Here is a 56715-nt window from a genome sequence, read left to right on the forward strand (position 1 = left end):
ATCAAGGACGATCCGCTGCTCGACATCGCGATCGAACTCGAGCGTATCGCCCTGACCGATGACTATTTCATCGAGAAGAAGCTTTACCCGAATGTCGATTTCTATTCGGGCATCACCCTGAAGGCGCTCGGCTTCCCCACCACCATGTTCACGGTGCTGTTCGCGCTTGCCCGGACCGTCGGCTGGATTGCCCAGTGGAACGAGATGATCGAAGATCCGGATCAGCGCATCGGCCGGCCGCGCCAGCTCTATACCGGCGCACCGCTGCGCGAATACGTTCCGGTTTCCAAGCGTTAAGCCGAAAGGCCAGACAACAAAAAACCCGGTCAGAGATGGCCGGGTTTTTTCTTGGACAAGACATCGAGAACGATCGCCGCCGCCTTTTCGCCAGGCGGCTCTTCAGTCTGCATTCGCTGCCAAACCAGATCGTAGCCCTGAAGCATAGCGGCAAGCTCCGGCGTGTCATTCGACAAGCGCTCCATATAGCGCGCCAGAAGACCGGGACGCAGCACGTCGTTGATCAACTCGGGCACGACGGCATAATCCGCAATCAAATTCGGCAGAGCCGCCGTCCAGGTCTTGATGCGGGAAAGGACAAAACGGGCAAGCCACTCGGTCTTGTAGGTCGAGACGACGGGAACGCCCGCAAGCCCCAATTCCAGAACTACGGTCCCCGAAGCCGCCATCGCCGCATCCGCTTGCGCAAAAGCATTCCACTTGGCATCCTGGCCAACGAAGACATCCGGTTTGACGCTCCAGTTTTCAAGGAGCGAGCGCACCAAAGCCTCCTGTCGTGGAACGGTCGGCAGCACAAAACGAACGCGATCGTTTCGCCGGCTAAGCTCCAGCACCGCCTGCTCAAAAACCGGCAGAAGCTGGCGGATTTCCGAGGAGCGTGAACCGGGAAGCAACAGGATCGTCTTCTCTCCATCTGGCCTGCTGAGCGTGCGAAGCGCACGCCGGCGACGGGTCTCCAGCAGGTTCGGATCCACCGTCAGGCGATGGCCGACATAGGTGGTAGCCGGCCCTTCCAGCCGCTGCATTGCCGCCGGCTCGAACGGCAGAATGGCGAGGACATGATCGACATAGGCGAGCATTTTCTGTGCGCGATATTCTTTCCATGCCCATACGCTCGGGCAGACATAGTCGATGACCGGCAGATTAGGCAGGGCAGCGCGTACCTTCTTGGCGACGCGATGGGTGAAATCCGGGCTGTCTATGATGAGAAGCACGTCGGGCTTGGCCGCGATGATGGCGTCCGCCGTCTGGCGGATGCGCGCAAGCAGCTTGGGCAAGCGCTTGATGACCTGCGCAAAACCCATGATCGACAGTTCGGAATAATCGAAAAGCGAACGCAAGCCCTGCGCTTCCAGTGCATCGCCGCCGACGCCAATCAATTCGACAGGCCCCTCGTAACGGTGCTTCAATGCCGCAACGAGATCGCCGCCGAGCAGATCGCCGGAGACCTCGCCGGCGACGACAGCGAGTTTCAACGGCGCGCCGCTCACATGAAGCCCTCCGCACTGAGGCCGCGGTCAATACCGCAGACGAAAAGCCCCGCTTCATCGGCGGCCGCAATGACCGCTTCGCGCTCGAGGACCAGCGCCCTGCCCGCCTCTACGGCAACGCCGGCAAGGCCGGCCTTCTTGGCGTTGAGCACGGTCGAAACCCCGATCGACGGCAGGTCGGCGCGCACATCCTGCTGCGGCTTGCAGAGCTTTACCAGCACGCCGCGGCGACGTTGCGATATACGTCCCTCGGCCCGCAAGCCTGCGACACGCTCGATCATCTTGTCCGTACCTTCGGCGCCTTCCAGCGCCACGACACGGCCGCCGACGCTGACGGCACCCTGCCCGACATCCAGCAGTCCCAGGGCGTCGGCCGCTTTCGCACCTTGGGCGATATCGCGCAAATCCTCTTCCGAAGGCGAGAAACGGCCAAGTGGCCCGGTGGTCGCCAGCAGATCCGGTGCGATCTCCTGCGCGCCGACGACGCGAACGCCGCCAGCCTCGATCAATCGGATCACCATCTGCAGCACGGCATTGTCACCGCCGGAAAGAAGGGTGCGGATGGTCGACGGCAATTCCTTGATCACCCGCCAAGTCGGGCGCACATCGCGCCAAGGCGGACGACGCGCAACGCCGCCGGACATCACGACGCGGTCGACGCCATAGCGGCGGAACAAGGCCTCGAGCCCGGCAAAATTTCCGACGCCGAGATTCGCGTGATCAAAAGCCGACCAGTCGCGATCCGCCTCATTCGTCAGCGCTATGATAACGGGATCTTCGCCTGCCTGTCGGGCGGCATCGGCGACATAGGCCGGCAAAAAGCCGCTGCCTGCGATGATCGCCAGCCTGCCCGTATGGTTTTGACCGCTCGCGGCCACCTCAGCCCTTACCGCGATTGGGCGACGACAATGCGCGATCGCTGTCGGCAGCGATGAAATCGAGGATCTCGATTACTTCCTTGCAATCGGCATATTCATCGCGGATCGCCGCAGCATTGTCGCGGATCGAGCCTTCGCCTTCGAAAATACTCTTATAGGCGCGGCGAACCGTATGGATGACCGAGCGCTCTATGCCCGCGCGGGTCATGCCGACAACATTAAGGCCCGAGAGCACGCCCGGATTTCCATTCAGCATGCCATAGGGAATGACGTCGTAGCTTGCGGCCGAAAGACCGCCGACGAAGGCTTGACGACCGATACGGGTAAACTGATGCACCGCGCAGCCGCCGCCGAGAATGGCGCGGTCTTCGACGGTAACATGCCCGGCAAGCATGACGTTGTTCGACATGATGACATTGTTGCCGACGCGGCAATCATGGGCGACATGCGAATTGGCAAGGAACAGATTGTTATTGCCGACGATGGTCTTGCCGCCGTAGTCGGCCGTGCCGGTATTGATCGTCACGCCTTCGCGGATCGTGCAGTTCTCGCCGACATCAAGCGTCGTCTCTTCGCCGCCGTGATGCACGCTTTGCGGATCGCCACCCACCACCGCCATTGGGAATATCTTCGTGCCCTTGCCGATCGTCGTCCGGCCGATCACGACAGCGTGCGTCAAGAGCCGGACAGCATCATGCAGCACGACCTTGGGGCCGACATGACAGAATGGACCAACGACGACATTCTCGCCGATGACCGCTCCGTCCTCGACGACCGCGAGCTTATGAATGCGCGCGCTTTTTGCAATGCTGCTCATGCCTGCTCTTGGTCCTTCCGTACGATCATCGCACCGATATCGGCCTCGGCAACCAGCGAACCATCGACCTTGGCGTCGCAATGGAACTTCCAGATCGTACCGCGCTGCTTCAGCTTGACAACGTGGAATTCAACGCGGTCGCCAGGCACGACCGGCTTGCGAAAACGGGCATTGTCGATCGTCATGAAGTAGACGAGATTGCCGCCGATTCCATCCTTGCGAGCGCAGATCGCGCCGGCCGTCTGCGCCATCCCTTCGATCAGCAGCACGCCCGGCATGATCGGAGATTCCGGGAAGTGGCCGGTGAATTGCGGCTCGTTGGCCGTGACATTCTTGATACCGATTGCGGAATTATCGCTATCGATCTCAATGATCCTGTCGACCATCAGGAAGGGATAGCGATGCGGCAAAAGCTTCATAATTTCAATGATATCAGCCGACGACAGCGACGTCTTGGCGTCTTCAGTCATGCTCCGCACTCCCGTCCTTCTTTTCTCTAGCTCCGGACCGCTTCGCGATCTCTGCCGACTCTCTTAGAAAATCCCACAATGGCCGCGCCGGAAGGCCCGCATAGCGCTCGCCTGCCGGAATGCTGTTCATCACGCCACTCTTGGCGCCGATCTGAACACCGTCGCCGATATGAATATGGCCGTTCAAGCCTGCCTGACCACCGATCTGTACACCGTCGCCGATGACCGTGCTGCCGGCGATGCCGACCTGGCTGACGATGGCGCAGTGGCGGCCGATGCGCACGTTATGTCCGATCTGCACCTGATTGTCGATCTTCGTGCCTTCACCGATGACCGTATCATCCATGGTGCCGCGATCGATGGTAGTGTTGGCGCCGATCTCGACATTGTCCTGAATGATGACGCGGCCGATCTGCACGATCTTCACCATGCCGCGCGGCCCCGGCGCATAGCCGAATCCATCCTGGCCGACGCGCGCGCCATTATGGATGATGACGCCATTACCGAGATAGGAGCAAAGCACACTCGCGCCGCCACTGATCGTGCAATTGCGTCCGATCTTGACGCCCGGCCCTATCATAGCGCCGGCTCCGATACGCGTGCCCTCGCCGATCTCGGCGCCGGGCCCGATAACTGCGCACGGCTCAACGCCGACATTTGCCTCAAGCTTGGCGGTCGGGTCGACGAAAGCCGCCGGCGAAATCTGCGCCGGCTCCGATGTCAGCGCTACCGGACGCATGGCTTGCGGATGCAGCAAAGCACCCGCAAGCGCGAAATCCGTATGCGGCTTTCTGGATAGGAGAACCGGAATATGCGCGGGAACGAAAGACTTCAGCGCCGGCAAACAAATGATCGCCGAAGCCCGACAGGTCTCCAGTTCCGCACGATTCTTCCGCGAGAGAATATAGCAAACGTCGCCTTCGCCGGCCCGATAGACCGGAGCGATGGACTTGATGACGACATCGGCGAAGGCCTCGTCAACAAGCTCCGCCCCAAGATGCTCGGCCAGCGCACGGAGGCTGACGCCATCATGGGGCGGGAAAAAACCGATATGTTCCATAAGCACCAGCTCCAGAACGGTGTTAAGCCCGCAGTTCTGGGCTGCCGATATCAGAACTGGTTGGCGATGCCAAACCGGAAATTCTCGGTCTTGTCGTAGTCTTCCTTGAGAACCGGCACAGCATAGTCAACACGGATGACACCGAAGGGCGACGACCAGATCAGGCCCGCACCCAACGAAGCACGGATCGAGCTGTCGTTGTGCAGGACATCACCGAAGAGATCGGCCTTGTTGCCATAGAGCGTACCCGCATCGGCAAAGGCTGCGACGCGCAGACCGATATCCTGCGGAACGCCTGGCATCGGCATGCTTGCTTCAGCAGAAGCCGTGAAGTAGGTCGTGCCGCCAAGCGCATCGCCATGCGACGAACGCGGACCAATACCAGCATTTTCGAAGCCGCGGATTTCACGACCACCAAGCGTGAACTGATCGAAGACGTTCAGGTGGTCGCCCGTCGGCATGACATAACCGGCGCCGACCGTCAGCGAGCCGATGATATCGGCTTCGTCACTGATCATCTTGTAGTAACGCGCCTTGCCGCTCAGCTTATAGAAGTCGGAGTCGCCACCCAGACCCGCATATTCATGCGTGAACTTGGCGATGATACCTTCGCGCGGCAGGTTCTGGTCGTCCAGCGTGTTGTAGGTGAAGGTCTGCGAGACCGTCGACTGAACCCACGGGCTGTTGTTCACGAGGTTCAGGTACGGAGCAGACAGGTTGTCCTGCCAGTCATCGGTACCGTCGTACTGAAGACGCTTATAGTTGTAACGCAGCGTCGTCGCGAAGTTCTCCGTGATCGGCGCAGTGACGCGCAGCGAGAAGCCTTCTTCCGAATAATCGTAGAAATCGTCGCTCGACGTCTGGTTCCGGAAGATGTCAAAGCCGGCAGCCAGGCGATAGCCGAGGAAATAAGGCTCGGTGAACGAGATGTTGTAGGTACGATTGCCTTCCGTGCCGGCACCCGCAGCGATACGGATGTACTGACCGCGACCGAGGAAGTTCTTTTCTTCGACCGAAGCTTCCAGCAGAAGGCCGCCATTGTTGCCGACAGCGTAACCAGCGCCGATACCAAACGAGCCGGTCGGCTGGTCTTCGACGTTGACGATCACGACGACGCGGTCGGGGGCGCTGCCCTGAGCGGTGCTGATGTCAACCTTGGTGAAGTAGCCGAGCGCATCGAGACGACGCTTTGCGCGGGTGATCATTTCCTGGTTGAAGGCATCGCCTTCATTGATGTCGAACTCGCGGCGAATGACGTAATCGCGCGTGCGGGTGTTGCCGCGGATTTCGATCCGTTCGACATAGGCGCGCTCGCCCTGGTCGACCAGATATTCGATACCGATCGTGTGGCCGGTCAGGTCACGATTGCCGCGCGGCGTGATGCGGGCGAAGGGATAGCCGGCCGAAGCGACACGCTTGGAAATGTTTTCGATCGAGGTCTGGATGTCCTTGGCGCTGTAGACATCGCCCTTGTGCGTGATGACCAAGCTCTTCAGGTCATCCGCATTGACGCCCTCGACCGTCGAAACGACATTGATGTCGCCATAGGTGTAGCGCGGACCTTCATCGACGTTGAAGTTCAGCGTGTATTCATTGGACTGCTCGTTCAGCGTCGCGTCGGCACTGACGATGCGGAAGTCGGCATAACCGTGATTGTAGTAGAACTGACGCAGCGCGTCCTGGTCCGCCTGCTGGCGTTCGGCGCTGTAGACGTCCTTGCGGGTCAGGAACGACAGGAAGTTGCTCTTCTTGGTGCTGATCACCGAAGCGAGACGGCCGCTGCTATAAGCCTGGTTGCCCGAGAAATTGATTTTGTCGATCTTGGTGCGGTCACCTTCGTTGATGACGAAGGCCACATTGATGCGGCCCTCCGCGACCGGCACGGTCTGCGTCGTCACCTGGACTTCATTACGGCCGATTGCCGCGTAAGCGTCCTTGATGGTCTTGATGTCGGCCTGAACCTGGGTCTCGCTATACGGACCGGCCGCATGGGTCTGAACGATGCCCTGAAGCTTGTCGTCCTTGATCTTGCGGTTGCCGTTGAAGACCACGGCGTTGATAAGCTGGTTTTCCTTGACGGAAATGACCAGCGTGCTGCCGGATACATTCACATGCACATCGGAGAAGAATCCGGTGGCATAAAGCTGCTTTACCGAATTATCGATGTCGGCTGGCGAGAAGCTCTTGCCGGGCTTGATCGTGATATTGTCGCGGACGGCCTCTGCACCAACGCGTTCAGCTCCCCTGACGTCAACCCGCTGAATGACAGCGGCTTCTGCGACTGAGGCAGAAGCAAGGGTGATAACACCAGCGCCCGACGCAACAACACCAGCAGACAGCGCTACCGCCGACACTGCGTTCAAAAATCTTGAACCAGCCTTCATTTTCACTTCTTACCTTTTTATCAGTCGTCCCCAGCCCCGAGCGAACCCGATTCTGGCCACGTGTGTCGTTTTACCCGCTTTTGACATACAAGCAAGGGAGCAAGTTAATTTCTGTTTACTTCATTTCAAAGCGTGGCTCATTCGCCACTACAGCTTTGAAACATCGTAAATAAATCGTAATTTCCTCTTACTGACTTATCAGCCTATCCTGGAGCTGATGTCGTTCCAGGTCGCAAACACCATGAGTGACAGCACCATCGCAAAACCAATTCGGAAAGCGATGTCTTGTGCCCGAGCACCCAGCGGTTTTCCCCTCACGGCTTCAATCGCATAGAACATCAAGTGCCCGCCATCAAGTACCGGCACCGGCATCAAATTTAATAACCCAATAGAAACAGAAAGTATGGCGGCGAATTGGAGCACCGCCGAAAAGCCCAGCGTTGCCATCTGTCCGGAAAGCTGTGCCACCCGAATGGGGCCGCCAAGCTGATCCGCCTTCATGTAACCGCCGATGACATTGCCCAGATATTCGAAGGTGCCGGACACAATGCTGCCGGTTTGCCTCACGCCTTCGCCGAGCGCCTGGAACGGACCATATGCCTCATAACGGAGCTTGATAGGCTTCTGGCCGTCGCTAATCCCAATGCTGCTGATCTCCGTCTCGTTGCCGAAGGCATCGGGTTCTTCGGTCTTCTTGGGCGTCACCTGGACGTCCCGCGTCACGCCGTTGCGCTCGATGTGCAACATTACCGGTTTGTCCGGACGCGATGACACAAAACGCTGCACGTCGCCGATCGAATCGACCAAATGCCCATCCACGGAGAGAATGCGGTCACCGAGCGCGATACCAGCGTCTTGCGCCGGGCTGTCCGGTGCGATCGAAGCGACGAGCGGGTCAATCGGCGAAATGCCGATGCTGCCGACATCCTTCTTCCTTCCGGAAGCGTCGGTCGCGGCCAAAGTTTCGGGTACCATCGGAAAATCGCGCGTCTGGCCCTTGCGTTCGACCGTCAAGACGAGGCTCTTGCCGGCATGATCGGTCACATAGCGCGCGATATCATAGTAGGTCGCGACATTGTTGCCGTCGACGGCGATCAGGCGGTCACCCGCTTGCACGCCCGCCTGGGCAGCCGGTCCGCCCGGTTCCACCGCGGTCACCAGGGGATCGACGAGTGCGATGCCGATGCGGCCCATCTCCATCTTGTTGCCGAACTGATCGGTGTCTTCAACCAGTTTCGGAACGATGCCGAAGTCGCGCTTCTGGCCGTCGCGTTCGACGGTCAGCACGATGTTGCGACCGGGCCGCAGGCCGACATAACGCTGCACCTCATCGAACGTCGTCACCTTGGTGCCGTCGATGGCAACCAGGCGGTCGCCGGGCTCGATTCCTGCTTCAGCCGCGGCGCCGCCGCGCATGACCACGGCGACGACCGGATCGGCGACGGTACGACCATAGACGCCGAAGAGAACGGCGAAGATTGCGATGGCGAGAATGAAGTTGGCGATCGGACCGGCCGCCACGGTCGCGGCTCGCTTCCAGAGCTTTGCGCCAGCGAAGGATCGGGCGCGCTCCTCTTCGGTCATGGCCGAGAGCTGATCGACATCGGTCTTGCTCGAAGCATCCTCATCACCGAAGAAGCGAACATAGCCGCCGAGCGGAATGATCGACAGCTTCCAGCGCGTACCGTGGCGGTCGGTGAAGCCGGCGATTTCCGGACCGAAGCCGATCGAAAAGGCCATGATGCGGATGCCGGACCAGCGCCCAACCAGATAATGACCCATTTCGTGCACGAAAACGAGCAGTGACAGTACGAAAACGAACGTAATCACGTTGTTCGTCAAGAAGCCGATGATGCCTGCCACGCTACCCATGCAACGATCCTGTTCGCGTTGATTTCAGACACCGAGCAGAACGCCGCCCAATGACATAGTCTCGCCGCTTATTGTCAGCGATATTACGATAGCCAGCAAAAACGCTGCAAAACAAGCAAAAATTAGTCCGTCGACCCGGTCCATAACGCCGCCATGACCGGGAATCAGGTGGCTGGAATCTTTGACTCCGAAGCGACGCTTGATGAAAGACTCGAAAAGATCGCCAATCTGGCTGCAGATTGACAGCACCAGCGTGAGTGCAGGAATCCATAAACTATCTGCCGAGAAAAAGCTCCAGACGACCGCTGTTCCGGCAATCACCGCGGCGATGGCGCCGCCGATGGCGCCCGACCAAGTCTTGCCTGGCGATATGCGCGGAGCGAGCTTCGCTCCGCCGATGGCGCGGCCGACAAAATAGGCAAAAATATCCGTCGCCCACACGGTGGCGAAAATGAACAGCATCAGCACGAAGCCGCGCAGATCGTCATCCCGGATCTCGGCAAGGGCGATAGCCGTCAATCCCGCATAAAATATACCGCCGGGCAACCACCAGCTCTTGCGGCGCGCGGCGACCATGACCGCCGTCACCGCAACAAAGATGACCAACATTTCCAAAGAATAGACGGATTCTGCCATCAGCGTCGCGCCGGCTATCAGCACGAGGCCGAGCCAGCCGAGCGCATTGCCCTGCGGATCGCGGCCATGCAGGTCCGTTATCGTCGACCATTCATAATAGACGAGAAGGCCGATCGCCGCCGCCAGGATACGAAAGCTCAGGCCGCCATACCAGGTCGCAACCAGAACGACCGCGGCAAGAACGATGCCGGACATGATGCGCAGCCTGAGTTCGCGGCTCATCAGGACCCCACGGCCGCCTGTTTGGCGGAAAGCCCGCCAAAGCGCCGATCGCGCGCGGCGTATTTTTCCAGCGCGGAGAAGAAAAGATCGCGGCTGAAGTCCGGCCAGTACTCCGGCATGAACATGAATTCCGAATAGGCCGCCTGCCAGAGGAGGAAATTCGACAGCCGCTCTTCGCCGCTGGTGCGGATGATGAGATCGGGGTCTGGAATTCCTGCGGTATCGAGCCGTGCATCGATCAATTCAGGACGAATATCCTGCGGGCGCAGTCTCCCGGCTTCCACATCCTTGGCCAGGCTGACGAATGCCCGGGTGATTTCGTCACGCGAGCCATAATTGAAGGCAATAACCAGCGTCAGCGCGGTGTTGTCCCTGGTGGTCTCTTCCGCTTCGATCAACAGCGGCAGGATATCGCTGCGCAGATTGTAACGGTCGCCGATCACGCGGATGCGGACATTCTGGCGATGCAGCTCGGCAAGATCCCGCCGGATGAACGCCTTGAGCAGGCCGAGAAGATCGCTCACCTCGGTCTCCGGGCGGCGCCAATTCTCCGAGGAAAAGGCAAAGAGCGTCAGATATTTTATCCCGACATCGCCCGCCGCCCGCACCGTTTCGCGCACCGCCTCCACGCCCTTGCGGTGGCCCATGGTGCGTGGCAGGCCGCGCGAATTGGCCCAGCGCCCGTTGCCATCCATGATAATGGCCACGTGATCGGGTATGGCAGAGAACGTGGGAACTGACATATGGATCCGGTTTCGTTCGGCAGGAAAATGCTCTAGGACTTCAGATCTAGCGCAGCCTCGCCGCTTTCAATATTTCAATTGAAAGCGGGACGGCTCTAGCGCTCAATCAGACCTGCATGATTTCCTTTTCTTTGTCGGCTAGCAAGCGGTCGATGTCCGAAATCGTATCGTCCGTCATCTTCTGTACACGCTCGGACTGAGCACGGCTTTCGTCCTGACCGATTACACCATCTTTTTCGGCCTTTTTGAGACCGTCCATGCCATCACGGCGGACATGGCGAATAGCCACCTTCGCCTTCTCGGCATATTCATGGGCAACCTTGACCAGCGAGCGGCGGCGCTCCTCGTTGAGTTCCGGCAGCGGAATACGCAGATTTTGCCCATCGACGATCGGGTTGAGGCCGAGATTGGATTCGCGAATCGACCGCTCGACAGCGCCGACCATCGACTTGTCCCAAACGGAAACGGTGAGCATACGCGGCTCGGGGACGGTGATGTTCGCGACTTGGTTCAGCGGCATGCGCGAACCATAGGCTTCAACCGTGACCGGATCGAGAATGTTGGCGGACGCACGCCCGGTGCGCAGCGAGGCGATATCGCTTTTGAATGCAGCGATAGCGCCATCCATGCGGCGCTTCAGTTCCTTAAGGTCGGTGCCTTCACTCATGTTTTTGTACTCCCGTCTGATAGGCGGCGCCGGGAAGGCCCGGTGCCACAGGAACGTCAATTGTCTGATACGATGGTCTTACGGCCGCCGCCGGTCAAGATTTCTGCAAAACCACCCTTTTCATGAATAGAAAAGACGATGATCGGAATTGAATTTTCACGCGCAAGCGCCACGGCGGCCACATCCATAACGGCGAGCCCCTTTTCCAGCACCTGGCTGTGGGTCAGATGTTCGAAACGCTCGGCGTTCGGGAACTTCTTCGGATCGGCGGAATAGATACCATCGACCTGTGTTCCCTTGAAGATTGCTTCGGCGCCCATTTCGGCGGCGCGCAGCGCTGCGGCGGAATCGGTGGTGAAAAAGGGATTGCCGGTGCCGCCGGCAAAGATCACCACGCGGCCCAGCGAGAGATGATAGAGCGTGGCGCGCTGCGAAAAGCTTTCGCAGATCTCCGGCATGGAAATGGCTGACAGCACCACCGTATCGATATCCAGCTTGCGCAGTGAGGTAGCCAAGGCCAACGCGTTGATGACGGTGCCGAGCATGCCCATGTGGTCGCCGGTGACGCGGTCTCCACCCTTGGAGGCCACGGCGACGCCGCGGAAAATATTGCCGCCGCCGACGACGACGCCGACTTCCACACCCATTTCGCGCGCTTCAGCAATATCGGATGCGATGCGGTCGGCGACAGTCACGTCGATACCGAACCCCTGGCTGCCCATCAGAGCTTCGCCGGAGGCCTTGAGCAATACGCGCTTGTAGATCGGCTGGGACATTGTCGCTCCTTGAAGTGATCGCGGGGTAATAGTGAAAGCCGGATACACGAAGGGCACCGCGTTGTCACGCGATGCCCACGGGTTTCCCCTGATATGGTTTCACCTATCTGGGATAGGGTTTCGTTTCGTCAACAGACGAAATGAAATCGTCGATCAGCCCTTGGCGGCAGCGGCGACTTCAGCGGCGAAGTCGGTCTCTTCCTTCTCGATGCCTTCGCCGAGAAGCAGACGGGCCATGCCGGTGATTTCGATCGGCGCGCCGACGGTCTTTTCAGCTTCCTTGAGGGCAGCGGCGACGGTCAGGTCCGGGTTGATGACGAAAGCCTGCGACAGAAGGGCGACTTCTTCGAAGAACTTGCGCATGCGGCCTTCGACCATCTTTTCGATGATGTTGTCCGGCTTGCCGGAGGCGCGCGACTGCTCGATGAAGACGTTGCGTTCGCGCTCGGCGACGGCAGCGTCGACTTCTTCCGGACGGATGGCGAGCGGCGCGGTCGCAGCGATGTGCATGGCGACCTGGCGGCCGATGGCGGTCAGAGCTTCCTTATCGCCGGTCGACTTCAGCGCGACGAGAACGCCGAGCTTGCCGAGGCCGTCGGAAACCGCATTGTGGATGTAGGTCGCGACAACGCCGTCTTCGACGGAGAGCAGCACCGAGCGGCGCAGGTTCATGTTTTCGCCGATGGTGGCGATCGCGTCCTTGATCGTGTCGGCAACCGACTTGCCGGAAGCCGGGTAGGTCGCAGCAGCGACGGCTTCAACCGAGCCGTTGGTGGAGAGCGCAACCTGGCCGATGCCGCGGACGAGATCCTGGAAGGCGTCGTTGCGGGCAACGAAGTCGGTTTCGGAGTTGACTTCGACGACGACAGCCTTCGTGCCGGCACCGGCAACGCCGATCAGGCCTTCGGCAGCGGTGCGGCCGGACTTCTTGTCGGCCTTGGCAATGCCCTTGGCGCGCAGCCAGTCGATCGCTGCTTCCATGTCGCCAGCGGTTTCGGCCAGAGCCTTCTTGCAATCCATCATGCCTGCGCCGGTCTTTTCGCGCAGTTCTTTCACCATTGCAGCCGTAATCTCGGTCATAAGCTTCCTCTTGTCGGTTCAGACGGTGCGGCAGGCGGCGTTAGCCGACGCGGCACCGATTTGAGGGACGAAATGTACCCGTAAGTATGACAGCGTTATGAAGCCGCGCCATACACTGGAATTCTTGATTGGAACACGCCTGGATTTATCGCCCAGGCAACGCGCTACCCTAAAACAGAACAAGGCCGCTCGAACTCCTTGAAGTCGCAAACGGCCTTATCCCGGATATCAATACGCTCGGGCGGACGAAGTTCCGTCCGCCGCAAGACGCGATCAGGCTTCGGTGCCGTCCGCCAGAGTCGGCTCGACCGGAGCTTCGACGGAAGCGCCGAGGTCGCGGCCGGACGCGCTCTGCTGACGGGCGATGCCGTCGATGGCAGCGCGCGAGATCAGGTCGCAGTAGAGAGCGATGGCGCGCGAGGCGTCGTCATTGCCCGGGATCGGATAGTCGATCAGGTCCGGATCGCAGTTCGAGTCGATGATGGCGACGACCGGGATGCCGAGACGCTTGGCTTCGTCGATCGCGATCTTTTCCTTGTTGGTGTCGATGATGAACATCAGGTCCGGAGTGCCGCCCATATCGCGGATACCGCCGAGAGCCTTGTCCAGCTTTTCGCGCTCGCGCTCAAGGTTCAGACGTTCCTTCTTGGTGAAGCCCTGGGCTTCACCGTTGAGGATTTCGTCGAGCTTGCGCAGACGCTGAATGGAATTCGAAATCGTCTTCCAGTTGGTCATCATGCCGCCGAGCCAGCGAGCGTTGACGTAGTACTGAGCCGAGCGCTTGGCGCTGTCGGCGATCAGTTCGGACGCCTGACGCTTGGTGCCGACGAACAGAACGCGGCCGCCACGGGCAACGGTGTCGCTGACGACCTGCAGAGCGCGGCTCAGCAGCGGAACCGTCTGGGCGAGGTCGATGATGTGGATGTTGTTACGATCGCCGAAGATGTACGGCTTCATCTTCGGGTTCCAGCGATGCGTCTGGTGGCCGAAGTGAACACCAGCTTCCAGAAGCTGACGCATAGAAAAATCAGGCAATGCCATGCCTTTGACTCCTTTTCCGGTTGAACCTCCGCAAGGCGAACAGCATCCTCTTCGAAGATGCCACCGGGCGGAACGATCCGGATTTCTCCCGGACAATCCCATGCCTTACGTGTGGAATGCGGCTGCCCATACATTCGATTTGGCGCGAATGCAAGGCTTCGGATGGAAAAAAGCAGGTCCCTGTACCTTCGATCTGGGGAAGTCTGAGGACTTTATCGACGATATCCACCAAGACCGCCATGGTAGATCGTCACCGCAGCCTTCCGACTGACTTAACTCTCCGTTGATTTCGATTTCCGCTGTAGCATGGCAGCAAAGCACATCGACATCAGGATCACCCCGACACCGACGATATAAGGTGCGCCTGCGGACAGTTGATACAGGGTGCCGCTTGCGATAGGCCCCACAATTCTTGCAATCGACTGCTGAGCCTGATTGGCGCCTTGAACACGGCCCTGTTGATCACCAGGCGTGGCGTTGGAGATAACGGCGCTCATCGATGGCTGATAAAATCCGTCTCCCAAGGTGAAGATCGCAATGGCGGCAAACAAGAGTTGTGACGACGTGATATGGACCGTTGTCGCCACCATTGTCAGCCCCAGAGCATTAATCGCAAGGCCAACGACTGAGGTCAATCGCTCGCCCAGCCGATGTTGCAATTTTGGTGCGAGCCAGCCCTGGCTAATGATGTCGAGGACACCGACCGCGCATAGCAGAAGTCCTATACCGACAGGTCCGAACGACAATATATCTTTGGCGAACACCGCAATGTTGACTTGAAGCATGGTGCCGGCGAGATAAAACAGGAATGCGCTGCCGAAGGCGAGTTTTATCAGCGGCAGCCTCAGCGCGTAAGCAAGGGGGCTGAAGGGATTGAGATGATGCAGCGTCAATGAAGTTGAGCGGTCATGCTTCACATTGCTGTCGGGCAGAGCAATGAACACCCAAATCAAATTGAGAATTGCCAGGCCAGCCGCAACGAAGGCTGGAGCAGAAAGAGAAATCTGTCCGAGCAATCCGCCAATAGCCGGTCCCATCAGGAAACCGAACCCGCCGGCTGCACCAAGCAGGCCAAACGTCTTTCCGCGGTCCTCCGGCTCGGTGATATCGGCAACATAGGCATAGACAGCGCCCGTGCTGCCGGCTGTCAGCCCCTCGATGACGCGGCTGATAAGAAGCATGGAAAAAGACCCGGCAACGCCAAAGACGAGGTAGCCGATTGCTGAGCCGAACAGCGTCGCGATAAGAATCGGCTTGCGTCCCAAGCGGTCGCTCAAAGCTCCAAGCACAGGGGCGGCAACAAGCTGGCATACCGCATAGACAGTCATAATCGCGCTTACCGAGATGGCAACGCGAACCGGAGGAACGAACTGTGCGACCAGAAAAGGTGCCACTGGGCCGATCAGTGTAAAGCCCGCGAAATTAAAGAGGACCGATACAGCAAGAATGGCCTTCGGCGACCTCCAAACCCGCGGCATGCGTAAGACGGTGATGTACAACATTTTGCTCCTGAGCTGCCGCCCGGAGCAGATGTCGACAAGACAACCACACGAACGGAATGAGACGCGATTGCGTCTGTCCGTCGGGGTTTCTCATGCTGGAAAAGCAAGGAAGAGAGCTTCCGCTCAGCGGAAGTGCCTGGGCCTACCGAGACCAAGCTTGCCTTTTTCGACACTGTCGATTTAGCCGCTTCGTGCACGCTGGTCAATTATGACCAATCGAGCTGCTATGCGGTCGTACGACAGCAAAAGAGCAATGGCATGCGACTGAGAAAGAGATCAATCGGGATATTGCTCGTCGATACTCGTCTCGCCCGAAAAGCCTTACCTGCCCATACCGACCGATGTCCCATTCCTATATTGCAAATTCCTTTAGGCCCCTTCCCTCAGCTCCCCACCTTGTCGAGCAATGCCAGCATGACGTTGGCGTCCGGCATCGGCAAAACAGCGTCGATCTCGGCCGGCAACAGGCCGGCAATGGCATCGTGGGCGTTCCCGGTCGCCGTACCCAATGGCCCGCGGAAGCCGTGCTTCGTCCAGGCAAGTTCCTGTAGCTTCGGGCTTGTCAGCGCCTCCATCATCCGGTTGGCGGTCTCATCGACGACGATCAGAGGATGGGAGGAATAGACGGTCGGATGCGGGTAGAGCACGACCGGTTTTGCCGTGGCGCTCGATTGAACGCGCTTCCACCGTTCGGGATCGGCGATGATCCATTCGACCAATTGATTCTCGTAGCCGACGATCATCGGTTCGCCGCCAAGTCCGCCGGCCAGATATTGATCGAAAAGCTTGCCTGATGACGGCGACTTGAAGCCCATATTGCGGAAGATCATCTGTGCCTTGTCGCCGGATCGCGTAAGATCGGCGACCGTCGCAACGTTGCCGGCAAACAGGCTCAGCACGAGCCCCGCAAACATGAAGCCGGAGTTGGAGCGATTCGGATCGGTCGAGACGATGCGCGCCTGCCCGTAGAGCGCATCAACCCCGAGCTTGGACCAATTCGTTCCTGCAAGGACGGCATCGAGCAATGCCTTCAGATCAAGCTGATGCTGTCCAGTGGGCGTCACGCTGACCAGTCCAGCTTTCGTCAACCCGTCGACCACCGGCTGCCAGGTGTAGACGACAACCGGCGTGTTCAGCACCACACGGTCGTCGCGGATCTTGACACCGCTCTGCCGGGCGATATCCACCATGATCGAGGACGACGGCCAGAGGAAAGCGGGCTTCTGCGACAGAAGCGCCTGCTCGCGCACCATCTCGACGGAGCCGGCCACACGGCTGTCTATCTCCAGTCCGTAACCATGCAGCGCGCCGATGACATCCTCGTCCCCCAGAAACGCCACCTTCTCGCCGCCGATAAAGCCGAAAAGCTTCGTGCGATTGCCGAGCAGCCCCTGGAACTCCGGCCGGTCCTTCACGGCGAAATAGCCGCCGGTGCCGGCAACGCCGGCAGCAAGAAGTCCCACTCCAAAGGCGCGGCGAGAGATAGCCATCAGCGTCCGATATCCTCTTTGAGCGAGGCCTGTATGAGGCGCAGCTCGGTGTCCAGCGTATCGAGCCTGTCGTCGACGAGGCTGTCCGAATAGTGCACGAAGGCGTCCTCAAGCTTGGTGAGCACCAGCTCCACGTCCTGCAATCGTTTCTGGTCGGGCACGCGCTTGGCCTCGAGGGTGGCGAAACCCTCGGCGACTTCGGCTGCGCGCGGCAGGTAGTAGCTGAGGAACCGCCGCACGGTACCGGCGCTTTCCGGGCTCGCCTCGACCTTGGCAAAGACATCGGCTGCGATTTCAGCCAGATGACGCACGCGCTTCGCCGTCTCCTTATTAGCGATGTGGTCCGCCGAAGCCTCCAGCCTTTGGGCGGCCGGCGCGGCCGCATTCAAAAGATCGCGCGCGAAATCGAGACGTCCCTTGCCGATGGCTTTCGCATCCAGGCCCTCGAAAAGCCGGCGCGGCGACAGGGCAAAGATGAGGCCAGCAAAGACGAGCAGACCGATGACAGCCGCGATCCACAGCGGCATCTTGGCAAAAAAGCTCAAGACGGGAACGACGATCGCGGCGGCGAGCCCCGCCACGATCCAATTCCAGTCATTGCCAAACCAGTTGCGCATCGCTGTCCTAGTTGTAGCCACGCACCGCGCGAAAGGCGCTGACGAGATCGCCGCGGCCATCAAATACACGCCCCGATGTCGCTTTGGCCAAGGCATCGAGCTGCGACTTGTCTGCGTCGCCAAAGGTGATGCCGAAGACCGGCACATGCGGGTTGGTTGCCATCCATCCATTCAGAAAATCGCGGCTCGCATCCTCGGACTTTCCGTCGGTCATGATGACGATGGCCGGCAGATAGGACGACAGATTTGGGGTATCCCTCATACGGTCAAGCGCTTTGCTTGCGCAAGCATACATATCGGTGCCGCCATCGGCATGCTGCAGCGAGACCTTATCGACAAGGCTCTTCTGTTGTGCCGGATCGCCTGTCGCGGAAAGGGTCGTCCTTACGCGGCTGTCGAAAGGAATGACCATGATGCGGTCCGCCGGCGTCCATTGCGCCAGCACCTTTCCGGTTTCATCCGGGTTGAACAGAAACCGCATGGCGGCCTGCAACTGATTTTCACCCTTGCCCCCCATCGAACCGGAGAAATCGAGGCAAAGGGCCGTCAGCGACGGCTTACGCAATGCTCCCTGGTAAAGATCGAGCGCCTGGCGAATCACGGCAGGCTCGGGCATGCGGATCGCGGTCACCAACCGGTTGGGGTCGAAATTCCAATTCGGATCTGCTTTAGCCGCGACATCTCCCAATGGAATGCGCCGGCCGGTATCGGCAATACGTTGCTGTACGGGTGCGGAACGCAGATAGGCGACAAGCTCGTTGAAGAAAGTCTCGACCTCCGGCCCTCGTCCGTGGTCGATAAAGCCGATCGGGGAGTCGGCGATCGCAACGCCGTCGGCCGGATAGATAGCGTAAAGCGGCTCCTTGCCCATGCCGATGAGCTTGTCATTGGCCTCCTTCAGCACCGCCTCATAATTCCACATGGCGTCATAGAGCGTGCCCTTGCTGGCGGACTCCGTGTAGAGGTCTGCGAGCCAGCCGGAGGAACCTGACGAGCGCTCGACCCCGGCAAGCAATGCCCTGACGGTGCCCTGGACGTCCGCCTTGTCGAGATCGCCAGGCTCGATGACGGGCTTGTTGCCGAGTGCGCTGGAGAGCATGGCGAGATAGGCGCTGGCGCCCGAATTGGACTGCGTTGCCGAAGTCATGAGAAACTTCACCGATCCATTCTTCACGGCCGCCAATATGTCCTTCATGAAGACCGGCTTGCCGATCCAGCCGAGTGCCTGCGCCTTGGATTTGCGCACGCCGAGAATAACAGGCGTCTGCGCCACCGAGGTCAGGGTCTTCACGCGGCGTTTGGTGTCGAACATATCGACCCAGACGCTTGACGCCGGCCAGACGGCGTCCTGTTCGACGCCTTTGTCGCTCTGCAGCGCCAGCCCGATATCGAGCGTGCCCTCGTAGGTGAAGCTACAGGTCGCGCTCTTCTGTTTGCAGAACTCTTCGACGATCGGCTGGATAACGGTGTTTTCCGAGCCGGAGATGATCGAGAACTTCGGTCCCGCGCCGGAATTGCAGCCCGTCAGGCCAAGGACAGCCGTCAGCGCCAGGCCGATGAGAAATGTGCGGATCATCATGCCGCTCATCGCGCCTCGATCATCGCCTTCTTGAGTTCGACGGTCATTTTCTCCATTTGCTGCTCGGCCTCGGCCCGCTTCCTGCGGCCCTCCTCCTGCACCTTGAGGACGCCGTTGATCGTATCGATCAGGTCGCGGTTGGCGGCGGCGAGCGTATCGATATCGACGATGCCGCGCTGCGACTGCTGTTCGATGGCAATCGCCTGGTCCTTCATCATCTCGGATGCCTGGCGGATCATGTCGTTGGTGGCGTCGGTCACGGTCTTCTGCAATTCGAGTGCCGTTTTTTGGCGCGACAGCCCGAGCAGGATCACCATCTTCTGCTTCCAGGCGGGCACCGTCAGCGCCGAGGTCGCCTGCAGGTTCTCGATCAGCGTCTCGTCGCCAGCCTGCACGATGCGGATCTGCGGCAACTGCTGAATGCCGAGCTGGCGTGCCTGCTGCAGGTAGAATGCCCGCTTCTCCAGCCGGTCGAGCGCCTGCAGGCTGTCCTGATAGGTCTGTGCCTCCAGCATGCCGCCGCCGGGATTGGCCGCCGCTGCATCGGCGGCACTTTTCAGCTTCGGCAGTTCGACACTGCGAAAATGCTCTGCGAAGGTCTTGCCGGCCTGGACGTAGGCGTCGAGCTGCAGGATCGACTGCTTCGTCTCCTCGTGGAGATCGTCGAGAAGTGCGATGTCGCGGCGCAGCGTATCCTTGTGCCGGTCGAGCTCGAGGCCGATGCGGTCGATCTGACCGGCCACATCCTCGAACTCTTCCTTGAAGCGCTCCAGCCTCGCCCTGAACGACGAGAATATCTTGGAAAGAAAACCCTCATCCTTCAGCGATGCCGGGTCGAGCTTCTTCGACTTGATGATGATATCGGTCAGCAGCTTGCCGACTTCGCCAAGATCCCTATTGCGGACCTCGCGCAAAATCCTGTCGGAATAGTCGGAGACGGACTGCTGAGCGCGGTCTCCATAGACCGAAATGCCGGCGCGGTCGTTCAGATCGATGGTGTCGCCGATGCGGGCAATTTCCGCCGGATCGGCGGCGACAACCGGCAAAGCGGCGTTGGAGGCGGTGGCGAGATCAGTATTGGCCATAGGTCGTGCTTTCTCGTCTATCAACACGGGACCGTCTGCGGAGCGCCTGCCGATTGTTCTCTCAATAAGCGACGCGGCCCGCATGGCCCGCTACAATTCCAGATCGGCACAGCAGGACATGAGACTAATCACGGCGTGCCGAGCGGCTCACAGAATAGTGAAGCTTCGAATACAGTTTTATGACGAAGATTTGCCTTGTGGCGCGCGCCCTGACAAAGCCTATTGGCAGGCCTTGGTGTCGAGCACTTCAAGCTTAGAGAGCTTGCCGGTGAGCACGAAATCACCATAGTCCATGGTGAGGTCGCGCGTGATGCCGTTTTCGTAGAGCTTGAATGACATGCGGTAGACCGGAATGGCGTCGCCCTTGGACTTGTCGTTGAAATAGGCGACGGTCACCGGCCAGAACGGCGTCTTGGCGAACATGCCTGCCTTGTCGGCATCGGGATCGTCCGTGGCGGGCGTCGACTGCTTGCCGACGACGGTTGTCGCGATCAACGACTTGTCGCCATCGTCGGAGCCGTCAAAAACCTCGGCCTCGAAGAAATTCTTACCGAGCTTGGCATTGTGGATGATGTCGAGCATATGTTCCGTCGGAAAGCGGCTCTGGATGAGCTGCACCTGCCTGGCCTGCGGCTGGGTCAGATCGACCTTGATGCCCTGCTGATCGTCGGCCGCCGCACCGCGCACATCCTTGTCGAGCTGATCGTCCGTGTAGGACTTGGTCTCGAAGCGGAACGTGCGCTTGGTGAGATCCTCGAATGTGGTCGTCTGCTGGTCGCTGACGCGCGTCGAGTCACCCGTGTCGATCTGCGTGACAAAGCGGAAATTGGTGGTGAAACCGGTGCAATCGGAACCGTCGAATTCATAGACCATTCGGCCGAACATGCCGGCTATGCCCGACCGGTCGGAGGCATCCTTCAGTTCGAGATCGTAGACGGCGCGATGCGCGATCAACCCGCTCGGACCCGCAGCGGCGGCGGGTGCGGCCAGAGACGCGACGCCCAAACTCGAAATAACAACGGCGGCAAGACTCGAGCGGAACATTCATTATCTCCTGTTGGACTCGCACGCGATGCTATAAGAACGCTTCGGCTAGAGTGAGGCGGGCCGTCATCAATTCGTCATCTCGCTCTGCCTTTTGATTTGGCGTGATCTCGTCCAAGATCGCTTCGCGTATTTCGGAATCGCGCTTAAATCGAGGCTGCCTTTCCCGGCAAAGGGAATTTAAGCTTGATGCCGGATTTTTGAAGATTTTACAACAAAACGGGAGATGAAAATGTCCGACGCTATCGAGAGCCGTCTGAAGGAGCTTGGCTTCGTCCTGCCGCAGGCCGCTGCGCCGGCCGCCAACTATGTGCCCTATGTCATCAGCGACAATCTTCTTTATCTGTCCGGGCAGTTGCCGATGGAAAACGGCAAGCTCGGCGTCACCGGCCTCCTCGGCAGGGATGTCGACGTTGCCGGCGGCCAACGCGCAGCCGAGCTTTGCGCCATCAATATCCTGGCCCAAGCGAAGGCGGCCTTGAACGGCGATCTCGGCCGCATTAAGCGCATCATCAAGCTGAACGGCTTCGTCGCCTCGGCACCCGAATTCGTCGAACAACATCTTGTGATCAACGGCGCCTCCAATCTTCTGGCAAATGTACTTGGCGACGCTGGCAAGCATGCGCGCGCCGCAGTCGGCATGGCGGCGCTGCCGCTCAATGCCGCTGTCGAGATCGATGCCATCATGGAAATCGCATAATGTGCAAGATTGCCTGGCTTACCGAACGTCCTGTCGCCCATCGCGGCTATCACGACATGAACAAGCAGGTTTGGGAAAACACGCTATCGGCTTTTGCGCGGGCGATCGAGGCGGGTTTTTCCATCGAATGCGATCTGCATTATGCCGCCGACGGCGTTCCGGTCGTCTTTCATGACGACGACCTGCAGCGCGTCTGCAATCTTCCCGGCCAGCTTCGCGACCGCACTTCGCCCGAACTCGGCCTGCTTTCGATCGGCGGCACCAATGACAAGGTCCCGACGCTGAAACAGCTCCTCAGGCTCTGCGACGGCAAGGTGCCACTGGTGCTGGAACTCAAGGGCCGCGAAGGCGACGACGAGGGCTTTGCGGAATCCGTGCTGGAAGTGCTGGAAGGCTACAAGGGTCATGTCGCGCTGATGAGCTTCGACCATTGGCTGCTCAAGGACCTGAAGGCGCTCAACGCACCCTACCCTATCGGCCTGACGGCGGATGGAAATGAGCCCGAGACATTTTTTAAGCATGACGAAGCCATGCAGCTTGGGCTAGACTTCATCTCGTATTTCTATGGCCACCTGCCGAACCCCTTCATCACGGCGCAGCGCCAGCGTGGCATCCCGGTGATCACCTGGACCGTGCGCGACGAAGCAGCCCGCAAACACACATTCGCCAACGCAGATCAAATGACCTTCGAAGGGTTCGACCCAAGGGAGAGCCCCGCCTTACCTTCCTGACAGACGAATTTGATGACAGACGAATTATCCATTCGAGTCGAGCGTTCCTTCAAAAACATTGCTCCGGAGAGCTGGTCCACGCTCGCCGGAGCATCGAGGACGGGTACGGTGCTGCCGTACAATCCGTTTGTCTCGCATGCCTTCTTGTCGTCCCTCGAGGAATCTGGTTCCGCCACCGACAAAACCGGCTGGCTCGGCAATCACCTGCTGCTCGAAACCGACAAAGGCGAGTTGATCGGTGCCGTCCCCGGTTATCTCAAGAACCATAGCCAGGGTGAATATGTCTTCGACCACGGCTGGGCCGACGCCTTCGAGCGCGCCGGCGGCCGCTATTATCCGAAGCTGCAGTGCTCCATTCCTTTTACGCCGGCAACCGGGCCGCGTCTGCTTGTTGCCGAGGGCTTGGATCGCAAGATGATTCAGCCGGCGCTGGCCGAAAGTCTGAAAGAGGTGACCCGGCAGCTCGGCGTCTCCTCCGCCCACATCACCTTCCTGCCGGAAGACGAGATTTCCGTTTTCGAAGGCGACGGCTATCTGCATCGTACCGACCAGCAGTTTCATTTCATCAACGATGGCTACGCCAATCACGACGCCTTCCTGGAGACGCTGGCGTCGCGCAAGCGCAAGGCACTGAAAAAGGAGCGTCGCGCCGCCCTTGAAGATGGCATCAGCATCGACTGGCTGACCGGCAGCGATCTTACCGAGCGGATCTGGGACCAGTTCTTCACCTTCTATATGGATACCGGCAGCCGCAAATGGGGCCGACCTTATCTCACCCGTAAATTCTACTCGCTGATCGGCGAGCGGATGGCGGACGATGTCCTGCTCGTGATGGCCAAACGCGAAGGGCGCTACGTGGCTGGTGCCATCAACTTCATCGGCGGCGAAACGCTCTATGGGCGGCATTGGGGCTGCATCGAAGATCATCCCTTCCTGCACTTCGAAGTCTGCTATCATCAGGCGATAGATTTCGCGCTGGCCAAGGGGCTGAAGCGGGTCGAAGCCGGCGCGCAGGGCGAGCACAAGCTTGCCCGCGGCTACCTGCCGGTCATTACGCATTCGGCGCATTATATCGGCCATGAAGGCTTGCGACGCGCCGTCGCCGACTATCTCAGGCACGAGCGCGAGCAAGTGGAGGAGATGAGTGAAGTCCTGGCGGAGCACAGCCCCTTCCGCAAAGGCGAGCGGCAAGATATTTAGCTGTTCTGGACAACGATAATCGGAAGACGAGGAGACCCTGGATGACCAGCCCCGCCGCCTATGAGCCCAACAATATTTTCGCGAAGATCCTGAAAGGCGAGATTCCATCCTATCGTGTTTACGAGGATGAACACACGGTCGCTTTCATGGATGTCATGCCACAAGCGCCCGGCCATACGCTGGTGCTGCCGAAGTCCGCTTCGCGCAATATTCTCGACGCCGATCCGAGCGTGCTGCCGCATCTGATAACCACGGTCCAGAAAGTCGCCGTCGCGATCCAGGAGGCTTTCGATGCGGATGGCGTCTATATCGCCCAGTTCAACGAACCGGCCGCCGGCCAGACGGTGTTTCACCTGCACTTCCACATCATCCCGCGCCATGAGGGTATCGCCCTGAAGCCGCATTCGGGCAAGATGGAAGATGGCGCTGTTTTGGTGGAGAATGCCAAGAAGATCATCGAGGCGCTGAGCTGAGCCACGTAAGCTCAGGTCTTTTTAAACTTCTTGATGAGATATGGTTTATAAATATATGGAAACGGCTGCATTGTCGCCAATGCAGCCGTTCTGTTTTTGGAGCGATGATCGCCGATTATTTGCGCGGCACCTTAGGCACCGTGCTTCCCTTGCGAAGCGACTTGTTGTCCGACTCCCCATCGCCGGCAGAAGACGGCGTCTTCGGCGAACGACGGGCGTCGGAAGCGCTGCCAGCCTTGCCGATGCGGCTTCTGGTCTTGACAGTGTCTCCGTCATCCTCATCCGCATCGACCACAGCGTCGACCACTTCGGCTTCCGGCTTCGGCCGGATCGGCGCTGTATCGGCGACGGCATCGAGCAGGATGCCGGTCGTACCGTCTTCCTTCTTGCCGACGGTGACCTTGACGACGCCGCCCTTCTTCAGTTTGCCGAAGAGGATTTCGTTCGCCAGCGGCTTCTTGATGTTTTCCTGGATGACGCGCGCCAGCGGACGGGCGCCCATCTTGTCGTCATAGCCCTTTTCGGACAGCCAATCGATCGCGTCCTCGTGCAGATCGAAGGTCACGTTCCGTTCGGAGAGCTGAGCTTCGAGCTGCATAATGAACTTCTGCACGACCTTGTGGATGACCGTGGTCGGCAGCGCGGCAAACGGAATGGTCGCATCCAGACGGTTGCGGAATTCCGGGGTGAAGAGCCGGTTGAGAGCCTCTTCATCCTCGCCCGTACGCTTGGAGGAGCCGAAGCCGATGGCGGCCTTGGCCATTTCCGATGCGCCCGCATTGGTCGTCATGATCAGGATGACGTTGCGGAAGTCGATCTTCTTGCCATTGTGGTCGGTCAGCGCGCCATGGTCCATGACCTGCAGCAGGATATTGAAGATATCCGGATGCGCCTTCTCGATTTCGTCGAGCAGGACGACGCTATGCGGATGCTGGTCGACACCGTCGGTCAGCAGGCCACCTTGATCGAAGCCGACATAGCCGGGAGGTGCGCCGAGCAGACGGGAAACCGTGTGGCGCTCCATATATTCCGACATGTCGAAGCGCAGCAGTTCGACCCCGAGCGACGAAGCAAGCTGTTTGGCAACTTCGGTCTTACCGACGCCGGTCGGGCCGGAGAAGACGTAGCAGCCGATCGGCTTGTTCGGCTCGCGCAGGCCAGCACGGGCGAGCTTGATCGAGGTCGACAGTGCTTCAATGGCCGTATCCTGACCGTAAACGACCGAACGCAGTTCCTTTTCGAGGTTGGCGAGAACCATCTCGTCATCCTTGGACACAGTCTTCGGCGGAATGCGGGCCATGGTCGCGATCGTTGCCTCGATCTCCTTTTCGGTGATCAGCTTGCGACGCTTCGACGGCGGCAGCAGCATTTGCGCGGCACCCGTTTCGTCGATCACGTCGATCGCCTTGTCCGGCAGCTTGCGGTCGGAGATATAGCGAGCCGACAGCTCGACTGCCGTCTTGATGGCGTCGTTCGAGTAGCGCAGGTGATGATACTCTTCGAAATAGGGCTTCAGGCCCTTCATAATTTCGATGGCATCTTCAATGGTCGGCTCGTTGACGTCGATCTTCTGGAAGCGGCGGACGAGAGCCCGGTCCTTCTCGAAGAACTGACGGTATTCCTTGTAGGTGGTCGAACCGATGCAGCGGATTGCACCTGAAGACAGGGCCGGCTTCAGCAGGTTCGATGCATCCATCGCACCGCCGGAGGTGGCACCTGCGCCGATCACCGTATGGATTTCATCGATGAACAGCACGGCGCCCGGATATTCTTCCAGCTCCTTGACGACCTGCTTCAGACGCTCTTCGAAATCACCGCGATAGCGCGTACCGGCCAACAGCGTGCCCATGTCGAGCGAGAAGATGGTCGCGTCGGCCAAGGCTTCGGGCACCTTGCCCTCGACGATGCGTTTAGCAAGCCCTTCGGCAATCGCGGTCTTGCCGACGCCCGGATCGCCGACGTAAAGCGGGTTGTTCTTCGAGCGGCGGCACAGGACCTGAATCGTGCGGCTGACTTCAGAGTTACGGCCGATCAGCGGATCGATCTTGCCGCTCTTCGCCTTCTCGTTCAGATTGACGCAATAGGCCTTCAGCGCATCCTGCTGCTTCTTGTTATTCCCTTCCTCCTGCTCGCCGCGGGAGGTCGGCTTGCTTTCGGATTCGGTATCCTCGGCGCCCCGCGGCGTGCGGGTCTGGGAGGAACCCGGGCGCTTGCCGATGCCGTGAGAGATGTAGTTGACCGCATCGTAGCGGGTCATTTCCTGCTCCTGCAGGAAGAAGGCCGCATGGCTTTCCCGTTCCGCAAAGATTGCGACGAGAACGTTGGCGCCGGTCACTTCCTCGCGGCCGGAGGATTGGACATGGATCACCGCACGCTGGATGACGCGCTGGAAGCCGGAAGTAGGCTTCGAGTCCTCGTCATAACCAGTGATCAAATTGGATAGTTCATTGTCGACGTATTCAGTCAGCGTCTTACGGAGCGCGTCGAGATCAACATTGCACGCGCCCATGACAGCCGCGGCGTCGGCGTCGTCCACCAAAGCCAATAGCAGATGTTCCAGCGTGGCATATTCGTGATGCCGCTCGTTCGCGTAGGTCAGTGCCTGATGCAGCGCCTTCTCAAGACTAGGCGAAAATGTTGGCACGTTCAGATCCTCACTTCTTTTCCATAACACATTGCAGCGGATGCTGGTGCTGCCGGGCAAAATCCATCACCTGGCTCACCTTCGTTTCAGCTACCTCATATGTATATATCCCGCATTCGCCGACGCCGTGATTGTGGACATGAAGCATAATGCGGGTGGCACTCTCTCGATCCTTTTGGAAGAAACGCTCCAGGATATGGATCACAAATTCCATGGGCGTGTAGTCGTCGTTTAGAAGCAGCACGCGGTAGAGGTTGGGTTTCTTGGTTTTGGGCTTGGTGCGCGTGATCACCGAGGTCCCGCGATTTCCGTTGTCCCCGTTCCTTTCGCTGTCGTTTTGCATCCGGATCGGCTCAGCGATCATTTCATTCATTCCTCAAATCATCCGGCAGGAAGCTATCGCATTCCGACTTGGCAAACTGGATTGGGCAACTGACTCTGTCGGGCCGAATATCCGAACCCCTAACTTAGTTCATATTGGCATGATTTTAAGCCCCCTACCGGACACTGCAATCAGAATTCGTTGCCAAAGCGGGCCATGATCAAAAAAGTCGCGGCCATGAGCGGATCGCGATCGGTAATCGGGAACGCAAAAGACCGGCTGCGGGTGGCGCAGCCGGTCCTTTCGTGAATCACTGTCCTTAAACGAAGCGCTTATGCAGCAGGCGCAACCGAAGCGGGGGGCTTGCCGGCGGTCTTGGTGACGGCGGCAACCGGAGCTTCATAGGGCTTGTATACGGTCTTGGCGAGATCCGCGTACATTTCGCCGAGCTTGGTCGCTTCGGCGATGAAGTTTTCATAGGACGACTTGACGAAGCCGGTCTGCAACTCGAAAGCAGCCTCGAAGCTCTTGACGCCGGCGAGCGTCTCGAAATGCGTAACGCCGTCCTGGAACGACTTCTTGGAGTATTCGGCAGCTTCAGCAGCGATCGCCTGGAAGCCCTTGGCGACATCGGAATAGCTCTTCAGAGCCGTATCCATGGCTTCCTTGCCCTTTTTGTTCGCTTCATCGAAATTGAACATGTTTCTCCGTCCCTGTGTTTGGTTTGGCCGACGGCCGGGTTACCGGGACAAAAACTAAATGCGACGCACAAAGAGTCAAGTAGTCTTGTGCGTCGCAATATCAACTTAGAATTTTATTCTCGATGACAAAGAGACGACGACAAACGAGGCCGTCCAACATGTTCCTGTTTTTGCTAATATATATCAAACAAGTTGCAACCTTAAGCTTCGGCAGAAATATTGGAATTCGATGAAAAAATCCGGATTCGGTGCTAAACGAGGCAAAATTCATCGCAAATCGCGGTAGCCCAGATCATTTTCCGGCGTCTATAAAAGAAAGAGCCGCATTTCCGTGAAATGCGGCTCCTTGACGCCAATTCTATCGGATATCGAGAGATCGACCAGAGGTCGAGCGCCAGCCAGGCCGCAGGGCAGTCGATCAGAGATCGACGTCTAGGATGGCCATCGAAAAATTGTAGGAACGGTCGCCGTCTTCGTCGTCGATATAGACAACGCCCAGGAACTCTTCGCCAAGATAGACTTCCGCGGAATCGTTCTTGCGCGGGCGGGCCTTGACCACGACCTGCGGATTGAACGTGCGTTTGAAGTAGGCGTCGAGCTTCTTGATTTCGTCAGGCTTCACAATTCATCTCCGTGAGGATTCTCGGGTTGGCCGCTTCTTGCATAGGAAAAGCGGCGGTGTAAAGACCGGAAGCGCGCCTTCTACCTTTGCCGGCGGAGCAAAACTATGACGATCGGGTGGGAGATCCGTTAGATTCCAGCACCCATGATTTGTTCGGCGACCATCTGCTCGGCAAGGAGTTGATCCATGGAGCGGGACGGTTCCGAACAGCCGGCCTCACCGACCACCTTGGCCGGCACGCCGGCCACCGTCGTCTTCGGGGGCACTTCCTTCAGCACCACCGAACCGGCGGCGATGCGCGAGCAATGACCGATCTGGATATTGCCGAGGATCTTTGCGCCGGCGCCGATGAGCACGCCATGGGCGATCTTCGGATGACGGTCGCTGCCTTCCTTGCCGGTACCGCCGAGAGTGACGCCGTGCAGGATCGAGACGTTGTCGCCGATAACGGCCGTTTCGCCGACCACCAGACCCGTTGCATGATCAAGGAAAATGCCTTTGCCGATGCGAGCAGCCGGGTTGATATCCGTCTGGAAAACGCTGGAGGAACGGCTCTGCAGATATAGCGCAAAATCCCGGCGGCCGCGATTGAGCAGCCAATGGGCCAACCGATGCGTCTGCAGCGCGTGGAAGCCCTTGAAATAAAGAACCGGCTCCATGAAGCGCAGGCAAGCCGGATCGCGGTCATAAACGGCCTGAATATCGACGCGCAGGATCGAGCCCCATTCCGGCCAATCCGCAAGCATTTCCTCGAAGGTCTGACGCAGCAGGATGCCCTGCATATCCGGATGGTCAAGACGTTCGCAAATGCGATAGATGACGCATTCTTCCAGCGACCGGTGATTGATGATCGTGGAATAGAGAAAGGCGGCCAAAAGCGGATCCCGCTCGGCGGCTGCGCGTGCTTCTTCCCGCACGCTGCCCCAGATGGGATCGACGACCTTTACCGGGCCTACGCCTTCGACCTGGCGAATGTCCGTTGCTACGACCATTGGCGGTCTCCTGATTTCCTGTCGGTGAAACATTATATAGAGTAAAACTCCGACAACATAAATGGGTACGGCGCGCATGAGTTTTGAGCATGATTTTGCTGGCGGTCTCCTCCGCGCTACCTGCAGCGACGCCATCGGTACACTCACCATTGATAATCCCGATCGGAAGAACGCCATTAGCGCGGCAATGTGGCGCGCCATACCGCAGGCCATGCGACTTTTGACCGATAAGGCGCAGGCGCATGTCATCATCATTCGCGGTGCTGGTCAGGATTTTTCGACCGGCGCCGATATCAGCGAATTCGACAGCCTGCGCAAGGATGCCGAAACCGCTGTCAGCTATGAGGCGCTGAACAGCAGTGCCTTTACCGCCATCCGCCATTGCCGGGTGCCGACGATCGCGGCAATCCGTGGCATTTGTTACGGCGGCGGTTTCGGCATTGCCGCCGCCTGCGATCTCCGTGTCGCCGCCGAGGGAGCGCGTTTTTCGGTGCCCGCCGTCCGCCTCGGCATCGCCTACCCTGCCGATGCTGTGCAGGACATCGTCAACGCGCTTGGGCCTCAGATGGCGAAGGTCACGCTTTTCACCGGCGCACCGATGTCAGCCGAAAAGATGGTCGCGGCTGGCTTTCTGCTGGAAGAGACTACAACAGACGCATTTGACGACGAAGTTTCGGCGCTCGCCCGCGCCATCGCCGCCAATGCGCCGATCGCGCTGCATGCCTCCAAGCTCGCGGTTCGTGCCGTGATCGAACAGGATAGCGACCTCTTGCGCGAGGCCGAGGTGATCGGCGCCGAAACCTTCGACAGCGCCGACTATGCGGAAGGCCGGGCAGCCTTTGCCGCCCGGCGCAAACCACATTTCACCGGCAAGTGACTTGCCTATCGATTGGCAAGACGTTCGTAGAAACCTAGGACGGCCTGCTTGAACACCTTGTCGCCGACCGCGAGCATATGGTCGCGGTTCGGGATATCCAGCGCTTCGGCATGCGGCATCAGCGCCGCCAGCTCCTGCGGTGAACCGGCAATATCATCCTTGGTACCGACGCCGATCAAGGTCGGCGCCTCGATCTTTGCCACATCTTCCTTGGCGACCAGATCGCGCGAGCCCCTGATGCAGGCCGCAAGCGCCTCACGGTCGCTCTTGTTCTGATCGGCGAAGGCGCGGAACATGCGGCCGCGCAGATGCGTGACATCATCGACCGACGGCGCCAACAATGCCTCCGCGATCGGGTCCCAATCACCGACGCCGTCGACCATGCCGATCCCGAGTCCGCCGAAGACGAGTGAGCGGACACGATCGGGATGGGCCATCGCCAGGAAAGCCGAGATGCGCGCGCCCATGGAATATCCCATGACATGGGCTTCGGGGATGCCGAGATGATCGAGCAGTGCGACCGCATCCTCCGCCATGACCCAGGGACGATAGGCATCGGCGTCATAGGCTTTGTCGCTCAGGCCATGGCCTCTATTATCGATGGCGATTACGCGATATCCCGCCTCGCCCAGCGATTTCAGCCAGCCCGGATTGACCCAATTGGCGATCGCGGTCGAGGCAAAGCCGTGAATCAACAGGACCGGCGCACCATTCGGATCACCTTCGTCGAAATAGGCCAATTTCAGCCCGTCATGGACAAAATAGGAAAAGGCGGGACTATTCAAATTCATGGCAGGATCTTCGTGAACATCATCTCTTTGCTGCGGACCTTATTTTATCGGCAATATCAGGTGAACCCCGCGCCTGCGAAAATCTGTGCGCCGAGCGGGACTTTCGCACTACACATTCGGCGAGAAGGATTATAAAGAGGGGCTATCAAGTCTGGCGCAACATTCATGCCGTTCAAGGCAGACGCATTCGGAGATCATCATGGCCGGCCACAATATTCCCCATTTCCAGAACGACGGCGGACACCGCGTGATCGAGATCGGCGTGAAGGAATTCATGTGCACCGGCGCTTCGGTTCCCTACGACCATCCGCATATCTTCATCGACATGGGCGATGAAAGCGAGAAGGTCTGCTCCTACTGCTCGACGCTCTATCGCTATAATCCGTCGCTGAAGGCCGACGAGACCAATCCGGCTGGCTGCGTCTTCCATTTCAAGGCCGCTTGATTTTCCGAAAGCGGATCGGACATAGCTGAATGCCGATCAAGACCGCCGCGATCATCGGTGCCGGGATAGCCGGCCTTACCGCGGCGCTGGCGCTGGCGAGACACGGCATCCGCGCCGCAATTTTCGAACAGGCCGAAGCGCTGACCGAGGTTGGCGCTGGCCTGCAGATTTCTCCAAACGCATCCCGCATTCTCGACACGCTCGCCGTGCTCGATGCTCTTCAGCCTGTCTGGCTTGAACCGGCGGAAGTGCGGCTTGTCTCCGGCTCATCCCTGCGATTACTCGCATCCGTGCCCTGCGGCAGCTTCGCCAGAGAGCGCTGGGGCTCTCCCTATGGCGCCGTTCATCGCGCGACGCTGCAAAAGGCACTTCTCGCCGCAGTAACGGCCAATCCGCTCTGCGAGCTGCATCTCGGCCGGGCGATCGATGCAACAGACAGACGGTTGCTCGATACGACTATCGGCGAGGATACGGATCTGATCATCGGCGCCGACGGCGTCTGGTCGAAGACACGCGCGTTGGTGCCGGGCGCCCCCTCCCCGCATTTCTCCGGCAATCTCGCCTGGCGTTTCACCATTCCCGAGGCATCCGCCCCAAGTATCCTCGACAGAACGAGCGTCACGGCGTTTCTCGGTCCTTCGGCGCATCTCGTCAGCTATCCCATCAAGGAACATGCCGCCTTCAACATCGTGGCGAACATCTCCGGAAGCAGTGCGATCCATGACTGGAGCGCCACCGGCACCAAGGCGCAACGCGAGCATCTTCTACTGCGCTTCTCGGGCTGGAACGATGCCATCACGACAATGCTCGACCGCCAGGAACAAGCGACCTTTTGGCCGCTCTACGAGGCAAGCGCCGGCCGCTGGCACAACGGCGGAAATGTTATCCTGATCGGCGACGCCGCTCATGCGATGATGCCCTTTGCGGCGCAAGGGGCCGCCATGGCTATCGAGGACGCCTACGAACTCGCCGGCATGGTGGCATCACATCCCCTCGCCGAGGCTCTCGATCTCTTCGAAAAGCATCGTCTGCCGCGAATCGCGCGCCTGCGCCAGCGCGCTGCCTTCAACCAATTTGCCTATCATGCCCGCGGACCGGTGCGGCTGGCACGCGATCTGGTTCTGTCCATGCGTCCGCCGCAAAGGCTCGCGGCGGATTTGGATTGGATCTACGGCTACCGCGCCATGGGCTGATCAGGCCTCTTTGGCGGCGGCAAGGCCTCTTTCGATATCGGCCTTGATGTCAGCGATGTCCTCAAGGCCGATCTGCAGGCGCAGGACCGGCCCTTCCGGCGGCGCCTTGCTGATGCGCCGGTCATTGAGATTGACGTGCAATGCCAGGCTTTCAAAGCCGCCCCAGGAATAGCCCAGGCCGAAAATTCGCAGCGCGTCGAGGAAGGCATGTGCCTTGGCCTTGAATTTCTCCGGACGGTCGACAGCCAAGATGAAGGAGAAGATGCCGCTCGACCCCTTGAAGTCGCGTTTCCAAAGCTCATGGCTCGGAAAACTTGGCAGCGCCGGATGCAGCACGCGGACGACGTCCTCGCGGCTCTCAAGCCAGTGCGCGATGGCGAGCGCGCTTTCCTGATGGCGCTCCAGGCGCACGCCCATGGTGCGCAGACCCCGCAGCACCTGATAGGCATCATCAGGTGCACCGCAGATGCCGAGCTGGATATTGGCTTCCTTCAACTGCTCCCAATGCGCGGCATTGGCGGATACGGTCCCCATCAAAATATCGGAGTGACCGGCCGGATATTTCGTCGCTGCATGAATGGAGATGTCGACGCCATGATCCAGCGGCTTGAAATAGAGCGGTGTCGCCCAGGTATTGTCCATGGTGACGACGCAGCCATGGCGATGGGCGGCGGTCGAAATCGCGGAAATATCCTGCATTTCAAAGGTGTTGGAGCCCGGTGCTTCCGTGTGCACCAGCCTGGTGTTCGGCTTGATCAACGCCTCGATTCCGGCGCCCACCAAGGGGTCGTAATATTCGACCTCGACACCGAGGCGCTTCAGCATGGTATCGCAGAAGATGCGCGTCGGCCCATAGACCGAATCGACGATCAGCGCGTGGTCGCCGGAGGACAGAAAGCCCAGGAAGGGGACGGTGATCGCCGCAAGGCCGGATGGCACCAGAATCGTTCCGGCCGATCCCTCCAGCGCGTCAATGGCCTCGCAAAGCGCATCGGTCGTCGGCGTTCCGCGTGTACCATAGGTATATTTCTGGTCGCGCAGTTCCATGGTTCGCGCATTCGGGAACAGCACGGTCGAGGCATGCACAACCGGCGGATTGACGAAACCATGGAAATCGGAGGGCGAATTACCGATGTGGGACAAACGCGTGTTGATGCCGGCGTTCTGCAGGAATGTGTCTTTGTCTTTCATGTCTGGGTATGCCTTTGGCGCTATGGAGACTTCGATTAGTGGCTGCCAAGCCTGGCGCGGTCAACCCCCGAACGATCCAGAAAGCGCTAATATTATGCGGAAGCTAAAATACCGGAATGACGAAATAATCCGTCATTTTTGCGCAGTTTTTTTGCAAAATGCTGCTCAATGAGAAGCCAACCGCCCGCTTTCGAACCGAAACAGGCGAAAACCCCGAATTATTCCTCAATAATTGGGGCAGCGTCTTGACCGGAAATGCATTTGCGACTGTGATAGCACCACTCGCACCGGGAGAGTGACGGACACGGTTCTCCGAGAGCCTGCTTCGGGGGCGATACGCTTTAACTATAAAACAATAGACAAAGGTAGGGAAAATGAAAAAGATTGCTCTCTCCGCATTCCTCGGAGTCGCAGCCTTGGCTTACACCGCATCGGGCGCTTCGGCTTCGACGCTAAGCGACGTGAAAGCTAAGGGCTTCGTGCAATGCGGCGTGAATCCTGGCCTTCTCGGCTTCGCACAGCCAGATGCATCCGGCAACTGGGCCGGCTTCGACATCGACTTCTGCAAGGCTGTGGCTTCGGCCGTATTCGGCGACCCGACCAAAGTGAAATACACCCCTCTCAGCGCCAAGGACCGCTTCACGGCATTGCAGTCCGGCGAAATCGACGTGCTGTCGCGCAACACCACCTGGACCATCAACCGCGACACGGCGCTCGGCCTCAAGTTCCGCCCCGTCACCTATTATGACGGCCAGGGCTTTCTGGTTCGCAAGGAGCTGAACGTGAAGTCGGCGCTCGAACTCTCCGGCGCGGCTATCTGCGTCCAGTCCGGCACGACGACCGAGCTCAACCTTGCCGACTATTTCAAGACCAACAACCTTCAGTACAATCCAGTGGTCTTCGATAAGCTCGAAGAAATCACGACGGCCTATGATTCCGGCCGTTGCGACGTCTTCACGACAGACCAGTCGCAGCTTTATGCCGTCCGCCTGACGTTGAAGAACCCGGACGATAACATCGTTCTTCCCGAGATCATCTCCAAGGAGCCGCTTGGCCCGGCCGTTCGCCAGGGTGACGACCAATGGTTTAACATTGTGAGCTGGACGGCCTATGCGCTCGTGAACGCTGAAGAGTTCGGCATCACCCAGAAGAACGTCGACGAGATGAAGAATTCGCCCAACCCGGATATCAAGCGCTTTCTCGGCGCCGAGCAGGGTTCCACGATCGGCACCGACCTCGGCCTGACCAACGATTGGTCCTACAACATCATCAAGGGCGTCGGCAATTACGGCGAAGTCTTCGACCGTAACATCGGCGCAGGCAGCCCGCTGAAGATCGCTCGCGGCATCAACGCGCTGTGGAACAAGGGCGGCATCCAGTACGCGCCTCCGGTGCGCTAATAGCCCAACTATCGGAGAAAGGCGGCAAACCGCCTTTCTCCCCTCAAGAAAACAAGCCTGAAACAGGCACATTGGGGAAAATTCTGCATGGCAATTACTGCAAATTCGCCTGAAGGTGAGCGTTCATCCATATCGGCAGCGCTATACGACCCCAAAGTCAGGGGTGTGTTTTATCAGGCCATCACGATTATCATTCTGGCTGGTATCTGCTGGTTCATCGTTACGAATACGATCGACAATCTGCGCGCATTGAACCGCTCTTTCGGATTTGGCTTTCTCGAAGGTCGCGCCGGTTTCAATCTCGGCCAGGCGCTGATCCCCTTTTCCAGCGATTCCACTAATCTCACCGCGATCGCCGTCGGTGTTCTCAACACGCTGCTCATATCGTTTGTTGGCATCATCGCTGCAACGATCGTCGGCTTTGTCGTCGGCATTGGCAGACTTTCGAGCAACTGGCTCATTGCCAAGCTCTCCCAGACCTATGTGGAAATCTTCCGCAATATCCCGCCGCTGCTCGTGATCTTCTTCTGGTACAGCGGCGTTCTGGTGCTGCTGCCACAGGCGCGCGATGCCGTACATCTGCCGTTTTACAGCTATCTCAGCAATCGCGGCCTCGCCTTTCCGAGCCCGATTTTCGCTGCGGGCATGTGGGCTGTCGGTGTTGCTTTTCTCGTAGCAATAGCTGTCGTATTTTTCGTGGCGCGCTGGGCGCATAAGCGTCAGGCGGCAACCGGACAGCAATTCCATACCATCTGGGTTTCGCTCGGCATCCTGATCGGCCTCCCACTGCTCGTCTTCCTGGTAGCGGGCATGCCGCTTTCCTTCGACTATCCGGTCGCCGGCAAGTTCAACCTCACTGGCGGAACGGTTGTCGGACCGGAATTCATCGCGCTTCTCCTGGCGCTTTCGCTCTATACCGCGTCCTATATTGCCGAGATCGTGCGCGCCGGCATTCGCGGTGTCCCGAAGGGGCAGTCGGAGGCGGCAGGCGCGCTCGGTCTTCGGGCGTCAGCCATCAACCGGCTTATCGTCATACCACAGGCAATGCGCATCATCATTCCGCCGCTGACGAGCCAATATCTCAATCTGATCAAGAACTCGTCGCTTGCCATCGCCATCGGCTATGCCGATCTCGTCGCCGTCGGCGGCGTGATCCTCAACCAGTCCGGCCGAGCGGTCGAAGTCGTCATCATATGGATGGTCCTCTATCTCGCCTTGAGCATCGTAACGTCGCTGTTCATGAACTGGTTCAACGCCAAGATGGCTCTGGTGGAGAGATAAGATGTCGAGCGTAGATCAAAACTTCGTCAGCAAGTCGCTTCTGTCGGCACAGCCGGCACCGGCCAGCGAACGAGGCGTGTGGCACTGGTTGAAAAAGAACCTCTTTGCCACGCCCAAGGACACCGTTCTGACTGTGCTTGCTATCGCCTTTCTTGCCTGGGCGATCCCGCATCTGGTCAATTGGCTGTTCGTACAGGCGGTTTGGAACGGAACCGACCGTACGTTCTGTGCCACCACGGTTCAGGGCGGAACGCAGCCGGACGGCTGGAACGCCGCCTGCTGGGCCTTCGTGCGTGCGAAATTCGTCATCTTCATGTTCGGCCTCTATCCGCCTGAAGGGCGCTGGCGGCCGGTGCTCGTCATAATCCTCGCGATCATTGCCTTCGCTCCGCTCCTGATGCCGTCGGTTCCCAGGAAAGGATTGAATGCGATCCTCGCATTTTTCGTGCTGCCGGTTATTTCGTTCTTCCTGCTCTATGGAGGCTTTGGCCTTAAAATCGTCGAAACGGAAAGATGGGGCGGGCTTTTGGTGACACTGGTGATCGCCTTCGTCGCGATCGCAGTCTCCTTTCCGTTCGGCATCCTGCTCGCGCTCGGCCGGCGTTCCAAGATGCCCATCGTTCGCATGCTGTGCGTCGGATTTATCGAAATCATCCGCGGCGTGCCGCTGATCACGGTGTTGTTCATGGCCAGCTACATGCTGCCGCTCTTCATGCCGCAGGGCTGGACGGTGGACAAGCTGCTGCGCGCCGTGGTCGGTGTTGCGATCTTCACCTCGGCCTATATGGCAGAAGTCATCCGTGGTGGCCTGCAGGCGATACCGAAGGGTCAATTCGAGGGTGCGGATTCGCTCGGCCTCGGTTACTGGCAGAAGATGCGGCTCATCATTCTGCCGCAGGCGATCAAGCTGGTCATTCCCGGTATCGTCAACACCTATATCGGCATGTTCAAGGACACGTCGCTCGTCGCGATCATCGGCATGTTCGATCTGCTCGGCATCGTCCGCCAGAACTTTGCGGATGCGACTTGGGCGAGCGCAGTGACACCCGTGACGGGTCTCGTTTTCGCCGGATTCGTTTTCTGGCTGTTCTGCTTCGGCATGTCGCGCTATTCAGGCTTCATGGAACGCCATCTCGACACTGGCCACAAACGATAAAAACTGAGGGAATAAAAATATGGCTGACGCCCAACCAAAAAAACTGACCATTTCCGACACGGAAGTCGCGGTTGAAATGATCAACATGAACAAGTGGTACGGCGATTTCCACGTGCTGCGCGACATCAACCTTAAGGTCATGCGCGGCGAGCGCATCGTTATTGCCGGGCCTTCCGGCTCGGGCAAGTCGACGATGATCCGCTGCATCAACCGCCTCGAGGAGCACCAGAAGGGCCAGATCATCGTCGATGGCACGGAACTGACGAATGACCTGAAGAAGATCGACGAAGTGCGCCGCGAAGTCGGCATGGTGTTCCAGCACTTCAATCTCTTCCCGCATCTGACGATCCTGGAAAACTGCACACTGGCGCCGATCTGGGTGCGCAAGATGCCGAAGAAGCAGGCCGAGGAGATCGCGATGCACTTCCTCACCCGCGTCAAGATTCCGGAGCAGGCGAAGAAATATCCTGGCCAGCTTTCCGGCGGTCAGCAGCAGCGCGTGGCGATTGCCCGTTCGCTCTGCATGAACCCGAAGATCATGCTGTTCGACGAACCGACCTCGGCGCTCGATCCGGAAATGATCAAGGAAGTGCTGGATACGATGGTGGGTCTGGCCGAAGAAGGCATGACGATGCTCTGCGTCACCCACGAAATGGGCTTCGCCCGCCAGGTCGCCAACCGCGTCATCTTCATGGACCAGGGCCAGATCGTGGAGCAGAATTCGCCAAAGGAATTCTTCGAACACCCGCAGCACGAACGCACCAAGCTGTTCCTGAGCCAGATCCTGCACTGAGCAGACCATGCGACAATCAAAAACCCGCTGGCTGTGGCGCCGTCGGCGGGTTTTTCTATGGCCATCTGGGATTCCGAAGCAGTCACGATTAACCATATTGACACTTGGCGAAAACCAGAACATTGTGTGAACAAATCAGGGCGAGCACAATGGCATCCGGCGAAAAATTCATTATCCTTCCTTATAAGAAGAACCGTGGAAATCTGGTCCCGGGAGAGATGCGGCAGGCGTCAAGCGCCGCCAGCGCTGAAAAGATCGCCTCTTCCATGTCTGCGCGTTTCGTCGGCGTTGCCGCCTATGCGGTCGTGGTCGATGAAGAGACCGGCGACATGACGTCCCCTCGCCTCCTGGCACGGCACGGGGAGATCGCCGAGCTGAACGTCGCCTGACCGATTGTTACTGCCGGGGGTTTTCGCCCGGCTCTGACGCACGCTCAGCGCGAAGGCTCACATCCTCAACATACCATAGCGCCCCGCCACAAACCCGATATACTGCCGCCCGTTGCGTGGGGATGCAGTTTTATAAGCATTGGGGTCAAGACGGGACGTGAAGAAAAGCGACAGGATAATCGCTGCGCTGGCGCTTCTCAGCGCAGCAATCATCGTCGTAAGAGTGATCGGTGCAATGGCCGGTTATGACCTCATCGACATGGCAGTGAATGCAACTAGACCGGCAGACGCCGGCGGGTGGCCGATGGAGGCGCATTGAGTCTGGCTCTGTTGCGGCGCTGTGTGCTGCAACGGACTGACAAATAGTGAGGGTGGGATAGTTGCGAAACGTGGCGTTGCTTAAGCGTATGACTTGAAGGCTCCAGACCACTTGCAACCCAACCGCCCGCCGATCAAAATGTCATTTGCAGACTTAATGGAAATTCCTGCTTTTCACCTTGAGTCGATTGATAGGCAGATCGGGAACTTGCGCCGAGCCCGTTCCCTAAAGCCTGAGACCGGACAGTCCACAAGTCTATCGCTCACCAAGTCAAGAGAGGACGGACAGAGCCATAGGAACCCGGTTGCGACCCGCTTGGAGCCAACTGATTGTCTCGTTGGACCCTCTCTGCCCATCGCCGACGGACGGCCGCTTTGTCTTTGGCGGTGGCAGGATCTGTCGATTTTCTCGCTTCTACGGAACCAGATTGTCCGCCGACCGTCGAGCAGGAAACAAAGAAAACAGCGGGAAAAATAATCAGAATGCCCAAGGCGACTGCCCTCGTGAGCCCGTAATAGATCGGCTGCATAGACATCCCTAATGCTCTCTTTGACCATCTGTCATAAAGAGGGATGTTATTCGATTTCGCATCGAGTGGAAACCAAAGGCTGTTCGGATTTCCGTGTGATGGACAGTAACCGGTACTCCGGCCCCATGTTATCCTCGCCGCCCTATCGTTCGCCGCGTATCACAAGCTATATCGCAGCCTCGTGGTGGCTCAGGCTCGGCATCGAAATCGAGCGCATCAAGCCAGGCAATCCGCAGCAGAACGGCCGCCACGAACGCATGCATCTCACACTGAAGCTGGAAACCACCAAGCCAGCCGGCGCCAATTTCCTGCAGCAGCAGGCCCGCTTTGACGATTTTGTCGAAGAATTCAACACAGAGCGGCCACACCAAGCCCTTGACATGGCTTGCCCGGCAGAGCGCTACCACACGTCACCACGACCCTATCGCGGCCTGCCAGAGCTCGACTATCCGTTCCACGACCAGACCGTTACCGTCACAACATGCGGCCGCATCTGCTATAAGCGAAAGAAGATCAATCTCAGCCTGGTCTTTGCCGGGCAGGCCGTTGGAATCAAACAGGTCGAAGACCACATCTGGCTCGCAAGCTTCATAGATTACGATCTGGGATACTTCGATGACGAGACATGCAGGCTCGAACCGCTGCCGAACCCTTTCGGCCCAAAAGTGTTACCTATGTCTCAGGAATAAACCGTAACCCATGTGTCCAGAACGGACCCAAAAGGAGATGGCGACCCCTGCAGGATTCGAACCTGCGACCACCTGCTTAGAAGGCAGGTGCTCTATCCAGCTGAGCTAAGGGGCCCGAAAAACCAAGCCGCCGCGAACCGCTCGCGGCCGACAACACATGCCTGAAACTTCCATCAAACTCAATGGCCATGAGTTCAACGAGTGGGATTAGTGAGTCCAGGGCTGGATGCGATTGAACCGGAAGTTATCGGTATAGGAAACCACCTGGCGGTTGGCGTCCTTGGGAGCGAGAACACGATATTCGATGCCGTTGCGCTGGGCATAGGCCTCGGCCTGCTCCTGCGTCTCGAAGGTCAGCTTGAGCTGCTGGCGCGTATCGGCCGACGAAGTATAGCCCATGATCGGATCGATCTTGCGCGGAATTTCCTGATCGAATTCCAGAACCCACAAATGGGTCTTGGCCTTGCCGGATTGCATCGCGGTTTTTGCGGGACGGTAAATCTTAGCAGGCATCGCTGCAGCGCCTCCGGATAAGCGGGACAGTCCCGCTTTTGCTTCTCTGGTCTTCGCTCGGCCCGATGAAGGCGGAGCATTGTGGGGATTTGCTTAGCCGCGAATCCCTTTGTTTTCAAGCAAAAAGGCGGCCGGGCCTCATCCCAATTCATCGATATCAGGCAGAACTTAAATGGTCGGAGTGGAGAGATTCGAACTCCCGACCCTCTGGTCCCAAACCAGATGCGCTACCAGACTGCGCTACACTCCGTACCTATACGCATACCCCTCTAGGAGATCGCGTCGCTCCGCTTTGCAGAACGAGTGCGGAGATACACGGTTCATTCCCGTGCTGCAACAGCTAAAATGGCGTCGAAGCGCCGATCCCCGGGGAAATCTATTTGCCGAGCTTGGCGGAAATCGTGGCGCTGGTCACCTTGTCGCCGACGGCAAGGCCGAGTTTTCTGGCGATGCCGCCGTTCAGCTCGATGACGTAAAGCACCGGTCCGCCGGAATTGATGATCTCTTCCGAAAAGGGTACGGCGTTTTCCTGAATGTGCGTGATGGCGCCGCTCTTGTCCAGAAAGAGCATGTCGAGCGGCAGCACTGTATTTTTCATCCACATCATGACGGGGCGTGGCGCACCGAAATCGAAAAGCATACCGTGATCAGCCGGCATGCTCTTGCGATACATCAGGCCGAACTCAAGCTGCGGCTCGGTCAAGGCCAATTCCACGGTGAATTTGTGCGTGACACCCTTTGCCGTTTTGATCGACAACGGCTCCGAATCGAATTTTACCGATTTTTCGCTGGTCGCCTGCGCAGCGAAGGTAGGAGCGGATGCCCCGACAAGAAAAAGCGCCACGATGGCGCTCTTCAAAACAACGGAAAACGTAGTTCTCGTCATATCAATGCGGCCGCGTTACCGGGCTCGGCGCATCCGGATGGATTTCCGCGGCCATCAGTCCCTTCTCGCCCGGTCCGAAACGGACGAGAACCACCTGCCCCGGCCGCAACTCCGCCAGACCGAAACGACGCAGCGTTTCCATATGCACGAAGATGTCCTCCGTGCCTTCACCGCGCGTCAGGAAACCAAATCCCTTGGTGCGGTTGAACCACTTGACCAAGGCGCGTTCCAGGCCGCTTGTCGCCGTGACCTGGACATGGGTGCGCACTGGCGGCATCTGCGAGGGGTGCACGGCGGTCGACTGATCCATGGAGAGAATTTTGAAAGCCTGATAACCGCGTTCACGACGCTGGACCAGCGCAACGATGCGCGTCCCTTCGAGAATGGTCTGATAGCCGTCGCGACGCAGGCATGTCACATGCAACAGGACGTCCTGCATACCATTGTCCGGCACGATGAAGCCAAAACCTTTGGCGACGTCGAACCATTTGACGACGCCGGAGATTTCGATGAGCTCGACGGCCTCGCCCGACATCTCTCCGAAGTCGACGATTCCCTTCGATGAAATTCTGTCACCCATCTTAGCCAGCCCTCGATTACGCGTCACACTGTTACAGTTAATTGATTCCTTGAAATCAAGATTAACATCTTGGTAACGGAAATGCGCAAGTCCTAGTTTTCGTTTATTCCCATCCGTAGATTAGCGCGCCGAGTCTTGCCTGAAGCTGGTGTCTCGTTTCATGATCGTCTCAGCACAAACATTAGAGAGGAAACAGAATGCGTTATCTCCACACCATGGTCCGCGTTACCGATCTCGACGCCTCACTGCACTTTTATAGCACTCTCTTCGGCCTCACCGAAACCCGTCGCTACGAAAACGAGAAAGGCCGTTTCACACTCGTTTTCCTTGCTGCCAGCGAGGATGTAGAGGCCTCACGAAGCAGCGGCGCCCCCAGTCTGGAGCTTACCTACAACTGGGACCCTGAGGAGTATACCGGAGGACGCAACTTCGGTCACCTCGCCTATGAGGTCGATGACATCTACGCAATCTGCCAGACGCTTATGGACAATGGCATTACAATCAATCGGCCGCCGCGCGATGGTCACATGGCTTTCGTGCGTTCTCCCGACGGCATTTCCATCGAGATCCTGCAGAAGGGCGCGAACCTGGCTCCGGCTGAGCCCTGGGCTTCGATGCCCAATACTGGCGCCTGGTAAAGCGCTAGCTTTCGCGAGGCTTACGGCGCGCGCGGAGCCATCGGTTTCGCGCTTGCCGGCCATACCCGCTCTCCGGCATGCTTGGGACGACTCGAAGCATCATGCATCGGATTTCGTGCGGTCGTCGTTCCCAGTTAACGCCGCATGACATCATCGTCCCTCGCAAGAGGCCGTTCCGGTGCCAACTTTTCAGCGGGGAACGTCCTTTGTGCGATCGGCAGATTTTATCCGGCAATAAAAAGCTCGCAAGCACTATTGCCATTGCCATGTCATTTGTAATGCTCGCCGGCTGCGCGACCACAGGCGGTAACCCAAAACAGACGGCCGAAGCCGAGCCGCAGCCCAGCGCTGCCGAACAGCTTGCCGATGCTCTCAACACCAAGGCCGAAGCGAAACGGCAAAAGGGTGATGTCGCCTATCGCGATCCGCTGGTACACAGCGTGCATGGCACACGTCAGCAGATGGTTGCCGAAGAGACGAGCAGTCAATCCTTCTTCCCGCCGGCCCCGGCCGGAGCAACACCTATGGCTACCGACGCGCCGGCCGGCAWTGCCGGCCTGGTGACGCAGCCAACGGGCGTCAACGCCAACAGAAGCAGCATCTATTCGGCGCCGGCACCGATTGCCGTCAATCCGGACGGAACGCTGGCCAATACCCAGCCGGGACAGTCGCAAGGAATCACGCCGATCATGCGCAGCGTCTACAGCATGCCGCCCGGTGCAATGCAAAATGCCACGCCTCAGCAAAGCAATGGCGGAATGCCCGTCGATCAAACGTCGCAGGCGGTGATTCCGCCACCCGTCATCCGCAATGCCGCCTCCGCATCGGGAAGTCCGATGAAGCCGACAGCGGACGCCACGCCCTCGAAAATACTGCCCGCCCGCGGCTCCAATGGCCGCAGGATTGACAGCAAGGAAGCCCTGATGCTGGCGCATATCGTTGCTTCGAAGGGCCAGGGTCAGGACGGCAAGCCGCTGATTACGCAGCCGCAGAGCGGCGCGGGCCTCTAAGCCCGCCTCATCTGCAAATCTCCGCAACATGCTGTTAAGGCATGCTTATTCAAACTTCGCCGAAGCGTTACGCTTCTGTCATTTTTTCCAGAAAAAAGCGAAATAGGCGCTTGCGGGAATGAAATCCCCCCGCTATAAGCGCGCCACACAACAGCACGCGCCCTTCGTCTATCGGTTAGGACGACAGATTTTCATTCTGTAAAGAGGGGTTCGACTCCCCTAGGGCGTGCCACTGTTTCCCCCACTTCCAGAACAAGACTAGGCACCGGGTCGGCGATCGACCCCAAGTACAAACTCGCTCGTCATCAGCCAAACTTACGGCAATGACCGTGATTGTTGAAAAGTCTGACGCAAGGCAAGCGTCGGCGGGCGAATCCCGTTTCCCGGCAAGGCCCTATCCGGTCTACTCGGGGTAGACTGGAACGTCCTCCGGCTCCGGCTTGTTGAAAAGGATGAATACCAGGGGGTTGCCCGGCTCGGACATTGCATCGATGCGCTGACCCGTTATCTCTCCGGCCACGCCGCTTGTGTACTCCGCAACCACCTCGCCGAAACTATTGCGCTGGATAGCAACCTTCTGTCCGGCTCCGACCTTATCATTGAGTTTGACCAGATGCTCAACGAGCCCGCCCGCGGTGGCCAGGATCGGGAACGCGCTGTTACCGACAAAGACCGTCACGTCCTTGCCTGTGCGGCCCATAGGCCCGGCAACGATGCCGTGATACTTGAGGACGTTCATTGTACCTTCCACGAAGAGCGAGATCATTTCGAGGTCCAAGACGCGCGCAGCACCGATTTCCGGCGTGAAGGACGGGATGCCCACGTCCATAAAAGCGTTGTGCAAGACACCGGGATATACATGATTATCAAAGACCTGGCTGACGGGATACAACTCCACCATCGCCTTGACCTCGGGCACATCCATTCCGCCAATATTGAAGGCGGTGACTTCAAATCCGGTCGTCCCGGTGTGGAAATCGATCGCGAAGTCGGCGTTTGCCGCAGCAGCCGGTTGAACAGAAGCCCGGCGTGTCGGCTGGCTGCAGTGGCGCCGTTCTCGTTCCCAGGCCACTCTCGATTCATATCGATCAGATCGACGCCTCTGCCCTGATTGGGCCATCTGCGTTGCATGTTTTCCAGGGCCGGGCGGGACACGTCCGTGACCGCCATCACAGTGCCTGACATCTGCGCCGGGTCGAGCTGGTTCATCACGACCTGGACGGTATGCATGGAACTCATCTCATCGCCATGCACGCCACTGGTCAGGACACCGCGCTTGCCCGGCTTTGCGCCCTTGGCGACCGTCACAGACACGTACCAGTACTGTCCGGTCGGCATCTCAACACCCCGGAAATACAAGAGGTGCTTCTTGCCGGGCTCCAGGTCGTTGACATCAAGCGCGCTGACGACCTTTTTGCCTTCGATAACATCGCCGACATAGACCGTTCCGGATAGTGGATTGGCAGGAGGTGTCGCTGCCTGGGCGTTCGCCGCACCGGCGTTAACAGTGATGGCGGCTGTTGCTACGGCGCCGACCGTGGCAATGGATGCCATTATCAGATCGCGGCGATCGATGCCGCTTACAGACTTGTCCGGCATGATGGGATCCTTTGTGATTGTGAAAGGCAAAATTCGTGCGGCAGCACGGCATGCATATCGGTCGCAAAATCCCGCTCAACTTAAAATACTGGTATGCTGGCGAATTCGCAAGGTTGCACGATTACTGCAAGACCTATGTCGGGGGTTGCGATCAATGATCCAGCTTCCGCTTGCGGCGGCTTTGCGCTATTCCTATATGGACGCAAGCGCAGCCTGCGCCCTTCGTCTATCGGTTAGGACGACAGATTCTCATTCTGTAAAGAGGGGTTCGACTCCCCTAGGGCGTACCAATCGGAGCCATTGCGAGCTTTTCCACAATTGCCTCGAAAAATCTGGCTCTACCCATGGATTTTTCTCGATTTTCCGCTTGCGGGAACAAAAGGTGCTGACTATAAGGGCGCCACAGCACGCGCCCTTCGTCTATCGGTTAGGACGACAGATTTTCATTCTGTAAAGAGGGGTTCGACTCCCCTAGGGCGTGCCACTGCTTCCCCTTCCCTAAATCTCTGATTTCGCATCATGAAAGCGACGATTTCCGTTTGCAGCTCACGGTGCCTTTGCGGCGTCCATGACACGCAACTGCACACGCCTTGCGCCCTGCCAATGATCGGCGCCGAGCGTGCCGGCGACGTGGATCTGTGATCCGCGGGAAGAGAGCAGCAGTTCGCCGAGGGGCGTTTCAACGGCGCGGAAGGCGATGCCGTCGAGGCGACCGCCGTCCTGGGCTTCCAGGGTGACCTTGATGTGAGATTGGCCGACGAGGCGTGAATCGCGCAGGCGGTGGCTTGGGAGAGCGAAGATCGGCTGCGGATGGCCGGAGCCGTAGGGGCCGGCGGTTTCGAGCTGGTCGACCAGTTCCACCGTCGCGCCGCCGGCACCGAGCGCGCCGTCGATTTTCAGCGTTTCGTTGGCGACGAGGCCGGCGACTTGCCTCTCCGCCTTCTCCGTGAAGAAGGAGCGGAGCCTGCCGAGATTGGCGCGCTCGACCGTCAGGCCCGCCGCCATGGCATGGCCGCCGCCTTTGACGAGCAGGCCAGCATCGACGGCGGCGCGCACCATGCGGCCCATGTCGAAACCGTTGATCGAGCGGCCCGAGCCGGTACCCCGTCCCATCGAATCGAAGGCGATGGCAAAGGCCGGGCGGCGGAACTTGTCCTTCAGCCGGGAGGCGATCAGGCCGACGATGCCAGGGTGCCAGTTCTCTCGCGCCGTGACGATAACGGAGGCTCCATCGCCGTTGCCATATTCGGCCAGCGCTTCAGCTTCCGCCTCCTGCAGCATGGCGGCTTCCATCGCCTGGCGCTCGCGATTGAGATCATCCAGCCTTTCGGCGATCGTCTCGGCCTCAGAGGCAACGTCCAGCGTCAGCAGCCGGGCGCCAAGCGCCGCATCGCCGATGCGCCCGCCGGCATTGATGCGCGGGCCGATCATGAAGCCGAAGTGGTAAGGGCTTACAGGGCCACCGAGCCCCGCCTTGCGAAATAGGGCAGCAAGACCCGGATTGCCCTGATGACGCGCCGCAATCAGGCCCTTGACGACATAGGCGCGGTTCAGCCCTTTCAGCGGCACGACATCGCAGACCGTTGCGAGCGCGACGATATCGAGCCAGGCAAGCAGGTCGATGGAGCGGACCCGGGTATCGCCCGCCTCGCGCAATAGCCGCAGGGCCGCGACCAGGACCATGAAGACAACGCCGGCGGCGCAGAGATGTCCCTGCCCCGACAGATCGTCCTCGCGATTCGGATTGACCAGCGCGTGGCAATGCGGCAGCTCGTGCGCAACCTGGTGATGATCGATGACGACGACGTCGATATTGCGAGCCTTCGCCGCTTCCAGCGATTCGAAGCTGGTGGAACCACAGTCGACGGTGACGATCAGGGTGGCGCCATTATCGATAAGCTGGTTGATGGCAGCGGGATTCGGCCCATAGCCTTCAAAGATGCGGTCAGGAATATAGATGCTGGCCGGCACGCCGAAATGACTAAGGAAGCGATAGAGCAGCGCCGACGATGCTGCGCCGTCGACGTCGTAATCACCGAAGATCGCGACCGTCTCGCGCGCCTTGACGGCGCGCAGCAGCCGTTGCGCCGCCTTCTCGCAGTCCGTCAGCAGATGGGGGTCGGGCATCAGGCTGCGGATGGTGGGGTCGAGGAAGGCCATGGCCTCTTCGAGGCCGACGCCGCGGCCGGCGAGAACGCGGGCAATCAGATCTGGCAGCCCGTGGGTTTGAGCGATGGCCAGCGCCCGATTCTGCCCGGCCTGGTCGAGCCGGGAAACCCAGCGATTGCCGGAGACGGAGCGCTCGACGCCCAGAAATGCCCGCTGCACAGGATCTGCCGGCTGTTCCACCATCTCTCCCAGAATTGGACGGCCCGCTTCCGCTTTACCGGAACGGGCCTTGATCGTCAGATTATTCCTTCGGCCGCTCGATGCGGATGACCTGCGGTTCGCCGACGAGATAGCCCTCGGTTTTGATCGAGGCGACCGCCTTGCGTACCGAATCCTCCGTCGTCGCATGGGTGACAAGGATGATCGTCTGATGGTGGGCCGGCGCCAGGTGCTGCGTTGCGCGCTGCACGATCGATTCGAGCGAGATGTGGTTTTCCGCCATGCGGGTCGCGACGCTGGCGAAAACGCCGGTGCGGTCGAGAACGGTCAGGCGGATGAAATAGCCGCCCTCGTGGCTCTGCATCTGCGCCTTGCGATAGGGCTCCAGCGCCTTGGCGGGATGGCCGAGCACCGGCACGCGCTGCGCGCCCGGCTGGCTCTTGGCGATGTCGGCGATGTCGCCAAGTACGGAAGAAGCCGTGGCGTTGCCGCCGGCGCCGGGCCCGACCATCAGCAGTTCGCCGAGAATGTCCGATTCGACCGCGACGGCATTGGTGACGCCGTCGACCTGGGCGATGACCGATTCGAGCGGCACCATGGTCGGGTGAACGCGCTGTTCGATGCCGCTCTCCGTGCGCTGGGCTACGCCGAGCAGCTTGATGCGGTAACCGAGGTCGGCCGCGGCGCGGATGTCCTCGATGGAAATATTCGTGATTCCCTCGAGATAGATATCGTCGGCCGCGATGCGATTGCCAAAGGCAAGCGTTGTCAGAATGGCGAGCTTATGCGCCGTGTCGTTGCCCTCGATGTCGAAGGCCGGGTCGGCTTCGGCATAACCGAGACGCTGAGCTTCCTTCAGGCAATCGGCGAAGGAAAGGCCCTCTTTCTCCATCCGGGTCAGGATGTAGTTGCAGGTGCCGTTCATGATGCCGTAGACGCGCGAGATCGTGTTGCCGGTCAGGGATTCCCGCAGCGCCTTGATGACGGGAATGCCGCCGGCGACCGCCGCTTCGAAGTTGAGCAGCGCCCCCTTCTCTTCGGCAATCTCGGCCAGTTCGACGCCATGATAGGCAAGCAGCGCCTTGTTGGCGGTGACGACATGCAGGCCGCGGGCAAGGGCTGCGCGCACGGCCGCGTTGGCTGCCCCTTCGGCACCGCCGATCAGCTCGACGAAGACGTCGATGTCGGCCTTCTGCGCCAGGTCGACCGGACCGCCGAACCATTCGATGCCGGTCAGGTCGATGCCACGATCCTTGGTGCGATCGCGGGCAGTGACGGCGACGATCTTGACGGGACGGCCGCAGGTAACGGCAAGCTCGTTGGCGCGGCTTTGAATGATACGGACAAGCGAGGCACCAACGGTGCCCAAGCCCGCAATGCCGATTTTGAGGGCATCTGCCATGAGGAATTCCTGATCAATGTCTTGGGGCACGGCAGCCGCGGGAACGGCTGCCGTGTAAAATTAAGAGCGATGAGCGTTGAGCGAAATGACGTTGTGCATGGTCTCATCCGCGGTCGAGAGGAAGCGCTTCAGATTGCGCGCCGCCTGGCGGATGCGATGCTCGTTCTCGACCAGCGCGATGCGGACGTAATCGTCGCCCTGCTCGCCGAAGCCGATGCCGGGCGCCACCGCAATATCGGCTTTCTCGACCAGAAGCTTCGAGAACTCCAGCGAACCGAGATGACGGAATTTTTCCGGGATCTTCGCCCAGGCAAACATCGTCGCTGCCGGCGGCGGCACGTCGAAGCCGGCCTTGCCGAAGCTGTCGACCAGCACGTCACGGCGGCGCTTATAGATATTGCGGACTTCCGCGATATCAGAGCCGTCACCGTTCAGCGCATGCGTTGCCGCCACCTGGATCGGCGTGAAGGCACCGTAGTCGAGGTAGGATTTGACGCGCGTCAAAGCCGCGATCAGACGTTCGTTGCCGACGGCAAAGCCCATGCGCCAGCCGGGCATGGAGAAGGTCTTCGACATCGAGGTGAACTCGACGGTGACGTCCATTGCGCCCGGAACCTCCAGGACGGATGGCGGCGGGTCGTCGTTGAAGTAGATTTCCGAATAGGCAAGATCCGACAGCACGATGATGTCGTGCTTCTTGGCGAAGGCGACGACTTCCTTGTAGAAATCCAGCGTCGCGACATAGGCCGTCGGGTTGGACGGATAGTTCAGGATCAATGCCAGTGGTTTCGGAATCGAGTGGCGCACGGCCCTTTCCAGCGGCGGAAAGAAGCTGTCGTCCGGCTCGACCTGCATCGAGCGGATGACGCCGCCAGCCATCAGGAAGCCGAAGGCATGGATTGGGTAGGTGGGATTCGGGCAAAGGATGACGTCGCCCGGCGCCGTGATCGCCTGCGCCATGTTGGCGAAGCCTTCCTTGGAGCCGAGGGTGGCGACCACCTGCGTATCCGGGTTGAGCTTGACGCCGAAGCGGCGGGCATAATAGGCGGCCTGTGCGCGGCGAAGCCCAGGAATGCCCTTGGACGAGGAATAGCGATGCGTGCGCGGGTCCTGGACCACCTCGCAGAGCTTGTCGACGATCGCCTTGGGGGTCGGAAGGTCCGGATTGCCCATGCCGAGGTCGATGATGTCGGCCCCGCCCGCTCGCGCGCTGGCCTTCAAACGGTTGACCTGTTCGAAGACGTAGGGCGGCAAGCGCCGGACTTTATGAAACTCTTCCATTTCTTTCCCCATGGGACAGCGGCCCTCACAACCGCAATGAAGTTCGTCGATCTCCCGGTGAGCCGCGATACGAACTCCGGAATCGCGGCGCCGCAACTATACTGACGCGAAGGATACGGTGAATCTTTGGCGGTTATAGACGCTATGCGCTATCAACCAGGAAGAAACATCGAAATTCAGCCTAGCTGAACGCTTTGCGGCCAAATCACCTGAAACGCAAGGCTAATTCTCAGTCGGCGCCGGGGTCTGGCTTGGCTCGGCGCTCTGCTGCTTAATCTGCGACAGCGTATCCTGGCCGTGTTCGGCCGCGAGCTTGCGCATGTCCGCCACACGTTTCTGATATTCGGCCTCGGAAATCGCGCCGGATTTGCGCTGCGCGCCGAGCGCTGTCAGTTGCTTGCCGATATCGGCCGCCTGCTGGTCGTTGATCTGGACATTGGCCGCCGTCGGGGGAGCATTGAAGGAGGGATAACCATCCTTGTAGTGCTGCTGCGTGTTGCCTTCATCCACCGGTTTGCCTTCAGCGGACTTGACGACGACAGCCTGTGGAGCCTGCTTGCTCTTGGCAAAGGCCGCCTTTTCCTCAGGCGTCGTGCAGCCGGCAAGCGCCAGTGCGAGAATGCCGCACAAAGCGCCACAGAGTACGGAATACCGGTTGAGTCTTGCCACCATGCCGCCGCCCATATTGTCGTCCTGCTCTATTTCTAGCCGTGGGTTGCGACTGTTAAATTTGTCGCAGCGGCAAAGCAAGAGCAGGGTTGCGTTTCATTCGACTTGTATTCCTTTTCCTGCAAGATGTACAAATAGAAAACAAAAGTGAGCTGCCGCCGGGAGGATGATGCGTGACCGACAGCAAGCGGGACAACAGTGAAGGCAACGGCACCTTTCCCGGCTTCGACCCGAAGTCGGTCGAGCCTTACATCGTCAAAGATCCGGAGGCGATGGCCGTAAACTTTGCCCGCGCGCTGGAAAATCTCGGCAAGGCTGCTTCCGCCTGGCTTGCTCCACGCGAGCGCGGCGAGAAGGTCGACACAGTCGCCGATCCGATGACCGACGTAGTCAAGACGCTTTCCAAGGTGAGCGAATATTGGCTTTCCGATCCGCGCCGGACATTGGAGGCACAGACCAATCTGCTATCCGGCTATTTCGGTCTATGGACGAAAACCATGCAGCGCCTCAGCGGCGATTCGTCCGCCGCGCCTGAACCCGAACCGATCAAGGACAAGCGCTTCGCCGACGAGGATTGGCAGAAAAATCCTTTCTTTGATTTCCTGCGCCAAACCTATCTCCTGACCGCCGGTTGGGCAGACAAGCTGGTTACCGATGCCGAAGGACTGGACGAGCACACGCGCCACAAGGCCTCCTTCTACACCAAGCAGATCACCGCGGCGCTGTCGCCGACCAATTTCGTTGCCACCAATCCGCAGCTCTACCGCGAAACCGTCGCTTCGAATGCCGAGAACCTCGTGCGCGGAATGAAGATGTTTGCCGAGGATATCAGCGCCGGTCACGGCGAATTGCGCTTGCGCCAGACGGACATGACGAAATTTGCCGTCGGGCGGGACATGGCACTGACACCCGGCAAAGTGATCGCCCAGAGCGAAGTCTGCCAGGTCATTCAATACGAGGCAGCGACGGACAAGGTGCTGAAGAGGCCGTTGCTGATCTGCCCGCCCTGGATCAACAAATTCTACATTCTCGATCTCAACCCGCAGAAATCCTTCATCAAATGGTGTGTCGGACAGGGGCATACCGTCTTCGTCATTTCCTGGGTGAACCCGGATAAGCGCCACGCAGCCAAGGATTGGACGTCCTATGCCCGCGAAGGCATCGATTTCGCGCTGGCGACGATCGAAAAAGCAACCGGCGAGAAGGAGGTCAACGCCGTCGGTTATTGCGTCGGCGGCACGCTGCTGGCGGCAACGCTCGCTTTGCACGCCAAGGAAAAGAATAAGCGCATCAAGACCGTGACCTTTCTGACCACGCAGGTCGATTTCACCTTTGCCGGCGACCTCAAGGTCTTCGTCGATGAAGAGCAGATCTCCGCGCTGGAAGAGCAGATGAAAGCGGTCGGCTACCTCGAGGGCTCGAAAATGGCGACGGCGTTCAACATGTTGCGCGCCTCGGAGCTGATCTGGCCCTACTTCGTCAACAGCTATCTGAAGGGCCAGGAACCCTTGCCCTTCGATCTCCTGTTCTGGAATGCCGATTCCACGCGAATGGCCGCCGCCAACCATTCGTTTTATCTGCGCAATTGCTATCTCGACAACGCTTTGAGCCAGGGCAAGATGGTGCTCGCCGGCAAAAAGCTGTCGCTGAAGGACGTCAAGATACCCGTCTATAATCTGGCAACGCGCGAGGATCACATTGCGCCGGCGAAATCCGTCTTCATTGGCAGCCAGTTCTTCGGCGGGCCGGTGGAATTCGTGGTGACCGGATCCGGTCATATCGCCGGCGTCGTCAACCCGCCGGACAAGCACAAATACCAGTTCTGGACGGGTGGCGCGGTCAAGGGCGACTATGACCAATGGCTGAGCGAAGCGAAGGAGACGCCGGGCTCCTGGTGGCCGCATTGGCTCGAATGGGTCAAAAGCAACGACAGCCGCATGGTTCCCGCCCGCAAGCCCGGCGGCGCAGCGCTGAACGCCATCGAGGAAGCCCCCGGCAGCTTCGTCATGGAGCGCGCCTAAGCGGCGATCTCCATGCTGTTCAACCCACCCCTCGTCCCCGCGCGGCTGATCGCCCGCTATAAACGCTTTCTCTTCGATGCCGAGCTGGAAAGCGGCGAGATCATCACCGGCTCCTGCCCGAACACCGGCTCGATGCAAGGCCTGACGACGCCGGGTTCGCGCATCTGGCTTTCCGAACATGAAAGTCCGAAGCGTAAATATCGTCACGTCTTCGAAATGATCGAAGCCGATGGCACCATTGTCGGAGTCAACACCGCCATGCCGAACCGGCTGGCGGCAGAGGCGATCGCTTTGCACCAGATTTCCGACCTCGGCGATTACACGACCGTCCGGCGCGAGCAAAATTATGGCCGCAATTCGCGCATCGACCTGCTCTTGACCGACCCTCTGAGGACAACCACCTATGTCGAAGTCAAGAATGTGCATTTCATGCGCCAGCCGGGCCTTGCCGAGTTTCCCGATACGGTGACAGCTCGCGGCGCCAAGCACCTGGAAGAACTCGGCGATATGGCGGAGGCAGGATACAGGGCCGTCATGCTGTTCGTGATCCAGCGCCACGACTGCCATCGCTTTCGCGTCTGTGGCGATCTCGATACCGTTTATGCCGTGGCGTTCGAGCGAGCTCTGAAGCGCGGCGTTGAAGTCTATGCTGTCAAATGCAAGGTTTCACCGACGGAAATAACGCCCGCTGGGTTGATCCCGATAGACGAACCCGGCATAGCTGCATTAAATACCAGTATAAAGATTTCTGCTGAAGGCTGATCATGGTGAATTACATCGAAGCGGCAACGGCGCCGTCGAAAAATACAGGCGCCATCCGCCTCTACGGCACGGATGCTTTCGCAGGAATGCGCAAGGCATGCCAGTTGACCGCCCGCTGCCTCGACGAACTTGCTGGGATCGTCGGACCTGGCGTGCCGACCGATGTCATCGACCGCTTCGTCTTCGAATTCGGCATGGATCACGGCGCCTACCCGGCGACGCTGAATTATCGCGGCTACATGAAATCTTCCTGCACGTCGATCAATCACGTCGTCTGCCACGGCATTCCGAACGACAAGCCGCTGCGCGACGGCGATATCGTCAATATCGACGTGACCTATGTGCTCGATGGCTGGCATGGTGATTCCAGCCGCATGTATCCGGTCGGCGAAATCAAGCGCTCGGCGGAGCGGCTGCTGGAAGTGACCTATGAATCGCTGATGCGCGGAATTGCCGCCGTGCGTCCCGGCGCTCGGACGGGTGCCATAGGCGAAGCGATCCAGGCCTATGCCGAAGCGGAGCGCTGCTCCGTCGTCCGGGACTTCTGCGGCCACGGCGTCGGCAGCCTCTTTCATGATTCACCGAACATCCTGCATTACGGCCGCGCCAGCGAGGGGCCGGAACTGCGCGAAGGCATGATCTTCACCATCGAGCCGATGATCAACCTCGGGCGACCGCATGTGAAAGTGCTTGGCGACGGCTGGACGGCGGTCACGCGCGACCGTTCGCTGTCTGCGCAGTACGAGCACACCGTCGGCGTTACCGCCACGGGCTGCGAGATCTTCACCCTGTCGCCTGGCGGTCTCGATCGTCCCGGCCTGCCGCCGTTGCAGGGATAATACATGGCGAAGCGGCCGGCTTCCTCCTCCGGACATGGTGACGTGCCCGTCGATAACGGCGGGGTGGATGGTCTTGAAGACGCATCCCTTTTCGACGAGCGACTGTTTTTCGCCCATCAACCCGCCAAGGCCGCGCTGCGCGACAAACCGGCAAAACCGCCGAGCACGCCAACCAATGCCGAAGCCCATTATCACGGGCACCGCGAAAGGCTGCGCAATCGCTATCGCGATGGCGGCGATGGGGCGCTTGCCGATTACGAAATTTTGGAACTCCTGCTGTTTCGGCTGATTCCGCGCCGCGACACCAAGCCTATCGCCAAGGCGCTGCTTGCCCGCTTCGGCACGCTTGGTGGCGTGTTCGGCGCGCCGGCCAATCTGCTGCAGGAGATCAGCGGGGTCGGCGAAGCCGTGGCGCTGGATCTGAAACTGGTGGCGAGCGTTGCACAGCGCATGCTGAAAAGCGAGCTGGCCGGCAAGCCGGTGCTCTCTTCCTGGAAAGCTTTGATCGACTACTGCCACACAGCCATGGCGCACGAGACGCGCGAACAGTTTCGCATCCTGTTTCTCGACAAGCGCAATGCCCTGATCGCCGACGAGGTGCAGGGTTTAGGCACGGTCGACCATACGCCGGTCTATCCGCGCGAAGTGGTCAGACGAGCGCTCGAAGTGTCAGCCACCGCGGTGATTCTCGTCCACAATCACCCTTCCGGTGACCCCACTCCCTCGCGCGCCGATATCGATATGACGAAGACGATCATCGACACGGCCAGCCCTTTGGGCATCACCGTTCACGATCATATTATCATCGGCAAGAACGGCCATGTCAGCTTCAGAGCACTGCGGCTGGTCTGAATCGCACCCTTCGGATACATTAAAACGTTAGAATATCCACGTAATGCTTTGCTTTTGTTATATTGCTCGGCATCAGTAATGCTCTGAAGCATCGATCGTTTCCAGCCTCGGACCTCTCCTCAGCATTTCAGGTATTTGTCAGGATGATCTGACAGAACGGCAACGCATCCAGATCGGCGTGTCTGCCGGCGGAAGCGCTTGTTTTGTTTACGTCTTATCCGTCTGAAGTGTAGCGCATCCGGAGACTACATGCCGAAGAGGTCATCGCCGCTTTCTCATCGTTTGCGCCGCATCGGCCGTGGTGTTCTTTTTGCATTTACTCCCTTTGCGCTGATTGCCGGCGGTTTCTACGCCCATATGCTGTGGACAACGAATTTCCATTCCGTCATCGCCGGCGAGGTCTACCGCTCTTCTCAGCCGTCGCCG

At 59.1% G+C, this 56715-nt stretch carries 54 protein-coding genes, 5 tRNA genes and 2 pseudogenes (1 of these 61 only partly in view); 25 read left to right on the forward strand and 36 right to left on the reverse strand.

Features of this window, described 5'->3' with window-relative positions:
• A partial coding sequence (locus QDY28_RS23605) for a citrate/2-methylcitrate synthase (protein WP_331384002.1) occupies positions 1-297 on the forward strand: 297 nt, incomplete at its 5' end.
• A 29-nt stretch (positions 298-326) separates the two neighbouring features.
• Here QDY28_RS23605 and lpxB read toward each other — a convergent pair.
• The 19 genes from lpxB to QDY28_RS23700 all read right to left on the reverse strand — a co-directional run bounded on the left by lpxB (position 327) and on the right by QDY28_RS23700 (position 21471).
• On the reverse strand, positions 327-1508 hold the full coding sequence (gene lpxB / locus QDY28_RS23610; protein ID WP_331384003.1) for a lipid-A-disaccharide synthase: 1182 nt from the start codon (positions 1506-1508) through the stop codon (positions 327-329).
• The gene (locus QDY28_RS23615; protein ID WP_331384004.1) at positions 1505-2386 is read right to left on the reverse strand and encodes an LpxI family protein; all 882 of its coding nucleotides are present in this window, start codon (positions 2384-2386) and stop codon (positions 1505-1507) included. The genes lpxB and QDY28_RS23615 overlap by 4 nt, the downstream gene beginning before the upstream one ends.
• Position 2387: 1 nt before the next feature.
• Positions 2388-3203, reverse strand: coding sequence for an acyl-ACP--UDP-N-acetylglucosamine O-acyltransferase (gene lpxA / locus QDY28_RS23620; protein ID WP_331384005.1), 816 nt, complete (start codon positions 3201-3203; stop codon positions 2388-2390).
• On the reverse strand, positions 3200-3673 hold the full coding sequence (gene fabZ / locus QDY28_RS23625) for a 3-hydroxyacyl-ACP dehydratase FabZ (RefSeq protein WP_331384006.1): 474 nt from the start codon (positions 3671-3673) through the stop codon (positions 3200-3202). The genes lpxA and fabZ overlap by 4 nt, the downstream gene beginning before the upstream one ends.
• Entirely contained in the window at positions 3666-4733 is a 1068-nt protein-coding gene (gene lpxD / locus QDY28_RS23630) for a UDP-3-O-(3-hydroxymyristoyl)glucosamine N-acyltransferase (protein ID WP_331384007.1), read from the reverse strand. Before lpxD ends, fabZ begins: the two co-directional genes overlap by 8 nt.
• A gap of 50 nt (positions 4734-4783) precedes the next feature.
• Positions 4784-7117: an outer membrane protein assembly factor BamA gene (gene bamA / locus QDY28_RS23635; RefSeq protein WP_331384008.1), complete on the reverse strand. Its 2334-nt coding sequence runs from the start codon at positions 7115-7117 to the stop codon at positions 4784-4786.
• 198 nt (positions 7118-7315) lie between these two features.
• Positions 7316-8989, reverse strand: a complete 1674-nt coding sequence (gene rseP / locus QDY28_RS23640) for an RIP metalloprotease RseP (RefSeq protein ID WP_331384009.1) — start codon at positions 8987-8989, stop codon at positions 7316-7318.
• 24 nt (positions 8990-9013) lie between these two features.
• On the reverse strand, positions 9014-9847 hold the full coding sequence (locus QDY28_RS23645) for a phosphatidate cytidylyltransferase (protein WP_331384010.1): 834 nt from the start codon (positions 9845-9847) through the stop codon (positions 9014-9016).
• On the reverse strand, positions 9847-10590 hold the full coding sequence (locus tag QDY28_RS23650; protein ID WP_331384011.1) for an isoprenyl transferase: 744 nt from the start codon (positions 10588-10590) through the stop codon (positions 9847-9849). Before QDY28_RS23650 ends, QDY28_RS23645 begins: the two co-directional genes overlap by 1 nt.
• Positions 10591-10696: 106 nt before the next feature.
• Positions 10697-11257 (reverse strand): ribosome recycling factor, encoded by a 561-nt coding sequence (gene frr / locus QDY28_RS23655; RefSeq protein ID WP_028755025.1) that lies wholly within the window; start codon positions 11255-11257, stop codon positions 10697-10699.
• A gap of 56 nt (positions 11258-11313) precedes the next feature.
• Positions 11314-12033, reverse strand: coding sequence for a UMP kinase (pyrH, locus tag QDY28_RS23660; RefSeq protein ID WP_331384012.1), 720 nt, complete (start codon positions 12031-12033; stop codon positions 11314-11316).
• 153 nt (positions 12034-12186) lie between these two features.
• On the reverse strand, positions 12187-13113 hold the full coding sequence (gene tsf / locus QDY28_RS23665) for a translation elongation factor Ts (RefSeq protein ID WP_331384013.1): 927 nt from the start codon (positions 13111-13113) through the stop codon (positions 12187-12189).
• Between the two features lie 273 nt (positions 13114-13386).
• Positions 13387-14154 carry a 30S ribosomal protein S2 gene (gene rpsB / locus QDY28_RS23670; RefSeq protein WP_028755022.1) on the reverse strand — a complete coding sequence of 256 codons (768 nt, stop codon included), beginning with the start codon at positions 14152-14154 and terminating at the stop codon, positions 13387-13389.
• Between the two features lie 272 nt (positions 14155-14426).
• Positions 14427-15653, reverse strand: a complete 1227-nt coding sequence (locus tag QDY28_RS23675) for an MFS transporter (RefSeq protein ID WP_331384014.1) — start codon at positions 15651-15653, stop codon at positions 14427-14429.
• A gap of 386 nt (positions 15654-16039) precedes the next feature.
• Entirely contained in the window at positions 16040-17146 is a 1107-nt protein-coding gene (locus QDY28_RS23680) for a hypothetical protein (RefSeq protein ID WP_331384015.1), read from the reverse strand.
• Positions 17146-17763, reverse strand: coding sequence for a 5-bromo-4-chloroindolyl phosphate hydrolysis family protein (locus QDY28_RS23685; RefSeq protein ID WP_331384016.1), 618 nt, complete (start codon positions 17761-17763; stop codon positions 17146-17148). The genes QDY28_RS23680 and QDY28_RS23685 overlap by 1 nt, the downstream gene beginning before the upstream one ends.
• Positions 17764-17770: 7 nt before the next feature.
• A complete protein-coding gene (locus QDY28_RS23690) occupies positions 17771-19351 on the reverse strand; it encodes a substrate-binding domain-containing protein (protein WP_442967576.1) in 1581 nt (526 codons plus the stop codon).
• Entirely contained in the window at positions 19348-20427 is a 1080-nt protein-coding gene (locus tag QDY28_RS23695; protein ID WP_331384017.1) for a toxic anion resistance protein, read from the reverse strand. The genes QDY28_RS23690 and QDY28_RS23695 overlap by 4 nt, the downstream gene beginning before the upstream one ends.
• Positions 20428-20646: 219 nt before the next feature.
• Positions 20647-21471 (reverse strand): cell envelope integrity EipB family protein, encoded by an 825-nt coding sequence (locus QDY28_RS23700; RefSeq protein ID WP_331384018.1) that lies wholly within the window; start codon positions 21469-21471, stop codon positions 20647-20649.
• 232 nt (positions 21472-21703) lie between these two features.
• Between QDY28_RS23700 and QDY28_RS23705 the strand changes: the two genes are divergently transcribed.
• From QDY28_RS23705 to QDY28_RS23720, 4 genes are read left to right on the forward strand one after another with little or no spacing between them, the layout of a single operon-like run.
• Entirely contained in the window at positions 21704-22171 is a 468-nt protein-coding gene (locus tag QDY28_RS23705; RefSeq protein ID WP_331384019.1) for a RidA family protein, read from the forward strand.
• Entirely contained in the window at positions 22171-22902 is a 732-nt protein-coding gene (locus tag QDY28_RS23710) for a glycerophosphodiester phosphodiesterase (RefSeq protein WP_331384020.1), read from the forward strand. The genes QDY28_RS23705 and QDY28_RS23710 overlap by 1 nt, the downstream gene beginning before the upstream one ends.
• Positions 22903-22914: 12 nt before the next feature.
• A complete protein-coding gene (locus QDY28_RS23715) occupies positions 22915-24102 on the forward strand; it encodes a GNAT family N-acetyltransferase (protein ID WP_331384021.1) in 1188 nt (395 codons plus the stop codon).
• A gap of 41 nt (positions 24103-24143) precedes the next feature.
• Positions 24144-24575 (forward strand): HIT family protein, encoded by a 432-nt coding sequence (locus QDY28_RS23720; protein WP_331384022.1) that lies wholly within the window; start codon positions 24144-24146, stop codon positions 24573-24575.
• A 115-nt stretch (positions 24576-24690) separates the two neighbouring features.
• On the opposite strand, the gene clpA is transcribed toward QDY28_RS23720, so the two are convergent.
• From clpA to cysE, 5 genes are all read right to left on the reverse strand, one after another.
• The gene (gene clpA / locus QDY28_RS23725; protein WP_331384023.1) at positions 24691-27219 is read right to left on the reverse strand and encodes an ATP-dependent Clp protease ATP-binding subunit ClpA; all 2529 of its coding nucleotides are present in this window, start codon (positions 27217-27219) and stop codon (positions 24691-24693) included.
• A 10-nt stretch (positions 27220-27229) separates the two neighbouring features.
• The gene (gene clpS / locus QDY28_RS23730; RefSeq protein ID WP_028755011.1) at positions 27230-27583 is read right to left on the reverse strand and encodes an ATP-dependent Clp protease adapter ClpS; all 354 of its coding nucleotides are present in this window, start codon (positions 27581-27583) and stop codon (positions 27230-27232) included.
• 290 nt (positions 27584-27873) lie between these two features.
• A complete protein-coding gene (locus tag QDY28_RS23735) occupies positions 27874-28242 on the reverse strand; it encodes a phasin family protein (protein ID WP_331384024.1) in 369 nt (122 codons plus the stop codon).
• A gap of 418 nt (positions 28243-28660) precedes the next feature.
• On the reverse strand, positions 28661-28864 hold the full coding sequence (locus tag QDY28_RS23740; protein WP_028755009.1) for a DUF3126 family protein: 204 nt from the start codon (positions 28862-28864) through the stop codon (positions 28661-28663).
• 128 nt (positions 28865-28992) lie between these two features.
• Entirely contained in the window at positions 28993-29856 is an 864-nt protein-coding gene (gene cysE / locus QDY28_RS23745; RefSeq protein ID WP_331384025.1) for a serine O-acetyltransferase, read from the reverse strand.
• Between the two features lie 76 nt (positions 29857-29932).
• On the opposite strand from cysE, the gene QDY28_RS23750 reads away from it, so the two are divergent.
• On the forward strand, positions 29933-30733 hold the full coding sequence (locus QDY28_RS23750; RefSeq protein WP_331384026.1) for an enoyl-CoA hydratase-related protein: 801 nt from the start codon (positions 29933-29935) through the stop codon (positions 30731-30733).
• A gap of 5 nt (positions 30734-30738) precedes the next feature.
• Here QDY28_RS23750 and QDY28_RS23755 read toward each other — a convergent pair whose 3' ends face one another.
• Entirely contained in the window at positions 30739-31524 is a 786-nt protein-coding gene (locus QDY28_RS23755) for an alpha/beta fold hydrolase (RefSeq protein WP_331384027.1), read from the reverse strand.
• A 199-nt stretch (positions 31525-31723) separates the two neighbouring features.
• On the opposite strand from QDY28_RS23755, the gene QDY28_RS23760 reads away from it, so the two are divergent.
• Positions 31724-31969, forward strand: a complete 246-nt coding sequence (locus tag QDY28_RS23760) for a zinc-finger domain-containing protein (RefSeq protein WP_028755005.1) — start codon at positions 31724-31726, stop codon at positions 31967-31969.
• A 29-nt stretch (positions 31970-31998) separates the two neighbouring features.
• Positions 31999-33162, forward strand: coding sequence for an FAD-dependent monooxygenase (locus tag QDY28_RS23765; RefSeq protein WP_331384028.1), 1164 nt, complete (start codon positions 31999-32001; stop codon positions 33160-33162).
• On the opposite strand, the gene QDY28_RS23770 is transcribed toward QDY28_RS23765, so the two are convergent.
• The gene (locus QDY28_RS23770) at positions 33163-34353 is read right to left on the reverse strand and encodes a cystathionine beta-lyase (protein ID WP_331384029.1); all 1191 of its coding nucleotides are present in this window, start codon (positions 34351-34353) and stop codon (positions 33163-33165) included.
• Between the two features lie 374 nt (positions 34354-34727).
• Between QDY28_RS23770 and QDY28_RS23775 the strand changes: the two genes are divergently transcribed.
• From QDY28_RS23775 to QDY28_RS23805, 7 genes and pseudogenes are all read left to right on the forward strand, one after another.
• Positions 34728-35753: an amino acid ABC transporter substrate-binding protein gene (locus QDY28_RS23775; RefSeq protein ID WP_331384030.1), complete on the forward strand. Its 1026-nt coding sequence runs from the start codon at positions 34728-34730 to the stop codon at positions 35751-35753.
• A gap of 87 nt (positions 35754-35840) precedes the next feature.
• Complete coding sequence (locus tag QDY28_RS23780; protein ID WP_331384031.1) at positions 35841-37034, forward strand: amino acid ABC transporter permease; 1194 nt, start codon at positions 35841-35843, stop codon at positions 37032-37034.
• Position 37035: 1 nt separating this feature from the next.
• Entirely contained in the window at positions 37036-38190 is a 1155-nt protein-coding gene (locus tag QDY28_RS23785; RefSeq protein ID WP_331384032.1) for an amino acid ABC transporter permease, read from the forward strand.
• A 19-nt stretch (positions 38191-38209) separates the two neighbouring features.
• A complete protein-coding gene (locus tag QDY28_RS23790; RefSeq protein WP_028754999.1) occupies positions 38210-38983 on the forward strand; it encodes an amino acid ABC transporter ATP-binding protein in 774 nt (257 codons plus the stop codon).
• 149 nt (positions 38984-39132) lie between these two features.
• Positions 39133-39372, forward strand: a complete 240-nt coding sequence (locus tag QDY28_RS23795; protein ID WP_331384033.1) for a hypothetical protein — start codon at positions 39133-39135, stop codon at positions 39370-39372.
• Between the two features lie 157 nt (positions 39373-39529).
• Entirely contained in the window at positions 39530-39691 is a 162-nt protein-coding gene (locus QDY28_RS23800) for a hypothetical protein (protein ID WP_331384034.1), read from the forward strand.
• Positions 39692-40396: 705 nt separating this feature from the next.
• A pseudogene (locus QDY28_RS23805) lies at positions 40397-40909 on the forward strand (integrase core domain-containing protein); the annotation flags it as partial.
• Between the two features lie 38 nt (positions 40910-40947).
• Here the strand turns inward: QDY28_RS23805 and QDY28_RS23810 are convergent.
• From QDY28_RS23810 to QDY28_RS23830, 5 genes are all read right to left on the reverse strand, one after another.
• Positions 40948-41024, reverse strand: a tRNA-Arg gene (locus QDY28_RS23810).
• 92 nt (positions 41025-41116) lie between these two features.
• Positions 41117-41422, reverse strand: coding sequence for an ETC complex I subunit (locus tag QDY28_RS23815; RefSeq protein WP_283050236.1), 306 nt, complete (start codon positions 41420-41422; stop codon positions 41117-41119).
• Positions 41423-41595: 173 nt separating this feature from the next.
• Positions 41596-41672 (reverse strand) — tRNA-Pro (locus tag QDY28_RS23820).
• 126 nt (positions 41673-41798) lie between these two features.
• Positions 41799-42308 (reverse strand): DUF192 domain-containing protein, encoded by a 510-nt coding sequence (locus QDY28_RS23825; protein ID WP_331384035.1) that lies wholly within the window; start codon positions 42306-42308, stop codon positions 41799-41801.
• 1 nt (position 42309) lies between these two features.
• On the reverse strand, positions 42310-42888 hold the full coding sequence (locus QDY28_RS23830) for a cold-shock protein (protein WP_331384036.1): 579 nt from the start codon (positions 42886-42888) through the stop codon (positions 42310-42312).
• Positions 42889-43085: 197 nt separating this feature from the next.
• Here QDY28_RS23830 and QDY28_RS23835 point away from each other — a divergent pair, with 197 nt between their 5' ends.
• The 3 genes from QDY28_RS23835 (at position 43086) to QDY28_RS23845 (ending at position 44768) form a co-directional block, all read left to right on the forward strand.
• Positions 43086-43526, forward strand: a complete 441-nt coding sequence (locus QDY28_RS23835; protein WP_331384037.1) for a VOC family protein — start codon at positions 43086-43088, stop codon at positions 43524-43526.
• Positions 43527-43792: 266 nt separating this feature from the next.
• Positions 43793-44536, forward strand: a complete 744-nt coding sequence (locus QDY28_RS23840; RefSeq protein WP_331384038.1) for a hypothetical protein — start codon at positions 43793-43795, stop codon at positions 44534-44536.
• Positions 44537-44693: 157 nt separating this feature from the next.
• Positions 44694-44768 (forward strand) — tRNA-Glu (locus QDY28_RS23845).
• A gap of 171 nt (positions 44769-44939) precedes the next feature.
• Here the strand turns inward: QDY28_RS23845 and QDY28_RS23850 are convergent.
• A pseudogene (locus tag QDY28_RS23850) lies at positions 44940-46135 on the reverse strand (M14 family metallopeptidase).
• 215 nt (positions 46136-46350) lie between these two features.
• Here QDY28_RS23850 and QDY28_RS23855 point away from each other — a divergent pair.
• A tRNA-Glu gene (locus QDY28_RS23855) sits at positions 46351-46425 on the forward strand.
• Positions 46426-46544: 119 nt separating this feature from the next.
• Positions 46545-46619 (forward strand) — tRNA-Glu (locus QDY28_RS23860).
• A 62-nt stretch (positions 46620-46681) separates the two neighbouring features.
• Here the strand turns inward: QDY28_RS23860 and recJ are convergent.
• The 4 genes from recJ to QDY28_RS23880 form a co-directional block, all read right to left on the reverse strand.
• On the reverse strand, positions 46682-48487 hold the full coding sequence (recJ, locus tag QDY28_RS23865; protein WP_331384039.1) for a single-stranded-DNA-specific exonuclease RecJ: 1806 nt from the start codon (positions 48485-48487) through the stop codon (positions 46682-46684).
• A gap of 58 nt (positions 48488-48545) precedes the next feature.
• The gene (locus QDY28_RS23870) at positions 48546-49865 is read right to left on the reverse strand and encodes a homoserine dehydrogenase (protein ID WP_331384040.1); all 1320 of its coding nucleotides are present in this window, start codon (positions 49863-49865) and stop codon (positions 48546-48548) included.
• Between the two features lie 60 nt (positions 49866-49925).
• Entirely contained in the window at positions 49926-51146 is a 1221-nt protein-coding gene (locus tag QDY28_RS23875) for an LL-diaminopimelate aminotransferase (RefSeq protein WP_107107907.1), read from the reverse strand.
• 222 nt (positions 51147-51368) lie between these two features.
• Complete coding sequence (locus tag QDY28_RS23880; RefSeq protein WP_331384041.1) at positions 51369-51830, reverse strand: hypothetical protein; 462 nt, start codon at positions 51828-51830, stop codon at positions 51369-51371.
• A gap of 158 nt (positions 51831-51988) precedes the next feature.
• On the opposite strand from QDY28_RS23880, the gene phaC reads away from it, so the two are divergent.
• The 5 genes from phaC to QDY28_RS23905 form a co-directional block, all read left to right on the forward strand.
• Positions 51989-53836, forward strand: coding sequence for a class I poly(R)-hydroxyalkanoic acid synthase (gene phaC, locus QDY28_RS23885; protein ID WP_331384042.1), 1848 nt, complete (start codon positions 51989-51991; stop codon positions 53834-53836).
• Between the two features lie 12 nt (positions 53837-53848).
• Positions 53849-54598 carry a DNA/RNA nuclease SfsA gene (gene sfsA, locus QDY28_RS23890; protein ID WP_331384043.1) on the forward strand — a complete coding sequence of 250 codons (750 nt, stop codon included), beginning with the start codon at positions 53849-53851 and terminating at the stop codon, positions 54596-54598.
• A 2-nt stretch (positions 54599-54600) separates the two neighbouring features.
• A complete protein-coding gene (map, locus tag QDY28_RS23895; protein ID WP_331384044.1) occupies positions 54601-55437 on the forward strand; it encodes a type I methionyl aminopeptidase in 837 nt (278 codons plus the stop codon).
• 3 nt (positions 55438-55440) lie between these two features.
• Complete coding sequence (radC, locus tag QDY28_RS23900; RefSeq protein WP_331384045.1) at positions 55441-56289, forward strand: RadC family protein; 849 nt, start codon at positions 55441-55443, stop codon at positions 56287-56289.
• A 249-nt stretch (positions 56290-56538) separates the two neighbouring features.
• Positions 56539-56715, forward strand: partial view of a dual specificity protein phosphatase family protein gene (locus QDY28_RS23905; RefSeq protein ID WP_331384046.1) — the beginning only. Its footprint extends 420 nt past the window's final position; only the first 177 of its 597 coding nucleotides appear in the window; it begins with the start codon at positions 56539-56541; the stop codon falls past the right edge of the window.

The sequence above is a fragment of the Rhizobium sp. BR 362 genome (assembly GCF_036528765.1).
Taxonomy (GTDB): domain Bacteria; phylum Pseudomonadota; class Alphaproteobacteria; order Rhizobiales; family Rhizobiaceae; genus Rhizobium.

What these genes read in the sequence shown, in the direction of transcription:
- QDY28_RS23790 (WP_028754999.1), top strand. Translation starts at nt 38,210, where the DNA reads ATGGCTGACGCCCAACCAAAAAAACTGACCATTTCCGACACGGAAGTC.
- fabZ (WP_331384006.1), bottom strand. Translation starts at nt 3,673, where the DNA reads ATGACTGAAGACGCCAAGACGTCGCTGTCGTCGGCTGATATCATTGAA.
- QDY28_RS23750 (WP_331384026.1), top strand. Translation starts at nt 29,933, where the DNA reads ATGAGTTTTGAGCATGATTTTGCTGGCGGTCTCCTCCGCGCTACCTGC.
- rpsB (WP_028755022.1), bottom strand. Translation starts at nt 14,154, where the DNA reads ATGGCATTGCCTGATTTTTCTATGCGTCAGCTTCTGGAAGCTGGTGTT.
- QDY28_RS23875 (WP_107107907.1), bottom strand. Translation starts at nt 51,146, where the DNA reads ATGGAAGAGTTTCATAAAGTCCGGCGCTTGCCGCCCTACGTCTTCGAA.
- QDY28_RS23705 (WP_331384019.1), top strand. Translation starts at nt 21,704, where the DNA reads ATGTCCGACGCTATCGAGAGCCGTCTGAAGGAGCTTGGCTTCGTCCTG.
- QDY28_RS23685 (WP_331384016.1), bottom strand. Translation starts at nt 17,763, where the DNA reads ATGCGCAACTGGTTTGGCAATGACTGGAATTGGATCGTGGCGGGGCTC.
- rseP (WP_331384009.1), bottom strand. Translation starts at nt 8,989, where the DNA reads ATGGGTAGCGTGGCAGGCATCATCGGCTTCTTGACGAACAACGTGATT.
- QDY28_RS23815 (WP_283050236.1), bottom strand. Translation starts at nt 41,422, where the DNA reads ATGCCTGCTAAGATTTACCGTCCCGCAAAAACCGCGATGCAATCCGGC.
- QDY28_RS23765 (WP_331384028.1), top strand. Translation starts at nt 31,999, where the DNA reads ATGCCGATCAAGACCGCCGCGATCATCGGTGCCGGGATAGCCGGCCTT.
- QDY28_RS23700 (WP_331384018.1), bottom strand. Translation starts at nt 21,471, where the DNA reads ATGTTCCGCTCGAGTCTTGCCGCCGTTGTTATTTCGAGTTTGGGCGTC.
- QDY28_RS23825 (WP_331384035.1), bottom strand. Translation starts at nt 42,308, where the DNA reads ATGACGAGAACTACGTTTTCCGTTGTTTTGAAGAGCGCCATCGTGGCG.
- pyrH (WP_331384012.1), bottom strand. Translation starts at nt 12,033, where the DNA reads ATGTCCCAGCCGATCTACAAGCGCGTATTGCTCAAGGCCTCCGGCGAA.
- QDY28_RS23690 (WP_442967576.1), bottom strand. Translation starts at nt 19,351, where the DNA reads ATGAGCGGCATGATGATCCGCACATTTCTCATCGGCCTGGCGCTGACG.
- QDY28_RS23735 (WP_331384024.1), bottom strand. Translation starts at nt 28,242, where the DNA reads ATGTTCAATTTCGATGAAGCGAACAAAAAGGGCAAGGAAGCCATGGAT.
- QDY28_RS23695 (WP_331384017.1), bottom strand. Translation starts at nt 20,427, where the DNA reads ATGGCCAATACTGATCTCGCCACCGCCTCCAACGCCGCTTTGCCGGTT.
- sfsA (WP_331384043.1), top strand. Translation starts at nt 53,849, where the DNA reads ATGCTGTTCAACCCACCCCTCGTCCCCGCGCGGCTGATCGCCCGCTAT.
- lpxA (WP_331384005.1), bottom strand. Translation starts at nt 3,203, where the DNA reads ATGAGCAGCATTGCAAAAAGCGCGCGCATTCATAAGCTCGCGGTCGTC.
- map (WP_331384044.1), top strand. Translation starts at nt 54,601, where the DNA reads ATGGTGAATTACATCGAAGCGGCAACGGCGCCGTCGAAAAATACAGGC.
- QDY28_RS23780 (WP_331384031.1), top strand. Translation starts at nt 35,841, where the DNA reads ATGGCAATTACTGCAAATTCGCCTGAAGGTGAGCGTTCATCCATATCG.
- QDY28_RS23880 (WP_331384041.1), bottom strand. Translation starts at nt 51,830, where the DNA reads ATGGGCGGCGGCATGGTGGCAAGACTCAACCGGTATTCCGTACTCTGT.
- cysE (WP_331384025.1), bottom strand. Translation starts at nt 29,856, where the DNA reads ATGGTCGTAGCAACGGACATTCGCCAGGTCGAAGGCGTAGGCCCGGTA.
- QDY28_RS23715 (WP_331384021.1), top strand. Translation starts at nt 22,915, where the DNA reads ATGACAGACGAATTATCCATTCGAGTCGAGCGTTCCTTCAAAAACATT.
- QDY28_RS23835 (WP_331384037.1), top strand. Translation starts at nt 43,086, where the DNA reads ATGCGTTATCTCCACACCATGGTCCGCGTTACCGATCTCGACGCCTCA.
- QDY28_RS23680 (WP_331384015.1), bottom strand. Translation starts at nt 17,146, where the DNA reads ATGGCTATCTCTCGCCGCGCCTTTGGAGTGGGACTTCTTGCTGCCGGC.
- bamA (WP_331384008.1), bottom strand. Translation starts at nt 7,117, where the DNA reads ATGAAGGCTGGTTCAAGATTTTTGAACGCAGTGTCGGCGGTAGCGCTG.
- QDY28_RS23870 (WP_331384040.1), bottom strand. Translation starts at nt 49,865, where the DNA reads ATGGCAGATGCCCTCAAAATCGGCATTGCGGGCTTGGGCACCGTTGGT.
- clpS (WP_028755011.1), bottom strand. Translation starts at nt 27,583, where the DNA reads ATGATCGCTGAGCCGATCCGGATGCAAAACGACAGCGAAAGGAACGGG.
- QDY28_RS23755 (WP_331384027.1), bottom strand. Translation starts at nt 31,524, where the DNA reads ATGAATTTGAATAGTCCCGCCTTTTCCTATTTTGTCCATGACGGGCTG.
- QDY28_RS23760 (WP_028755005.1), top strand. Translation starts at nt 31,724, where the DNA reads ATGGCCGGCCACAATATTCCCCATTTCCAGAACGACGGCGGACACCGC.
- radC (WP_331384045.1), top strand. Translation starts at nt 55,441, where the DNA reads ATGGCGAAGCGGCCGGCTTCCTCCTCCGGACATGGTGACGTGCCCGTC.
- tsf (WP_331384013.1), bottom strand. Translation starts at nt 13,113, where the DNA reads ATGACCGAGATTACGGCTGCAATGGTGAAAGAACTGCGCGAAAAGACC.
- QDY28_RS23785 (WP_331384032.1), top strand. Translation starts at nt 37,036, where the DNA reads ATGTCGAGCGTAGATCAAAACTTCGTCAGCAAGTCGCTTCTGTCGGCA.
- QDY28_RS23830 (WP_331384036.1), bottom strand. Translation starts at nt 42,888, where the DNA reads ATGGGTGACAGAATTTCATCGAAGGGAATCGTCGACTTCGGAGAGATG.
- recJ (WP_331384039.1), bottom strand. Translation starts at nt 48,487, where the DNA reads ATGGTGGAACAGCCGGCAGATCCTGTGCAGCGGGCATTTCTGGGCGTC.
- QDY28_RS23770 (WP_331384029.1), bottom strand. Translation starts at nt 34,353, where the DNA reads ATGAAAGACAAAGACACATTCCTGCAGAACGCCGGCATCAACACGCGT.
- QDY28_RS23720 (WP_331384022.1), top strand. Translation starts at nt 24,144, where the DNA reads ATGACCAGCCCCGCCGCCTATGAGCCCAACAATATTTTCGCGAAGATC.
- frr (WP_028755025.1), bottom strand. Translation starts at nt 11,257, where the DNA reads ATGAGTGAAGGCACCGACCTTAAGGAACTGAAGCGCCGCATGGATGGC.
- QDY28_RS23650 (WP_331384011.1), bottom strand. Translation starts at nt 10,590, where the DNA reads ATGTCAGTTCCCACGTTCTCTGCCATACCCGATCACGTGGCCATTATC.
- QDY28_RS23775 (WP_331384030.1), top strand. Translation starts at nt 34,728, where the DNA reads ATGAAAAAGATTGCTCTCTCCGCATTCCTCGGAGTCGCAGCCTTGGCT.
- QDY28_RS23710 (WP_331384020.1), top strand. Translation starts at nt 22,171, where the DNA reads ATGTGCAAGATTGCCTGGCTTACCGAACGTCCTGTCGCCCATCGCGGC.
- lpxD (WP_331384007.1), bottom strand. Translation starts at nt 4,733, where the DNA reads ATGGAACATATCGGTTTTTTCCCGCCCCATGATGGCGTCAGCCTCCGT.
- QDY28_RS23645 (WP_331384010.1), bottom strand. Translation starts at nt 9,847, where the DNA reads ATGAGCCGCGAACTCAGGCTGCGCATCATGTCCGGCATCGTTCTTGCC.
- QDY28_RS23795 (WP_331384033.1), top strand. Translation starts at nt 39,133, where the DNA reads ATGGCATCCGGCGAAAAATTCATTATCCTTCCTTATAAGAAGAACCGT.